The sequence below is a fragment of the Candidatus Accumulibacter meliphilus genome (assembly GCF_036625345.1).
GTDB lineage: Bacteria > Pseudomonadota > Gammaproteobacteria > Burkholderiales > Rhodocyclaceae > Accumulibacter > Accumulibacter meliphilus.
On sequence record NZ_JAZKTZ010000005.1, the window covers coordinates 57672 to 112415 of the forward strand.

The window sequence follows — 54744 nt, forward strand, 5'->3', positions numbered from 1 at the left end:
TGACGACCGTCGTAGCAATCGATGTAGTTGATGTGCTTGAAGTGCGGCACCCTTTCGTCCATGCCCGCCAGATTGAAGTTGGTGGCACTGATGAAATAGATAGGACGCTTGTTGCGGTGAAAAAACAGGCGCAAGTCGGACATGCTGGTGATTGTTGACAACGGGGCTTGAGTCATTTCTTGTCTCCTCTGAGGTGGTGTATTTGTCTGAGGTACTGCTTTGTTGCGGCGCTGCTGAAGCGCAAAAATCCCGAATCCGAGAAGGGTGCCGATGGCCAGCCCGACAATCATCAAACCGGTACTCACCAGGCCACCCTCTTTCGCCCGCTAACGGTCACCAAGGTCATGACCGCCCCCTCTTCTCCCAGCCCTTCGGTCGCAGGTGGCGAAGGGAGTTTCGTGAGTCGCGTGCGCGACTTTGACAGCAAGCAAGCGACTCATGGACCAGAAAAGTACGGTGCCGAGTTCTCCGTCAGGGCGGCAGCGACGTCGATGTTCGTTTTCAGATCGGCCACCTTGACGTGCAATCCGTCCGGCCCGGCAACTACGCCGGCCGGCAGGACAACAGGCTCTGAACGTGTTCCGCGCGTCGGCTTGATCAGCGGACCCAGGCTATTCAGATAGTCCCCCTCATGCCCGAGATGTTTCTGGTACACCGGGAACTCGATCGGTCGGTCACGGAAGCTCTTCAGCGTTTGCCCGAGGCCACGAATGCCCACCTCGCGCTCTCGACGAACACGCGATATATCGATTTCCACCGGCATGATTTCTTCGCCACCGCCGGCTTCATGGATGACGTAGCCGGAAGGGCCAACGATGATCGAACGACCGGTGCCGCAGTCGCCCACACCATTCACATCGAAAAAATAGCACTGATTGATGGTTGCATTGGCGCGGGCGATCGGCAGCTCGACATCGCGGTCAATGGTGTCGGTCATGGTCGGATGAAGAATGCATTCCGCCCCCATCGAGACCAGCGTGCGGGTCGTTTCGGGAAACCACATGTCGTAGCAGATGGAGACACCGAAACGCCCGATGTTGGGGATGTCAAACACGCAGAAGTCGGTTCCGGGCTTGATACCCATTTCGTAAGGCAGGAAAGGGAACATCTTGCGGTAACGGGCGACCACCGTTCCGTTCGGATCGATCACCGGCGTGGTGTTGTAGATGTCATCACCAATGCGTTCGAACATCGACCCCGGCAGCAACCAGAGGCCGTGCTTGGCGGCCATCTGGCAAAAAATCTGCTCGGCCGGCCCGCCGGTCGGCTGCGCATGATAAGGCGCCGGCCCGAAGGGAGCCAGTTCGCTGAAGACGACCATCTGCACCCATGGAAAACGGGCCATGACGACATCCAGCTTGTGCCCCATCGCGGTGATGTTCTCACGCTCCATCGAGATGTTCATCTGGATACCGGCAATTGAAAAAGGAATCATGAAATGGGCTCTCCTGCCGCTTTAGGGATGTATCGCTACAAAAATTTGTCGAATTGACGTCAAGCTCCGGGCTACCGAACGCAACCGGATCACCGCTGGCGGCAAGTGGCAGATGCGCAGCTCCTGAGCAAGCCGGAATGCCGGAATGTCGGATAGGCATTCCGGCAGCGTCGCCAACTCAGGCGCCAATCGCCTGCAGTGAGGCCTCGATGACATCCAGGCCCTCGTCCAGAAGCGCCTCGGAGATGGTCAGCGAAATCATTACGCGCAGTACATTACCGTGCGATCCGCACAACAGCAACAGCAGACCACGTTTCGCCGCTTCGTTCTTGAGCGCCGTGGCCAAATCTGCAGCCGGTTGCTGCGGGTCACCATGGCGACAGAACTCGACCGCCGTCATCGCCCCGAGGCCGCGCACGTCGGCGATGCTCGCATACTTCGCCTGCATCGCCGTGAAGCGAGTACGCATGCGCTCGCCGAGAGCCATCGAGCGACTGCAGAGCTGTTCTTCCTCGACAATGTCGAGCACCGCCAGCGCGCCGGCGACGGCAATCGGACTGCCGGCGTAAGTGGAACCGAGACCGCCGACTTCTGCCGCATCCATGATCTCGGCTTTGCCGACGATGGCGGCAACCGGCAGGCCACCACCAAGACCCTTGGCCAGGGTAATGATGTCCGCCTCGACGTCGTAGTGTTCTGTGGCAAACAGCTTGCCGCAACGGGCGATGCCGGACTGCACTTCGTCGGCAACCAGCAGGATCCCGTGCTTGTCGCACAAGGTCCGCAAGCGACGCAGGAAACCGAGCGGTGCAGGCAGATAGCCTCCCTCGCCTTGTACGGGTTCGATAACGATGGCGCCGACATCGGTGGCTTCGATGCTATAGGCGAAGAGCCGTTCGATGGCGGCGATGGAGTCATCTTCCGAGACGCCGTGCAGGGCATTCGGAAACGGCACGTGGAAGATGCCGCCAGGGAAGGGCCCGAATTTGACCTTGTACGGAGCCACCTTGCCGGTCAGCGCCAGACCGAACATGGTCCGACCATGGAAGCCACCGCCGAAAGCGATGACGCCCTTCCGTCCGGTGGCCGCGCGGGCGATCTTCACCGCGTTCTCAACCGCTTCCGCGCCGGTATTGACCAGAAAGGATTTCTTCGGCGTGCTGCCCGGGGCAGCGGCATTGAGCCGCTCGCACAACTCGACATAGGACTCGTAGGCGACCACCTGGAAGCAGGTGTGCGTGAACGCTTCCAGTTGCTCGCGTGCTGCAGCGATCAGCCGCGGATGGCAGTGCCCGGTATTGACCACCGCGATACCGGCGCAGAAGTCGATCCAGCGACGACCCTCGACGTCCCAGATCTCGGCGTTCCGGGCACGCTCCGCGAACAGCGGATGCGCCTGGCCGACACCTCTAGGCAAGGCCGCCTGGCGGCGGGCCATCAGCTCGGCGTTGGTTTGGGTGCTCGTCTTTTCCTTAGCTACCGTCATTTCCTTCTCCTCTTCAATTCGCCCGCAGGCGCAGTTAAGGCGACTTCTGTCAAACAACCTACCATCTTGCCAAATTCTCGGTAGTGAACCAGGGCGATTGTCGAAAAGACGGAAGGCGGACGAAAAAACCGCCAAGATGGGTCGTCCCTTGACAGAAATCACCGAAGACGCCAGACCATACCCGGTATCGGTGACTATGGCCACCGCTTCAGCCGCGGCTTGAACGCAAAAACCGGCGCCACCGGCGCGAACACCTCCTCGCGTGCGCTGCGCATTGCGGAGGTTAAGAATTGACTGTACGCCCCAAAACGGTGCACAATCGAACCAATTGCCTGATAAGTTCTGATACCAATTCTGCCCGCCCTCATCAACGAATCCGTTCAGCCGTTCACCGATGGACAAGTCGCTGCACATAGAGCTCATTCGTGATCGATTCGAGAGCGAGCCGCGGGGATCGCGGACGCAAGCCGCCCTGCACCTTGTCCTGCGGCGCTTGATTCTCGACGGCGAATTGCCTGCTGGCAGCCCGCTTCCGCCAACCCGACGCCTGGCCAGCGAACTCGGCGTCAGCCGCAGCACGCTGGTCAGGGTGTACGAGCAAATGCTCGTCGAAGGCTATCTGCAGAGTCGCGGCGGCTCCGGCACGCTGGTATCGGAAGCGCTGCCCGCGGCCTTGCCCGGCTCCGCGCGCCGAACGCACCCGGCCAATTACCCCACGCCGGCCAGTCTGGCGACGAGCTTGTCGCGGCGCGGTCGCGAGATCGCGCAGCACGCCACCAGCAGCCGCATCCAGGGCGGCGCCTTCCTGCCGGGAGCGCCCGACGTCGGTCTGTTTCCCTTCGCCACCTGGCGGCGCCTGCTGGCGAAAAACATTCGCTTCGAACAGCGCCACCTCGCGCGCTACAGCCACGGCGGCTACGGGCCCTTGAAAGCGGCGCTCGCCGACTACCTGCGCGCATCACGCCGGATGAGCTGTTCGCCGCGGCAAATCCTGATCCTCAACGGCTCGCACCAGGCCATCGATCTCTGCGCACGCATGCTTTGTGACCACGGCGATCATGCCTGGATGGAGGACCCCGGCTACTGGGGCGCGAGCAACGTCCTGCGCGCCAATGGCCTGCAGATCGCGCCGATCCCGGTCGACGACGAAGGCCTCTCGCTACCGCCGCCGGGTGCGCCAGCAGCACCGCGCCTGATCTTCGTCTCCCCCTCGAGCCAGTACCCGACCGGGGTCGTGATGTCCCTCAGTCGCCGCATGCAGCTTCTCGAACTGGCCGAAACGAACAATGCCTGGGTAATCGAGGATGACTACGACAACGAAATTCGCTATCACCCCTACACCATCGGCTCGCTATTCGGTCAAGCGCGTTCGCAGCGCGTGATCTATCTCGGCACTTTCAGCAAGACCATGTTCCCCGGTTTGCGCCTCGCCTATCTGGTCGTCCCCGAACAACTCGCCGAAGCCTTCGCCATCGGCAACGCCGAGCTTTACCGGGAAGGGCGCATGATCGAACAGGCCGCACTCGCCGAGTTCATCGATGGAGGCCACCTCGGCGCACACCTGAAACGGGTGCGCAGCATCTATCAGGAACGCCGCAACGTGCTGCGCCGCGCCATCGAATCGCAGCTCGGCGACCTGGTAAGCACCACCGGAGGTCTGGCCGGCTTGCATCTTCCCTACTTCTTCACCCAGCTTCTCGACGATGTCGCCCTGTCCAACGAGATGCTCGAAGCCGGCATCATCGTGCGACCGCTGTCCATGTATTACGCCAACGCTGCGAACTGCCGCTCCGGGATGGTCCTCGGCTTTGCCGCGATCGACGCCCAGACCATCGAGACCGCCGCCGCGCTGTTGTGCCGCGTGGTCGAGCGACGCTGCCGGCGCGAAGAGGCTTTCGTCCACACGTAGCCGGCTATGCCAGCGATGCGTCCAGCCGAACATTTCCCGATGAATCGGGCGACAGCGGCTGAACAGAAACACCGCAAGCGCTCCGAGCAAGGCTGCTGCTCCGACAACCGCCCGACAGGCAGCGGAATCCAGCTCCCGACTTGCCAGCCATCCCGTTCTGGCGTCTAATCCACAGGCTTCGCTGCGCGAGTGATTGACGCTTGCAAACGCCGCGCGCGTGCGCAACCGGGCTCAGTCGCGGAGGTGTACGCGGACGAATTGACAGAGGAACACGACATGTTTGCGCCGGAATGGTGGCACTGGCTGGTACTCGGACTGCTCCTGACGATGGCCGAACTCGCCATGTTCTCGTTTTTCGTGGTCTGGTTCGGGATCGCAGCGGCCCTGGTCGGGTTGATCCTGCTGGCCGCGCCGGCCCTGGCGCTACCGGCCCCGGCGCTACCGACCCAGCTCCTCCTCTGGGCGGGCCTTTCGGCCGTGCTGGTGGGGATCTGGTTTCGCTACCTCCGGCCACGAACGATGACCACGGTCGGCACTTCGGCGGCAACGGTAGCCGGCGAGGTCGGCATTCTGGTCGCCGCCCTGACCCCCGATAGCCGCGGCCAGGTGCGGTTCCAGAAGCCGATCCTCGGCGCCGATGTTTGGGAGGCGTATTCCGACACGGCAATCGCCGCTGGCGAAAGAGTTCGCGTCGTCGCCGTCAACGGCAGCTATATCAAAGTGGAGAAAGCAAGATGAGCAACCTGATGAACGGCATGACCATCGTATCCCTGGTCATCCTCCTGTTCGTGGTGGTGACCGTCGCCAACGGCGTACGCATCATTCCCCAGGGCGAAGAGTGGATCGTGCAGCGCCTCGGCAAATACCGCACGACGCTGCTCCCCGGGCTGCGCTTCATCATTCCCTACGTCGACAACATCTCGTACAAGGTGACCACCAAGGACATCATTCTCGATGTCCAGGAGCAGGAGGTGATTACCCGCGACAACGCGGTGATCGTGGTCAATGCGATCTCGTTCATCAAGGTCACCGACCCGGTCAAAGCCGTCTACGGCGTCGAGGATTATTCCGAAGCGATTCGCAACATGATCATGACCACGCTGCGTTCGATCGTCGGCGACATGGAGCTGGACGAAGCGCTGTCCTCACGCGACATGATCAAGGCACGCCTGAAAGCCGGCGTCGCCGACGAGGCGCTGGACTGGGGACTGACCGTCAAGTCGGTCGAGATCCAGGACATCAAGCCCTCGCAATCGATGCAGCGGGCGATGGAACTGCAGGCTTCGGCCGAACGCGAGCGCAAGGCAATGGTCACCCGCGCCGAAGGCGAGAAGCAGTCGATGATCCTCAGCGCCGAGGCGCGCCTGGAATCGGCCAAGCGTGACGCCGTGGCGCAAATCACCCTTGCCGAGGCGTCGGCGCAGGCGATCAAGAAAGTCAACGCCGCCTTTGGCGACAACGAACTGCCGATGCTCTACCTGCTCGGCGAGAAATACATCAGCAGCGTCGGCAGGCTCGCCGAATCCGAGAACGCCAAAGTCGTTCTGCTGCCCGCCGATCTCCAGAGTACGCTACGCGGCCTCTTCCAGCGGGTCAACAAGACCGGACAAGCCTGATTTGTTCCCCAAGGAGTGATATGCCATGAGCGCAGGCTGGATCGTTTTTGTCATCTGTGTAGTGTTCGTGATCAGCGGCGCGCTGCCGCTGATCAGCAAACGGGGCGGCGGCAGCACGCCGCCGATACCGCGCAAGGAGACGCTGCACGACTGGCGCAACGAAAAGAAGTAGAGAAATAGGCTTCGGCCTGCCAATCAAGCTCGGTCAAGCGCAGCCCACCGCCGTCAACCAATCTCCGGGCTGTCCATCCGCCGCGCCGAGACCACCGGCCAGCCCTTGCCGCCCAGCTTGAGGCGCCCCGCGAGCTCCTCCGCCTGATCGACCAGCTTCGCCCGCCGCGAACGGATTCCCGGCCAGGCCAGCGGGTCAAGCCCGAAGCCGAGCCCATAGGGATTGCCGCGCAAAGTCCCGTAAATCTCCATGCGCACCGTCGGGCGCAGCGACGGCGTGCGCGCATGGAAGCCATGGGTATCGGCAACGACCAGCGTATTGGCCGGTACGACCACCTTCAGCGCTGCCCCCAGGCCGAGCCGGCCGAGGTCTTCACGCGGCATGCGAAACGAACCGCGGGCGTGACAAAAGGTTCTCCGAAGACGCCGCTGTTAGCGACTCCTCGTACTCCCAGGCACGCATCGCATCGGTCAGACGATGCGATCCGGGCACGTAGGAAAAAGGGCCGTCATCTTCGCCAACATCCTGCAGGAAGAGCCAGGCCTTGGCGATGGAATGGAAAGTATCGCGGTGCAGCACGGTCTGCGGATCCTGTACGCCGCGCGCCGGATCGACGATGATCGTCTGCAGATACATCAGCGCAACCGCGTCGTGAGCGCCGACATAGCGCATCAGTTGATCGATGCGCGGATCGTTGGCTGCCGCCACAGCATTGGGCAAATGCGCGGCATCGACCCGATCGAGTGCGACCCGGCGGGTGACCGCAGGCCCCTGGCGCATCTCGCGCGCAGCGGCGACATGCGCCGGCGCCTCGGCCTGTAGTCGCGCAAACAGATCGGCCGGCAGGAAGTCGCGCTTGACCACGAAACCGTCACGCGCGTAGGCATCGCGCTCCTCGGCGGCCAGCACTTTTCCCAGCTGTCGGCGCCGCGCCCAGGCGCTACGGTCGGCCAAGGCCACACGCTGCCGGTGCAGTCCCCGTTCGTTGAGCCAATGCGAGCCGATAAGCGGATTGGCAACGAAGGACTTGGTTTTGCCCGCAAGGGCCAGCTCGTGCAGCGGCAGCTTCAGGACATCGAGCGCTCGCATCAGCGGATCCCTGAGCACAAGGCTCGCGGCGCGGCAGGCTGGTCGACGGGGCCGTCGAACAAGCGCAGCCAGCATCGATCGCGCCCGGCCCCGCTCTGCGGAGCGATCCGCTGACCGGCTAGCTGGCGCATGCCAGGCCGACCGCTCCCCGGATAGCCGACAGGACGTCCTCCTGCCCGGAGTGCTGGCCGACGGACAAGGCCGGCACCGCCGGCCAGGCGCTGTCGACCCATTCCAGTCCGGCAAACTGGCGTACTCCCTGGTATCTGGGGATGACGTGGAAGTGGACGTGCTTGTCGACCATCATCAACATCAGGTAATTGACGACGTCGTAGTCGAAAACACTCTTGAGCGCTCTTTCCAGCTGTGCGACGAGGACCGCCAACTCGGCCATTTCCGCACCACTGACCTCCGCAAAAGCGGCCGCGTAGCGATTCAAGGACAAGACTCCGGCGCCCACCGTCGCCTGCGCCGGCCTGAGCGACCACGACCAGGCCGGCGTACTCGCGATCAGCAGTTCGTCAACGCGAAACTTGGCTCGAAAATCGGCAAGTAGCTGCACTTCATCCACGTCCATCTTTTTTCTCCCACGAAAGTCGAAACGAAAAGTGCCCGTAAGTCCACCGCCAGCTGGCTTCGCTACCCTTGCCCTCGGCCCCTACCAGCGCCGTGCTGTGCGGACGGTAGCACAAAAAACCAGGCAACGAACGGGCCCGCCCCTCCTCGCGTCTGCACAACTATGGCACAGTCGACCACGCGGCTGGCACTCGCCGGCACGCCACAACTACAGGGGGTAAAACGATGACCAGATATGGTTTTGTCGCCTCGGGCGGCGGCTATCGGAGCTTCTACACCGAAGGCGTGCTGGTATGGCTGAAGAGGAACGAGGTGCCGGTGGTACACATCACCTCGACCAGCTCGGGCAACAACATCGTCGTCGACTACCTGCTCTGGAACGTGCAAAGCGAGGAACTGCCACCGGTGCTGACGCGCACGACGCGAATGAGCGCGACCGACATTTTCCATATTTTTTCCAACTTCCTCGGCCTGCGTCCGCAGCTGTTGCCCACCGGCACGCACCTGTTCACGGTCAACAAGGACAAGTGCCGAAAATCGCTGCTCCTCGACGAGCCTGAGCGCCGGGCGCTCCTCGCCGAACATCTCGAAAGCGTGCGCTGGGACATCCGCGCGACCAACCTCAGCAAGCGGCAGGGGCATTTCTTCAAGGTCAACGAGATCCTCAAAACCGTCGACGACGCCAGTCTGGATGTCTTCATGGATGCCTTCCTCGCCGGCATCACCACCATCCCCTACTTCAAGGCGATCAGCATCGACGGCGACTACTTCATCGAAGGCGGTTACCTGGACAACACGCCGCTACGCACGCTGTTCGAAGACGATCAGGTCGACGAAATCATCGCCGTCGATTTCACCGACTACGACTACCACCGCGAACTCGACAAGCTTTACAACTCGAGCACTTTCAGCCTGCCGTTCACCAGCATCGACACCCACCTGCTGGTCAGCGACATGCAACTCTCGCTACCCAACACGCGGGTATTCACGCAGGCCAGGCTGGTCAATGACATGCTCAAGGCGATGGGCAAGAAGAGTGTGGACATCGACGGCAAGCGCTATTACGCCAAACCCCTGCACGTGCTGCGCCCGAAAGACCTCGAAAGCATGACCATTTCGCTGAAGGACAGCAGCGCCCAGAAGCGCTATTTCGAGCTCGGCCAGGAGGAAGCGGCGACGCTGTTTTCGGGCTGACAGGCTGAGCACACTCAGCGCCGCCAGCGAATCGCCAGGCTGAGTCCCGACGCGCCAATGACCATCATCCCGACGACGGTCAACAGGTCCGGAAAGTGGTCGAAAACCAGCCAGCCGAGCAGCGTCGCCCAGACCAGCTGGGTATAGATCAAGGGCGCGAGCAGCGAGGCCGAAGTCTCGTGGAAAGGCGCGGATCAGCAGGAAGTGCCCGATGCCGCCATAGAGGCCGAGCGAGATGATCAGCAGGCTCTGTGTCGGCGTCGGCCAGATTCCATCCCAGTAGACCGGGAGAACGGGCAGCATGGCCAGCGTACCGAGCAAGGCGGTGTAGAACAGCAGACGCATCGGATGCTCGCTGGCGGCGAGCTTGCGGGTCAAAATCTGGTAAGCGGCGTAGCTCAGCGCCGCACCGAGCGCGTAAGCCACACCGGGGCCGAACAGGCTGCCGCCGGGCCGGGCAATCAGCAGCACGCCAACGAAGCCGGCGATGGTCGCCAGCCAGGTTCGCAAGCGCACCGTCTCGCCGAGCAGCGGCGCGGCGAGCAAAGCCACCAGCAGCGGCGCGACGAAGATCAGGGCCGTCGTTTCGGCCAGAGGCAGTGTCTTCAGCGCCAGTTGACCGAGCAGCGTGACGGCGACCAGCGTCAAGCCACGCAAGCTCATCAGCCACGGCCGCTCGGTGACGATCAGGCGGCGCCCCATGCTCGGCGCAACGGCGAGCAGCATGATCACCAGGTGCACCAGATAGCGCGCCCAGACCAGCAGCGGCACGGCGAAAAGGGCACTGAGATGTTTGGCGGTCGCGTCGAGCGCGGCGAAAAGGAGTAATGCGGTCAGGAACAGCAGGGCGGCGTGCAGGCGGAGCGGCGCGCCGTCCGAGTTGGCCAGGCTGGCCTGGTCAAGCTGAACATCCTGGCTAACGGCCATGCGCGATCCAGTGGTTGAGACACAGGCGGGCGCTGTCGATGATCTCGCTGGCCGTCAGCCCAACCGGTCCGCAGCCACTGGCAACCCTTTCCTCGGCGGCGGCGCCGTGCAGGTGTACGCCAGCCAGCGAAGCCTCCAGCGCCGGCCAGCCCTGCGCGAGCAGCGCGACGATCATGCCGCTGAGAACGTCACCGGTGCCCGCCGTGGCCAGGGCCGGATGACCGGTGGTGTTGACGAACCAGCGCCCGCCAGGCGCGGCAACAATGGTCCCGCAACCTTTCAAGACCACCACGGCGTGGTAACGGCTGGCGAGTTCGAGCGCCGCGCCGGCGCGGTCGGCCTGCACCTGCGCCGTGTCGCGGGCGAGCAGGCGCGCGGCCTCGGTCGGATGCGGCGTGAGCAGCGTCGCGACGCCGCGCTGCGCCCGCTCGCTCAGCGCTTCCTGCAGGCGCTCGTCGCTGGCCAACAGGTTCAGCGCGTCGGCGTCGAGCAGCAGCGGCAGCTCCAGGGCGCAGGCGCGCAGCAGCAGCTCGCGCGCTTCCTCGCTGCCGCCCATTCCCGGGCCGCAGGCGAGCGCGCTCAGCGCCGTGGTCAGCAACGCCTCGGGACGGCGCAACATCAGCTCCGGCTGCAGCGGATCGAAAGTCGGCGCCTGCGCATCGAGCAGGCCGAGATAAACGCGACCGCTGCCCAGCTTCAGCGCCGCGCGTCCGGCGAGAAAAACCGCGCCGACCATGCTGCTCGCACCGCCGAGCACGCCAGGCTGCCGAAGCTGCCCTTGTGGGTGTTCTTGGCGCGTGGCCGCAACCAGGCCGCAAACAGGTCGCTGCCGATGGTGCGCGCGCTGGGCGGCGCCAGGCGCTCGGCATGCAGGTCGAGCGCGGCATGGGTAATGCTGCCGCAGTATTCCGGGCCGTCGCCGCTGAGCAGACCCGGTTTCCCGGCGATGAAGGTGATCGTGTGGCTGGCACGAATCGTCTCGCCGCAGCGCTTGCCGGTATCGGCGTCGAGGCCGCTCGGACAATCGAGCGCCAGCAAGGGACAATGGTGGCGCAGCGCCAGGGTATTGGCGGCCTGCACCAACTCGGCGATAGCGACCAGCTGATCGCTCGCTGCAGGCCGATGCCGAACAGGCCATCGATGATCAGCGACCAGCGCGAGCCGGAGGGAATGGCCTGCAGCAAACTGCCGCCATCGGCGTCGAAATGCCGATACGCCGCGGCCGCATCTTGCGGTAAGCGACTGATCTCACCGACAAAACAACGCTCACCGCGAAGCCGCGCAGGCGCAGATGTCGAGCAGCGACGAAAGCATCGCCGCCATTGTTGCCTGGTCCGGCGAGCACCAGCACCGCGCCACCTTCGAGACGCGAGAGCGAAATAGCCAGGTCGGCGGCGGCCTCGCCGGCACGCTCCATCAGCGGTTGCGCCGCGGCAGCCGCCTCGATGCGCCGCAAGTCGGCGGCGCGATAAAGCGGTTCGGATCGGATCGGAGTCGTCATTGCCGGATACTAGCCCAGAAGAGGATTGAAAATTTGCCGCGCCGTAAGCACCGTTCGGCAGTGGATGCTGACCGTGTCGTCGATGTCGCGCGCGTAGCCGCCGGCCATACTGATCGCCACCGGGACGGTCCGCTGGCGGCAGGCGGCGAGCACCATCTCGTCGCGCGCCGCGAGGCCATCGAAACTCAGTGCCAGGCGCCCGAGACGGTCGTCGTGGTAGGGATCGGCGCCCGCCAGGTAGATCACCAGCTCTGGGCGGGCAAGCGTGAAGACGCGTTCGAGCGCCACTGCCAGTTGCTGCAGATACGGCGCATCGCCGGTCGCGTCGGGCAACTCGATGTCGAAGTCGCTGCGGGCTTTGCGGACAGGAAAATTGCGCGCCCCGTGCATCGAAAAAGTGAAGATCGCCTCGTCATCGGCGCAGATGCTCGCCGTGCCGTTACCCTGATGGACATCGAGGTCGATCACCGCGGTGCGCTGCAGCAGACCCTCGGCGCGCAGCACACGAGCAGCCACCACCGTGTCGTTGAAGACGCAGAAACCCTCGCCGTGGGCGGCATGCGCATGGTGCGTCCCACCCGCCAGATTGACCGAGCAACCCGTGCGCAGCGCCGCGCGGCAGGCGGCAATCGTCGCCCCCGCCGAACGCCGCGAACGTTCGACCATCGCCGGCTCCAGGGGAAACCGATGCGCCGGATCTCGGCGGTGCTCAGTTCGCCAGCGCTCACACGCGCAACGTAAGCCGCATCATGCGCACGGCAGAGCTGTTCGCTGGTCGCGGCCGCCGGGGTCTGGAAATCGCCCTCGCCGAAGGCTCCGGACGCACGCAAGCGCTTGCGCAGACGCGCGTACTTCTCCATCGGAAAACGATGGCCGGCGGGCAGCGGCAGGACGAAAACGTCGGTGTAGAAGAGTTTCACGGAGGAGGCCAACGAGCGGAGCAGGCTGATTCTAGCCGACCTGCGTTGGTGCGAGCACGTGTACCCTTGTGTAGCCGAGAATTTCTCCGCCCCCTTCCGGACGTTCTGTTGGTCAGCAGAGTGCTCGACAGGTCAAACTCTTCCTACGCAGTCACTCGGGAACTTGGAGGGTACTCTTTCGCCGGGATCGCCACAGGCCACTGCTGCGCCCATCATTCTGCTCACGCAGTCCGACTGTATTTCAAGAAAGTGGCTTCCGGTTCTTTTCACGAGAAGAATCGAGAATTCGTCTCCATGTTCAAGGCCAAAATGGCGAGGCCAAGTTCTGGCTCGAACCCACGATTGAACTGGCCCAGCACATCGGCCTCGCACCGCGCGAAACCAACCAGGCCCTTCGATTAGTTCGGGAGCACCAAGATGACATTCGCAGCGCCTGGCATAAGCACTTTCCCGGTTGAGGTGACCAAGCTCTCCAAACATGGCTTCCGGCTCTTGCTGGAAGACGCCGAGCTGTTCCTCCCGTTCTCGGAGTTCCCCTGGTTTCGAGAGCTTCCGGTCGGCAAGATCCTGCACGTCGAACTCCCCTCTGCAAAGCATCTATACTGGCCCGAACTTGATATTGATTTCGCCTTTGAGTCGCTTCGCCATCCGGAAAGGTTTTCTCTTGTCAGCCGAGTCGGCGCATGATTTTCAAAAGAGCGGTGGTCTGTCCCCGATTCCGTGGTCGAGAAATACGCACGGGGCCGCGAGGAGTAAAGCAACCTCGGCCAGTGAGAGATTAAGAAGCCCTTTCATTAGGACGCCGACGACGGTGAGAACGAGCGCTATGAGTACTTGAAGCATGTGAAATCTCCCCCCAGTAGCGTTTGTGCGGCATAACGTCGAAACTCAGCGGCGAGCGAAGCGAGTCCGTTGCAATGCAGTGTTAGGCAAATTTTCTGGATTGACCGGGGGAGCCAAAACCCGGGCGCCAGTCTCCTTAAGTCTGGCTTCGCCAAGCTGTATCTCTTTGAACAGTGCATCCAGATTGTTGCCATACTTGACGCCAATCGCGTCCTTGATCGCATGAATTTCCATCATGATTTCGTCAGTCATCGTTATCTCCTCCAAGAAGCTCCTCGGGAGTACATATGATCGGGAGGAACAATCCGATTGTCTCAAGATACACGGCAATCTTTTCCTGAATCACTGGATTGGCAATGTGACGGCAGTTCCAAGTCACTAGAAAATCAACGTGATGCAGTGTCGAAACCGCAATATGAAGCGCATCCTCAATCGCCTTGGCGGGAATGATCGCTTGTTCAATAAGCGATTTGGCCAAGCGAATCATGTCTTGCGTAACCGCGAGTACGGATATCCCCTCAAGTGCCGCAAGCCTTTTCTGCGCAGCCAAAGAATCGCCAGCGGCGCACTCTTGCCAGACCAACTGAGAAACAAGAAGTTCATAGTCCGAGCGCAGTTCCCACCAAGCCAGCGTTATCTGCTGATGAGCGGCACCAATAATGGTTTTGCTTGGGCGCGCCGTCAGATAGCTGATGACGGAAGTTTCGACGTAGATTCTGCGCTTCATGAATTCAGTCCTTTTGTTGAAACCGTGGTCTGTCCCGGATTGCTAGCCACGGCCACGGGTCAGCATGCCAGCGGAGCACGCGGCGCCATAAGCGCGGCAGCCGATGAGGCCGCAGCGCAGCAACGGCCTCCCAGCAAGCCGCTGCGCCAGCCGCGACGGGGCGGCGACCGGCGAGCGCCGCGCCCGGCAACCCGCCAGCTTGCGGGCAAGGCTTTCGGCCACGGCTGCCTGGGGTCATGATTTGGCCTCGCACGCCCAACGTAAAGGCAAGGGACGCGCCGCTCGCGGCGCGTCCCAGCGACCGAAGGGAGCGAACTTAACCGCCATGTTGGACGAAGCCGCTACGCGGAGGAAACGGCGGCGCTGTAGTCGTGTTGAAGTCAAGATGTCACCTCGCCCCTCATCCGAGGGATGTTCATGATGAATGCGAGGTTACCGCAAGATGGAAGACATATCCGCTGTCGCAACGACGAATTTTGACACGAACTACGAGCTCCACCAGAAGCACCTGACGCTCAAGGGCTTGCAGCCGAAGACGATCGAGGCGTATTCGCGCGCCGTGCGCCGGGTGGGAGACTACTTCGCTCATCAGATCGACGATCTGAGCGAGTCCGACCTGTTGGATTACTTCGCCGACCTGCGTGAGACGCACTCCTGGAGTTCGCTCAAGCTCGATCTGTACGGGCTCAAGTTCTACTACGAGCACGTGCTGAAGAAACCCTGGGTGGCGCCCGGTCTGATCAAACCGCCGCGCTCGCAGCGCCTGCCGGACATCGTCACGGTCGAGGAGACCGAGCGGATTTTTTTGGCCACGCAGGTGCTCAGTTACCGGGTCTTCTTCTTCACCCTCTACAGTCTCGGCCTGCGCCTGGGCGAAGGCTTGCGGCTGACGGTCGCCGACATCGACGGCGCGCGCGGGCGTGTGCATATCCGCGATGCCAAGGGCAACAAGGATCGCCTGGTGCCGCTGCCGACGGCCACCTACCAACTCCTGCGCCGTTTCTGGCAGCGCCACCGTCATCCCGTCCTGCTGTTTCCCAATCGCCGCGGCGGCTCGGCGGGAGCACGCACGGCCAGGACGCCGCTCGACCGCGGCGGCGTTCAGAAAGCACTGAAAGCGGTGGTCGAATCCTGCGGGCTAAAAAAAACATTTCGCCACACAGTTTGCGCCACGCTTATGCCACGCACCTGGTCGAGGCCGGCGTCGAGCTCACCGAGGTGCAGCGCATTCTCGGCCATCACTCGATTCTCACGACCGTTCGCTACACCCATCTGACGGATCAAACCAGGCATCACGCCATCGAGCGCATCAACGCGCTGATGGACGGCTATCGCGTGGGCAAGGGGACGCCGCGATGATCCGCTTCGGCTCTGTCATCGCCCAGTTCGAAGCGGACTTCATGACGCAATTTCGCCACCGGCTGAGCTTCGAGCAGCTTCGGGCGCTCTCGGCGATGCGCGATTGCCGCAGCCCGGCCAGCCCGATGATGCAGGTCCAGTGCGAAGGCTGCGATCACCAAAAACTCGTTCCGCATTCCTGCGGCCATCGCCTTTGCCCGCACTGCCAGCACCACGAGAGCCAGCAATGGCTGGAACGTCAGATGCAGCGCCTCGTCCCGGCCGACTACTTTTTGCTGACCTTCACGCTGCCGGCTGAATTGCGTGGGCTCGCTGCAGCGCACGCCGACGTCGTCTTCGATTTGTTGATGCGCTGTGCCTGGGAAACGGTGCACCGCTTTAGCCAGAACGACCGGCAGTTACAAGGCACGCCGGGGGCGATCGCGGTCCTGCACACGCACTCGCGCCGGCTCGACTTCCACCCGCATGTCCATCTCGTCGTCCCTGCGGCGGCGCTCGATGCAGCGAAGCAGCGCTGGCGACGCAAGCGGCGCGGCAAGAACGGCGTCTATCTGTTCAACGAGAAGGCGATGGCCAAGGTGTTCCGGGCAAAAATGCTGGCGGCGATCGAGGCGGCCGGCATTTGCTTGCCGGCGTGCTATCCGCGGGAATGGGTGGCGCACTGCCAATCGGTGGGCAGCGGCGAGAAGGCGCTGATCTACCTCGGTCGCTACCTCTACCGCGGTGTCATCCGTGAACAGGACATCCTTGCCTGCGAGAATGGCCGGGTGAGCTTCCGCTATCGCAACGCGAAAACCGGCAAGTCGGAAAAGCGCTCGCTCACCGGTGCTGATTTCCTCTGGCTGATTCTCCAGCACGTGCTGCCCAAAGGCTTTCGCCGCGCGCGCAATTTCGGCTTCCTGCACGCCAATTGCAAGCGCCTGATCGGCTTGCTGCATCTCTTGCTGAAGTTCGATCCCAGCCGCTTCACGCCACCGCGCAAGGAGCGGCCAGCGATGCTTTGCTCGTGCTGTGGCGCCGTGATGGTGATCGTCAGGACGCGGATTCGATCGACGTCGTCCGGTGTCGTTGCTGTGCCACCGGTCGTTGCGGTCGCCATCTGATCATGTAATCCGCCTTCACAGCGCTATCTGGCCGCGTTCGGGACTTCAGTTTCCCCAAGCTGATTGATGCGGTCGCCCGGAGTTCGGTGGCCGGGACGCCAAAACGGCCGGATTCGCAAGATCTTCGTTGCCTGTCCAGCAGCGCGCCGGGACTTCTCGCTCCCGGCCCTCCGGCGTTTATGCCTGCGTGGTAAATCCAAAAAAGATATTTGCAGAAGGGGCGCTCAGCCCTCCGGCCCGGGCTCGTCCAACAAACGGATCAGATCGTGGCTGCGCACGATCTATCCTTATTCGTTGGGCATCATGACTGCTCACTCTGATTACGCTTACGAGTAAGCGCAGCTTTTTGGCCGGCATCTTTCATTCGCTTTGACCATGTGACGATTTTCGGGCGATCTCGCATTTGAATGATGGTTTCATTCGAAATCAAATCAAGATCAAGCATCTTGTGACAGTTCGGACAAAGAATAACAAGATTGCCGATTTCGTTGTTTGATCGCTGGCCATCAATATGAGCAACTTCTAACACGGCAGGGATGCCAAAACCGCAGTGAGCACACAGCTGATCGTATGCCTCGAATGCCAATTTTCGGTAATTGATGCGCGTAGTCATTCCGAATGATTTTGTGAGGCCCAACGTTTGAATTGAGCGGCCTGCGCGGCTTTTCGCGCAGGTCCGGTTGACTGCCGGGTTGGACGAAGCCGCTACGCGGAGGAAACGGCGGCGCTGTAGTCGTGTTGAAGTCAAGATGTCACCTCGCCCCTCATCCGAGGGATGTTCATGATGAATGCGAGGTTACCGCAAGATGGAAGACATATCCGCTGTCGCAACGACGAATTTTGACACGAACTACGAGCTCCACCAGAAGCACCTGACGCTCAAGGGCTTGCAGCCGAAGACGATCGAGGCGTATTCGCGCGCCGTGCGCCGGGTGGGAGACTACTTCGCTCATCAGATCGACGATCTGAGCGAGTCCGACCTGTTGGATTACTTCGCCGACCTGCGTGAGACGCACTCCTGGAGTTCGCTCAAGCTCGATCTGTACGGGCTCAAGTTCTACTACGAGCACGTGCTGAAGAAACCCTGGGTGGCGCCCGGTCTGATCAAACCGCCGCGCTCGCAGCGCCTGCCGGACATCGTCACGGTCGAGGAGACCGAGCGGATTTTTCTGGCCACGCAGGTGCTCAGTTACCGGGTCTTCTTCTTCACCCTCTACAGTCTCGGCCTGCGCCTGGGCGAAGGCTTGCGGCTGACGGTCGCCGACATCGACGGCGCGCGCGGGCGTGTGCATATCCGCGATGCCAAGGGCAACAAGGATCGCCTGGTGCCGCTGCCGACGGCCACCTACCAACTCCTGCGCCGTTTCTGGCAGCGCCACCGTCATCCCGTCCTGCTGTTTCCCAATCGCCGCGGCGGCTCGGCGGGAGCACGCACGGCCAGGACGCCGCTCGACCGCGGCGGCGTTCAGAAAGCACTGAAAGCGGTGGTCGAATCCTGCGGGCTAAAAAAAACATTTCGCCACACAGTTTGCGCCACGCTTATGCCACGCACCTGGTCGAGGCCGGCGTCGAGCTCACCGAGGTGCAGCGCATTCTCGGCCATCACTCGATTCTCACGACCGTTCGCTACACCCATCTGACGGATCAAACCAGGCATCACGCCATCGAGCGCATCAACGCGCTGATGGACGGCTATCGCGTGGGCAAGGGGACGCCGCGATGATCCGCTTCGGCTCTGTCATCGCCCAGTTCGAAGCGGACTTCATGACGCAATTTCGCCACCGGCTGAGCTTCGAGCAGCTTCGGGCGCTCTCGGCGATGCGCGATTGCCGCAGCCCGGCCAGCCCGATGATGCAGGTCCAGTGCGAAGGCTGCGATCACCAAAAACTCGTTCCGCATTCCTGCGGCCATCGCCTTTGCCCGCACTGCCAGCACCACGAGAGCCAGCAATGGCTGGAACGTCAGATGCAGCGCCTCGTCCCGGCCGACTACTTTTTGCTGACCTTCACGCTGCCGGCTGAATTGCGTGGGCTCGCTGCAGCGCACGCCGACGTCGTCTTCGATTTGTTGATGCGCTGTGCCTGGGAAACGGTGCACCGCTTTAGCCAGAACGACCGGCAGTTACAAGGCACGCCGGGGGCGATCGCGGTCCTGCACACGCACTCGCGCCGGCTCGACTTCCACCCGCATGTCCATCTCGTCGTCCCTGCGGCGGCGCTCGATGCAGCGAAGCAGCGCTGGCGACGCAAGCGGCGCGGCAAGAACGGCGTCTATCTGTTCAACGAGAAGGCGATGGCCAAGGTGTTCCGGGCAAAAATGCTGGCGGCGATCGAGGCGGCCGGCATTTGCTTGCCGGCGTGCTATCCGCGGGAATGGGTGGCGCACTGCCAATCGGTGGGCAGCGGCGAGAAGGCGCTGATCTACCTCGGTCGCTACCTCTACCGCGGTGTCATCCGTGAACAGGACATCCTTGCCTGCGAGAATGGCCGGGTGAGCTTCCGCTATCGCAACGCGAAAACCGGCAAGTCGGAAAAGCGCTCGCTCACCGGTGCTGATTTCCTCTGGCTGATTCTCCAGCACGTGCTGCCCAAAGGCTTTCGCCGCGCGCGCAATTTCGGCTTCCTGCACGCCAATTGCAAGCGCCTGATCGGCTTGCTGCATCTCTTGCTGAAGTTCGATCCCAGCCGCTTCACGCCACCGCGCAAGGAGCGGCCAGCGATGCTTTGCTCGTGCTGTGGCGCCGTGATGGTGATCGTCAGGACGCGGATTCGATCGACGTCGTCCGGTGTCGTTGCTGTGCCACCGGTCGTTGCGGTCGCCATCTGATCATGTAATCCGCCTTCACAGCGCTATCTGGCCGCGTTCGGGACTTCAGTTTCCCCAAGCTGATTGATGCGGTCGCCCGGAGTTCGGTGGCCGGGACGCCAAAACGGCCGGATTCGCAAGATCTTCGTTGCCTGTCCAGCAGCGCGCCGGGACTTCTCGCTCCCGGCCCTCCGGCGTTTATGCCTGCGTGGTAAATCCAAAAAAGATATTTGCAGAAGGGGCGCTCAGCCCTCCGGCCCGGGCTCGTCCAACAAACGGATCAGATCGTGGCTGCGCACGATCTATCCTTATTCGTTGGGCGCGGGACTATGCTAAAGCACTGCAACGCTTCGCTTTTGCCCCCCGTCTTAACCGCATTCTGGGTTTAAGCTTCTGCGGCGGCGAATGTAACCGAGGGTGACAACTCCTATTCCGACAAGGGCGGATGTTGCTGGTTCTGGGACCATATGGGAATTGAGGATGACATCGTCTAGAATCAGTTCCGAACCACAGTCGTTGATATTATTGTTGAAACACACGTGCCCCCAGTTGAGCCATTCAAATGTAAGACTGGATGCTGTGGCGGTAAACTCGATTTGGTAACGTTCCGATGTACCGAATGCGGAGTTCGGTATCGCATCAACTGTGCTTAGGTAAAGCAAGGGTTCTCCTGAAATCTGGAGACCAAAAATACCGGGAACACTGAAAATTCCTTCAAATTCACCAGTGGTGTAGAAGTCCAGCCAATAGTCTGCGCCGACGGTGAGATTGTTGACAGTCTGGCTAAGTGTTACCGGGTTGATAATGCCAGCAGAAAAATTAGTGAAAGTTGGCGCGGACGCAAAGGTCACCGTACCGTTGGGATTGACTATGTAGCTAGACGAAGGTGTATTGAGATAGTTGCCGAAATACACTTCGTATTGTCCATCCGACGGACCGGGAGGAGAACCAAAAAATGGTCCCCATACGCCATAAGACTCGGCATCCCCAGTAGCCGTCCAGTTCGGAATGGGATAGGTCGGAATCGTTGGAGAATAAACAAGGCGGCTCCCGGCCAACCCGGTCCACGAGACATCGCCAGGCGGGCCATTTCTATTTTCGAAGCTGCCGTTGAGAATGAGGTTGTTGGATCGATCACCTACCAGTGTGTCGCCATGTTGAACAGAGAGAATTGTTGCGAACGTGGAGGATGCAGCCATGATAGTAATAACAGCTACAGATACCTTTAAACAGAACCGCTTATTTAGTGGTGTGATCATTGCGAAGCTCCTAAAAAATTAACGTTTTCTCGACAACCTTCTTCCAGGGCTACCTGAGCCCAACGTAGAGCTAACCGGCGGCGCTTTAGCGCCGTCCAGCGACCGAAGGGAGCGAGGTTGAGCGCCGGGTTAGCCGTCGGGTGGAAGAGTCTCACGGGTCCGCTATTTCCCACGATAGGCTCTGCCAATAAATAGGCTGGTGCGCGCACCTATGAATGAAGGTGCTTCATCTAGGCTGACGGCAGTGACAACGTAGTTGCCCGGAGCGAGAGTGACTGCGATCAGCTCTGCATCGAGATTCGCGGCACCCCATGACGAGAGGCGTGGTCTTTCAACGATTTTTTCCGTTACTAGCCGTTCCCCGCCATCTACCTGTTGGGAGACGTTCAGCTGAATTTTTAATGGTGCGCCGGGCTCCACCCATTTACCATGGCTTTCTTGGATAGATCCTCCGGCGAGATTCCAAACTCGTGCTCTATCGACCTGGTCGTTTTCCTTGTACTCATACCGGATAGAAAAAGCATAAGTTTGACGTTCGCGAACTAGAAACTTCGCAGTAACAGTCGCACCAATCTTGCCAATTGGAAAGGGAACTGTAAGCGAACTGTCGCTTGACCAAGCTGTACAGCCCACGGTCATCAGGATCGCCGAGAAGGCACATGCGTGGAATAACTGGTTCATAGGCGGCTAACGTAGAGGTGACCGGCGCTGCGCGGCTTTATCGCGCTGCGTCCAGCGACCGAAGGGAGCGAGGTCGACCGCCATGTTAGAGGTGTTATCCATCGATCGTTACACCATTCGCGCTTAAGCCACTGAAAGCCACGGAGGAAAAGAAAAAAAAAAAGAAAAAAAAAAGAAAAAAAAAGGGGCCAGGCTCACATATCAAATGACTTCTGGTCCTGTGGTCCCGATTCTTCAAGCATTGCCTTCCGCGGCCGACCCCGCGGGCGAATTTCGCGCCGCTGTCCAGTGGCCCGTTCGATGCTGTCGATAAACCGAGCATCCCCGAGCGGCTGTCCCTGATCCAAGGCCATGCGGATGTCGCTGATTGCCTCGGTATCCAGTTCCGGGCGGAACAAAGACCGATAGTTCACCAGCCGGTCAGCCTCGTTTGCGCCCAGACTGGAATACACCGCATGCGGAGTCAGCAATGAGTCACTCTGCCCCAGTCCGTTCGTCCGATAACTACTCCAGCGATAGTGCGCCGGGTCATCGACCATCGCTGCGCGCACGGGATTGAGTTCGATATAGCGCTGACAAAGGAGTAGATAGCAATCGGCCTGCACCAGAGAAGACTTGTAGCGGCTGTCCCACAAGGTGCCGGTGCGACGGTACGACTTGTTGATGTACTGCACGTAGCGCCGGCCCAGCGAAATCATCAGCCGGGGGACAGCCTCGGATTCCGGCGGAGACAGCAAGAGGTGCACGTGGTTGGTCATCTGGACGTAGGCGTGCAGCGCGCAACCGGTGGCTTGGCACGCCTCGCCCAGCCATTCGCGGTAGGCGAGGTAGTCTTCCTCCGCGAAGAAGCAGGCGTCGCGGTTATGTCCCCGCTGAACGACGTGCAGGGGAAAACCTGGGAGATGAATGCGGGGACGACGGGGCATGTCGTTGAGGATAGCAGGTTCTTCCAGTTAAATCGAGCCTGGCCCCTTTGCCGCGTTTGCCGCGCTTTGCCGCCCCTTTGCCGCCCCTTTGCCGCCGCTTCTTTGCCGCCGCTTTAAATCGAGCCCGCTTTAAATCGAGCCTGGCCCCTTTGCTGCTTTGCTTTGCTGCTTTGCTTTGCTGCTTTGCTTTGCTGCTTTGCTTTGCTGCTTTGCTTTGCTGCTTTGCTTTGCTGCTTTGCTTTGCTGCTTTGCTTTGCTGCTTTGCAGCCTCAGTGCAACGAGTAAATCACTTAAACTCAGCCTTCAAGCGGGCAAGCGCCTCGGCACCTGGAAGAAGCGATACAGCACCACTTTCAATCTCAGCGTGACGCCACGCGACTTCCATGGCCCAAGCTGATTCGACATCTGGTTCTGTGTCGAGGCTCAAAATCAGCTTTTCAACTAAGCGAGATCGCTCCGCGACGGACAGGTTCAGAGCCTCGACCTCTAGTACTTCAACAGTAATTGGCATGGCTGTCTCCTCTAAACTGACCTTGAGGCAACAGAGTGCCACAAGGTTGAACGGACGGGCAACTTTCTCATGGAAATACGGACCGGGAGAGGCGCCGCTGGTGCCCAAAAAAAGAAAAGAAAAAAAAAGGAAAAAAAGAAAAAAAGGGACCAGGCTCACATATCAAGTGACTTCTGGTCCTGTGGTCCCGTTTCTTCAAGCATTGCCTTCCGCGGCCGACCCCGCGGGCGACTTTCGCGCCGCTGTCCAGTGGCCCGTTCGATGCTGTCGATAAACCGAGCATCCCCGAGCGGCTGTCCCTGATCCAAGGCCATGCGGATGTCGCTGATTGCCTCGGTATCCAGTTCCGGGCGGAACAAGGACCGATAGTTCACCAGCCGGTCAGCCTCGTTTGCGCCCAGACTGGAATACACCGCATGCGGAGTCAGCAATGAGTCACTCTGCCCCAGTCCGTTCGTCCGATAACTACTCCAGCGATAGTGCGCCGGGTCATCGACCATCGCTGCGCGCACGGGATTGAGTTCGATACAGCGCTGACAAAGGAGTAGATAGCAATCGGCCTGCACCAGAGAAGACTTGTAGCGGCTGTCCCACAAGGTGCCGGTGCGACGGTACGACTTGTTGATGTACTGCACGTAGCGCCGGCCCAGCGAAATCATCAGCCGGGGGACAGCCTCGGATTCCGGCGGAGACAGCAAGAGGTGCACGTGGTTGGTCATCTGGACGTAGGCGTGCAGCGCGCAACCGGTGGCTTGGCACGCCTCGCCCAGCCATTCGCGGTAGGCGAGGTAGTCTTCCTCCGCGAAGAAGCAGGCGTCGCGGTTATGTCCCCGCTGAACGACGTGCAGGGGAAAACCTGGGAGATGAATGCGGGGACGACGGGGCATGTCGTTGAGGATAGCAGGTTCTTCCAGTTAAATCGAGCCTGGCCCCTCTTTGCCTCTTCTTCCAGTTAAATCGAGCCTGGCCCCTCTTTGCCTCTTTGGCCCCTCTTTGCCTCTTTGAAGGTGTACTTTAATTCTTTAATGGTTGGTCTTGCATACTGGGCGATAAGGAGACCTAGCCCGGACAGGAAAAGCCAAATGATTGTGGGTTCCGGAATTGGCGCGAAGGTGAACGACGCGAGATCGGCTCTCGCACCCATAGGGAAACCGTTAAACGCAGAAATATGATCTCCGAAGGATAGGAAGTTAATATTTACCGATGTATGCCCAATGGACCGCGATGAAATCAGCTCAATCTCATCGATGAAGAAACTGTAGCTGCCGGCCTCAGGGTTGCCGAGAACTCGGTAGTTGTGAAATTCCGAAGTGTCCAGCGAAAAATATTCACTTCTACGGGAATTCTCTTGGACTTCAACCCTGCCCAGTCCCAGGCCAACGTCGATCCAGAAGTTATCGGCACGCAACTTTACGCCGAATGAAAAATTACCCTGAAACAATCCTTCAACCTCCGCAAGTCTGGCTCGAAATCGAAGGTCAAATGCAGAATGTGGTACTACTCCCTGCCAAAAATACCTGGGCTCATCAAATGTTCCGATGCTGTTTTGGTGAAGTGCAAAGCCATCGATAGAGAAAACATCTGCCTCATTCGACTTAGTGAACGTTAGATATCTCCAGCCTTGCGCACTTGGCAGGGTAGCGAAATCGAGTGAAATGCTAACGGCGAAGGAGGGAAGGGAGCTCCCGAGCGTGGCAATCACTGTGGCGATACGAGCAATGCGGTGGATAATCATGAGTCTCTCCGACAATGTATGGGTCACTCCTTGACGCTCCGCGGAACTGACCCGCTTTGTAATCGTTCACTCCCCTACGCCGCAGCCGGGATAGCCGGGAGCGCGGGGAGCGCTAAGCCTTTGCGAGCGGCAGCAATGACGGTGCCGAGGTACTGCCAAGCTGAAGCGCCACGGCGACGACAGGTCTCGATGACACTGGCCAAGAGGGCGAAGGCGCGGGATCCCTCTTCGGAACGTGTGCCGTGACTGATATAGCACGAAATGACCCAGTGTCGCAACGCCTGTTCGGCGGCGTTGTTGGAGAGCGGCAGGAGAGGCTCCGCGAGCGGACGCAGGATGACTTTCCAGTCGTGGAGGAATTCGCGCACGACACTGCGCAGGGCCGGATGTTCATCCATCTGATGCACCTCGCACAGGTGCCGCAACCGTTTGACCTCGGCGGCGTAGCGCTCGGGCAACGCGATCGGCGGCGGATCGATTCGCGCCGCGTAAATGGCTGCCATCAGCGTTTTCAGGAGACCTTCCATCTCCTGCCCAAGCCCGGATACCCGGCCATCACTCGATTCGGCCAGCCCGCGCAGCTTGCGCATCAGGTGCGGCCAACAGCGCAGGCGGTTTTTCCAGGCTCGGTAGACGACGTAACCGTCGCTGATGAGAATGCCGGTATAGCCGTCTTGCAGGGCGTTATCGAGCATCTCGCGGGTGCGTGGGCCGATGAGGTAGAGCACCGTAGAGGTGCTGACCAGCGCCCACAACCACAGCAGCACGCCTGATTCCGACCACGACGTTTCATCGACGTGCAACTGCGCCGCCTGCACGATGTCGGCGACCAGGGCATCCTCCAGCGGGAAGCTGGCACGGCCTGCTTCCCGGATCGTCTCATCGATCACGCCGGTGCTCAGCGTCAGCTCGAAGACTTCCCGCAGGAGCTCGCGAATGCTCGCTCGTGACAGGCGCATTCGCAGCGCGAGCAGAACGATGACGCCGGCCAGGCGAGGACCCACCAGGCGCCATTCGCCCAGCTCAACCTTTTCCCATTGCGCGTCGGGCGGCGCCCGCCAGGGCATGGCACGGCTGACGTGCCCACAAGCGCAGCGCACTTCAAGTAGCGTGTGGCGCGTGACGCTGAACATCAGCCCGATGTGGCCCTCGACTGGCGGCGCGATGTCGATCTCGTCCCAGGCCGTGTAAGCCTGCGACTCGGCATCCTCCGTCAGGGTTGCACCACAAGCCGCGCAGTAATCGGGTCGGTGCGCGCAATGGTCCGTAACCGCCAGTTTCTGCGTGCGACCATGGCCTTGACTGCCCAGTTGCTTGCCTGGAAAAGAAGGAAAAGGGGCCAGGGTCGGATTAAATGCTAATCAATAGCCCAACTGTGCGCTCCAAAGGACGCTGCGCGATAAGGCCGCGCAGCGCCGATCACCTCTACGTTGGGCACCACTACCCGGAATGAGCGACGATTACGCTATCCCCACCGGAGTCAAACCATGGAACTGACCGCGGTCCTTACTCCCGCCGAAGAAGGCGGTTACGTTGCCCTGAATTCTGAGACGGGTACCACTACGCAAGGTGAAACCGTTGAAGAGGCTACGGAACTGTATCTGTCGCAGTTTCCCATCCCTGCGCCAGGGCGTCCGCTGGTAACAACGTTCAGCGTTCCCGCGCCTGCCTAATCTGCCGCGTGTTTCGGGTGCTACCGCAGTTCGGGCGTTGGAGCGGCTGGGTTTCGAGAAGTTGCGCCAATCTGGAAGTCACGTCATAGAAAAAAGCATAGAAAAACGAAAAAAGGGACCAGGCTCACATATCAAGTGACTTCTGGTCCTGTGGTCCCGTTTCTTCAAGCATTGCCTTCCGCGGCCGACCCCGCGGGCGAATTTCGCGCCGCTGTCCAGTGGCCCGTTCGATGCTGTCGATAAACCGAGCATCCCCGAGCGGCTGTCCCTGATCCAAGGCCATGCGGATGTCGCTGATTGCCTCGGTATCCAGTTCCGGGCGGAACAAGGACCGATAGTTCACCAGCCGGTCAGCCTCGTTTGCGCCCAGACTGGAATACACCGCATGCGGAGTCAGCAATGAGTCACTCTGCCCCAGTCCGTTCGTCCGATAACTACTCCAGCGATAGTGCGCCGGGTCATCGACCATCGCTGCGCGCACGGAATTGAGTTCGATATAGCGCTGACAAAGGAGTAGATAGAAATCGGCCTGCACCAGGGAAGACTTGTAGCGGCTGTCCCACAAGGTGCCGGTGCGACGGTACGACTTGTTGATGTACTGCACGTAGCGCCGGCCCAGCGAAATCATCAGCCGGGGGACAGCCTCGGATTCCGGCGGAGACAGCAAGAGGTGCACGTGGTTGGTCATCTGGACGTAGGCGTGCAGCGCGCAACCGGTGGCTTGGCACGCCTCGCCCAGCCATTCGCGGTAGGCGAGGTAGTCTTCCTCCGCGAAGAAGCAGGCGTCGCGGTTATGTCCCCGCTGAACGACGTGCAGGGGAAAACCTGGGAGATGAATGCGGGGACGACGGAGCATGTCGTTGAGGATAGCAGGTTCTTCCAGTTAAATCGAGCCTGGCCCCTTTGCCGTGCCTCTTTGCCGTGCCTTCTAGCCCAAATGACGGCACGCCGCAATGGGTCCGGTTGAGCGAATGGTTGGACGAAGCCGCTACGCGGAGGAAACGGCGGCGCTGTAGTCGTGTTGAAGTCAAGATGTCACCTCGCCCCTCATCCGAGGGATGTTCATGATGAATGCGAGGTTACCGCAAGATGGAAGACATATCCGCTGTCGCAACGACGAATTTTGACACGAACTACGAGCTCCACCAGAAGCACCTGACGCTCAAGGGCTTGCAGCCGAAGACGATCGAGGCGTATTCGCGCGCCGTGCGCCGGGTGGGAGACTACTTCGCTCATCAGATCGACGATCTGAGCGAGTCCGACCTGTTGGATTACTTCGCCGACCTGCGTGAGACGCACTCCTGGAGTTCGCTCAAGCTCGATCTGTACGGGCTCAAGTTCTACTACGAGCACGTGCTGAAGAAACCCTGGGTGGCGCCCGGTCTGATCAAACCGCCGCGCTCGCAGCGCCTGCCGGACATCGTCACGGTCGAGGAGACCGAGCGGATTTTTTTGGCCACGCAGGTGCTCAGTTACCGGGTCTTCTTCTTCACCCTCTACAGTCTCGGCCTGCGCCTGGGCGAAGGCTTGCGGCTGACGGTCGCCGACATCGACGGCGCGCGCGGGCGTGTGCATATCCGCGATGCCAAGGGCAACAAGGATCGCCTGGTGCCGCTGCCGACGGCCACCTACCAACTCCTGCGCCGTTTCTGGCAGCGCCACCGTCATCCCGTCCTGCTGTTTCCCAATCGCCGCGGCGGCTCGGCGGGAGCACGCACGGCCAGGACGCCGCTCGACCGCGGCGGCGTTCAGAAAGCACTGAAAGCGGTGGTCGAATCCTGCGGGCTAAAAAAAACATTTCGCCACACAGTTTGCGCCACGCTTATGCCACGCACCTGGTCGAGGCCGGCGTCGAGCTCACCGAGGTGCAGCGCATTCTCGGCCATCACTCGATTCTCACGACCGTTCGCTACACCCATCTGACGGATCAAACCAGGCATCACGCCATCGAGCGCATCAACGCGCTGATGGACGGCTATCGCGTGGGCAAGGGGACGCCGCGATGATCCGCTTCGGCTCTGTCATCGCCCAGTTCGAAGCGGACTTCATGACGCAATTTCGCCACCGGCTGAGCTTCGAGCAGCTTCGGGCGCTCTCGGCGATGCGCGATTGCCGCAGCCCGGCCAGCCCGATGATGCAGGTCCAGTGCGAAGGCTGCGATCACCAAAAACTCGTTCCGCATTCCTGCGGCCATCGCCTTTGCCCGCACTGCCAGCACCACGAGAGCCAGCAATGGCTGGAACGTCAGATGCAGCGCCTCGTCCCGGCCGACTACTTTTTGCTGACCTTCACGCTGCCGGCTGAATTGCGTGGGCTCGCTGCAGCGCACGCCGACGTCGTCTTCGATTTGTTGATGCGCTGTGCCTGGGAAACGGTGCACCGCTTTAGCCAGAACGACCGGCAGTTACAAGGCACGCCGGGGGCGATCGCGGTCCTGCACACGCACTCGCGCCGGCTCGACTTCCACCCGCATGTCCATCTCGTCGTCCCTGCGGCGGCGCTCGATGCAGCGAAGCAGCGCTGGCGACGCAAGCGGCGCGGCAAGAACGGCGTCTATCTGTTCAACGAGAAGGCGATGGCCAAGGTGTTCCGGGCAAAAATGCTGGCGGCGATCGAGGCGGCCGGCATTTGCTTGCCGGCGTGCTATCCGCGGGAATGGGTGGCGCACTGCCAATCGGTGGGCAGCGGCGAGAAGGCGCTGATCTACCTCGGTCGCTACCTCTACCGCGGTGTCATCCGTGAACAGGACATCCTTGCCTGCGAGAATGGCCGGGTGAGCTTCCGCTATCGCAACGCGAAAACCGGCAAGTCGGAAAAGCGCTCGCTCACCGGTGCTGATTTCCTCTGGCTGATTCTCCAGCACGTGCTGCCCAAAGGCTTTCGCCGCGCGCGCAATTTCGGCTTCCTGCACGCCAATTGCAAGCGCCTGATCGGCTTGCTGCATCTCTTGCTGAAGTTCGATCCCAGCCGCTTCACGCCACCGCGCAAGGAGCGGCCAGCGATGCTTTGCTCGTGCTGTGGCGCCGTGATGGTGATCGTCAGGACGCGGATTCGATCGACGTCGTCCGGTGTCGTTGCTGTGCCACCGGTCGTTGCGGTCGCCATCTGATCATGTAATCCGCCTTCACAGCGCTATCTGGCCGCGTTCGGGACTTCAGTTTCCCCAAGCTGATTGATGCGGTCGCCCGGAGTTCGGTGGCCGGGACGCCAAAACGGCCGGATTCGCAAGATCTTCGTTGCCTGTCCAGCAGCGCGCCGGGACTTCTCGCTCCCGGCCCTCCGGCGTTTATGCCTGCGTGGTAAATCCAAAAAAGATATTTGCAGAAGGGGCGCTCAGCCCTCCGGCCCGGGCTCGTCCAACAAACGGATCAGATCGTGGCTGCGCACGATCTATCCTTATTCGTTAGGCCTCACGTTTGCTCCTTGTAGACTTTAAGTGCCTTGAGCACACTAAGCGACTCACTGAGTTTGGCGAGACTAGCTGACGCATTAGCCGATTCTTTGGAATAAGCTTCTGCATTCTGCTTAATGTCTTTTAAGGCATTTCTCAACTCTACAAGCTCATCCAAAAACTGTTCTGGAATCTCGGCTGAAGGCCACTGATGCTGACAAGTCTGACAGACTAGGCCGCGCCTAAAGTACTGTATATCGGAGTGTTGAGTTCTGTACCAACGCTGCCCAGATTTCAGGCCGAGTTGTGTTGGATTGACTGCCGCGCAGACCCTTACTTCTTTGCATTTCGGACAGTACTTCTGAGTTCCACCCTGATAATTCTTCATTTTTTGTCGATCAAATCTGTTTGTTGATGGAGGCTGTATTCGGAAACTGAGGTGCGCTAAGGTGCGAGTTTGTGAGGCCTAATCGGGATAGGAGAAAGCCTCACGGCCTCCCCCTCCCACACCACCGGACGTACGGGTCACGTATCCGGCGGTTCGATGAATTGAATTCCTACCGTGGCGCAAGGCTCGGTAGTCCCAGATTTTCGAAGAAGCGCAATGGTAGCGCCATGGACAGAGCCGGTGTTTTGGACAGCCGCCACGGGCCATGGGCCGACTTGCTGGTGTTCCACGCTTCGCGGACCGAAATGCCACGTTGGCGCAGTTGCCGATAGCCAGACGACCCCCACTGTTTCCAGAGATAGCAGCGCAACTTGCGTCGTACCCACTTGTCGATCTCGCGCAGAGGACTCAGCACCTCGGCAATGCCGAAGTACGCTTTCCAACCAAGCAGGGTTTCTCTAAGCTCCGCGACGAGTGCGCCAATGCTGGTGCCTCGCGTACGACGGGTCAGTTCCCGCAAGCGGTCCTTGAGCTTGTCGATGGCCTGATCGGCCACCTTGAGCTTGGCGCCGTTGCGGCTAACCTTGAAACCCAGGAACTTGCGGTTCTTGGGTCGATCAACCGCGCTCTTCAGCGGATTCACTGTGAGTCGCAGTGTGTCGCTGACAAAGCGTGTCACGCTGGCCATCACCCGCTCGCCGGCACGTTTGCTTTTGACGAGGATGTTGCAATCGTCAGCATAGCGGGCAAAGCGGTGGCCGCGCCGAGCCAGTTCCCAGTCCAGTTCATCAAGCACCACGTTGGCCAGCACGGGCGAGAGCGGCCCGCCTTGCGGGACGCCCATGGACGTGGGCTCAAGCTTTCCCCCCACGCTCACGCCGGCCTTCAGGAAACGATTGACCAGTCGCAACAGATCGGCGTCCGGACAGCGACTTTTCAGCCGCGCCATCAGGCGGTCGTGATTGACCCGGTCGAAGAAGGCTTGCAGGTCCATATCCACCACCCAGCCGTAGCCTGCCCGGATATTCGCCTGGACTTCACGAACGGCTTGATGGGCCGAGCGCTGCGGGCGGAATCCGTAGCTGTGTGGATGAAAGTGTGGTTCCCATTGCGCACAGACAACTTGCGCGATGGCTTGCTGAATGAAACGGTCCAACACCGTCGGGATGCCCAGCGGGCGGGTCTTTCCGCCAGCCTTCGGGATTTCCACACGCCTGACTGGTTGCGGGCGATAGCTGCCCGCTTCCAGTTGTGCGCGAATTTCCAGCCAGTGGTGTCGGAGGTGTTCCGGCAGGGCATCAACGCTCATGCCGTCGATGCCTGGCGCGCCTTTGTTCTGGCGCACTTGCTTCAGGGCGCGTTGCAGATTGGCCCGGTCAAGGACCTGGGCCAGCAACGCTGGGTTGCGAATCGACTCAGGTGCCCCTGACAATCCAGCGACGAGTTCATCCTGCGGCGTCGCCGCAGCCTGCGTACGCAGGTGGTCAGATGCGCTCCCGTCTCTCTTCGTCATGGTCCTTTGTCTTTCATCGTTCGGGCCTTCAGTGGGGGCAGCCCACCTACTATGCAATGCTCTCAACTTACCAGAACATAGTCATACTCCATTTTTGTAAGCGTGGGATAGATGGGGCTTTTGAGTGAAGTTTCTGGGGTATGACCGGTCTGGTTTTATGCGGACGAGGTTCTTGATGAGTTCGTCGAAGACGGAGGTGATATTTTCGAGAGCATCCCGACCCTGGAGGAGCCAGCGTCCGAGGGTACGCTTGATACGAGAGAAGGCGTCGCCGCGGTTGATGAAGTAACGTGCGCAGATGTTGGGATCGAGAGATTCACTGGCGGCGTGGACGGCCAGAGCATTGATGTTGTCGCAGAGGATTTTAGCGCTGAAGTCTTGTTGTGCGGCCAGCCAGGACATGCCCGAGAGTTGCTCCAGTGCCAGACGGTGCTTGATCCGTTTGAACGCCTCCTCGATTCGCCACCGAGAGTGATAGAGGCCCCCGAACGCGGCGGCGGGGAAGGCGTTCATGTCGAGGAGCGAGGTGACGAGGACGCGCACCTTGTGGCCGAACACCTGGCGAATGAGGCGAACTTCGCTCGGCGTGGCGGCGATTTCGTAGTCGAGCGCGTCCTGTTTGCAGGGGGCTGGCAGCATCACAACCTGCTCGGCCAAGCCCGATCGGCGGAATGCTTGGATAGCGCTGAAATTGAGGCTATCGGCCCGCATGCAGAAATGGCGTTCTCGCTGCAACAAGACGGCGAAGAGCCAGTAGGCCGGGTAACCTCGGTCGAGTACCAGGATGTCATTGGGACGGAGCTTGCCGAGGTGTTCGAAGAGCATCTGACGCTCGCCGGTGTTGGGGGAATAGAGCTTGGCAGCCAGGGTCATTTCGATACCGGGCAGATAGAGCGCGAAGCCAATGGCGTCGACTATGTGGCGGACGAATCGCTTGCCGTCACGGGTCTTCCCGAAGAGGGTCAAGCGCAGGACTGTGGCATCACCGGCGACGACGCGCAGGCCGTACCAGAGGGGAAAACCGAACTGCGCATCGACCAAGGCCAGGAAATGATCGTTGAGGAGTTCAAAGGCTGCGCTCGAGACCTGCATCCTGGCTTTGGCAAAGGCCTGCGCCGAGACTTCTCGCAGCAGATCGGCGCGGTTGGCCAGGTTGGCAAAGAACGCGTCTAGTTCCGACTGCACTTTGGAGGTGTATCCGCCGAGCATGCAGGCGATCAGGCGGGGGAAACTGAGGATGCCGGTTCGTGAGAACGCTTTTTCTGTCAGGCGCGACTTGAGGAAAAAAGCTTGAGAAAAAAGGAACTTAGAAAACGAGTCAACGACGTTGACATAACGATCTTGGCATATAAAATTTTACATCCGTATCAATGGGATACAGATCATGCCGGGTGCTGCTCCGGCGCGCAACCCATTTCGTGCTTTGCTGATCAAATTATGACAACGGCGCGTTAGGTTGGGAGCATTGACCTACTATGCCCTCGGCTGACTTCTCCACGGTATTCAGCGTCCGTTTCCAGATGCCCAGCTTCAGTGTTCCGAAGCACCGGGGAGATCTCCCGGGGTAAGACGCGCCACCTTCGCTGCATAGACGCCGGATTTACAAAATGCACCCCAACCGCAGATGGAGGGCTTCGCGGTCACGTGCCCACTCGCCCCGGATGCATCACGCCTCATATCCGATTTTTGTTCATCGCCCCGCAGCTTTGGATTGGGCTTCCTCCACACCCCCCCTCACGACGACGCCCTTGCCCTTCTCCTTGCCTTCGGCTCTGCGAAAACCTGGCCATAGGACTTTCACCTATGAAGTAACGCGCCATGCCCGGCGCACACGTTTGAATTGAGCGGCCTGCGCGGCTTTTCGCGCAGGTCCGCTCGAATGATTGGTTGGGCCATGGGCGTTCAAAAGAATGGCTCCTCAACCAGTTCGGACGGACTGACCTTAACCGTCACGCCGTATTTTTCGTTTACGTCATTAACCAAGCGGACAAACCAAGGCGGTGCCTTGGGAGACACAAAGACTTCTTCGATAAGAACTTCCAGATCGCACGGCACAATCTTTCCGAGGTCTTGGCACTTGAAGTCCAGAAGCAACGCTCTAACTTCTCTTTCGTGCTCGAAGGATTTTCGCTTTCGCCAGAATGCATCATTGACGCCGGCGTAGTTCTTTTTCAAGTCGATATATTTGATGCGGCCAATTTTTATCGATGGGTCTCGACCAAGGGACACGTATAGGTTCTGATATGAAGTTCGGACAGCTACAGCGTTGGCAAGGAAGCTAGAGTAGAGGCGCCACATCGCCTCAGATTCGTGTTCGCCTTCATGCCAGCAACTGACAAAGGTTCTTCTCTTATGAGCTTCGCCGCCCGTTTCCAGATCACTCAGAAGCTTTTGAGCTTGCTCGTCCACTTCGCTGTCGGATAACTCGCACCTGTATCCCTCAGGAGGGTTTTTGATTGCTGAGCGGAAGAACTCCAAGTAGTGCGAATCCCATTTCGCCTTGTTCTTCTTGAGTCCCTTCGCACCTTCGAATATGTCTTCAAAGCAGTCAGTGCGCGTGAAGTAGAGGCCACGAGAGGAAAGTAGGCTCACATATTTTGTGAAATCCATATAACGCCAAAGTTTTGCGTTGGCGGTTGGTATTTCATAAGGCTGAGGAATGAAATATATTCTGGCAGCTAGCTCTGTCAGTTCCCCCGAACAGTCATCGCATAGGTACGCGGGCTCATCGTTTGCCAAATATCCAGAGCAATAATGCTCGGCTTCCACAAATTTGTGGCCACAATTCGTGCAAGAATCGAAGTGCTCAAACGCCAAGCGCTTCAGTTCAATCGTAAATCGATTACTAGGTTTAAGCATACTTCCTCACGAGGCCCAACGCCCGGCATCACCCGCCCGCTCACAAGATTGAGCTTGAGAGCCGCGCTGTTGCGGGTCGGGTGCATGCCGTTGTTAGGCTGCGGACGCAGATAGAAGCCTTGCTTCGACAAAGCATCCTGTGTGGCCCTACATGGCTAATAGCCCAGTATCGCGATTATTCTTTTGGCTATGGCGTGAACTCCTTTAGCTTCACTTAGGCCCATTGCATAAAATCTATCTGGGTTATATCTGCGGCCCCCGACTCTTGGAGTCCGAAGTTTATTTGCCAGGTGCTCAGCGCTGTCTTGCGTCCACCCTAATACTAAGACCGGCTTTGTGTCACAAGCGTCAAACATCAAAGTTCTTATCTCAACAGTATAAACACTGTCCTGACGTAACCCGCGATTTTGTCTGAAAGTATCGGAGAGGTCACTCAAGTAATCTTCCCCCCCGTCAAAATCTTCAACACCTTCTTTAGTATCAGGCAGAACAATTACAACATCAGATTCCATCATCCTCCCGCAGACAATGTCTTGGATAAATTCCTCATCGTCCGGCGGAATCGGATTAGACTTAGGGATAGATAGATCAACAAATGTATAGCAGGGATAGCTTTGCAGGCACTTCATGATTCTCTCTTGCAAATCCGGCATCACCCATTGGTGAATCATAAATACTTTAATCGTTTTCTGTTTGTTCATATCATTTGCACCCATTCTCGGTGGCCCGCAGCAGCCTAACGAATAGCGTTTATCTGCCGCTGCAGAAGCGCCCGGCTCGACCGCTGGCGGCTCGCGGCAGATAAACCTTGTTGGACTGAACCGCCGCGCTGGCGGTTGTTATGGGGATTGTAAGGCCGGACGGCCCGAAGTCAATTGTTTGGCATGAGGCTGCCGGGCGGCGAGCTGCCCAACGATAGCCGGCAACGCTGGCGGAAGATCGACAAGCCGAAGCGCAGCCGGTAAACCCGGGACTCCTGGCACCGATCGGCCGGCAACAAGGCGAACGACGCTGCGGATGGTAGCGCCACCCGATGGCTCCGGAAGAGAGAAACCGACGTCGATCATCACGGCGGTCCGCGCGGATTCGGGAGATTACGTTGTGGCAAGAGGGTCGCGACGACACGAAACTGCCCAATCCTGCAGTGCGGGCAGCGCGTGTGCTCAATGTGCGCCACGCGTTGCATGAACTCGGCCACCGACTCGATCACCGCCGCCTGCGGTGGTGGTACAGCGAGCGCGACACGTGCCGCAGCCAACGCAACTTTTTTGCGCGCGGGCGACAGCAAGCCGTAGTGCCGGATACGCTTGAAACCAGCCGGCAGAACATGTTGCAGAAAGCGGTCGATGAACTCGGTGCCCGGCACGCGTAGCGTTCGCTTCTTGCCGCTAGCAGAATCGGCGCGGACCCGGAAAAGCACGTCGTTGCCCTCCATACCGACGATCCGCTCGTTGGAAATAGCCACCCGGTACGTATAGCGGTCGAGGTAATCGAGAACCGCTTCCGGGCCGCCGAGCGGCTGCTTGGCATAGACCACCCAGTCGTGAACGTACAGTCGTTGTCTCAGACGTTGCCAATCGGCCGGCGTGGCGACCAGCCCGGGCAAGCGCTCGGCGCTTCGCAAGGCCTCGAGTCCGGCGACGAACTTGCCGCGAAAGACGCGCGACAGCGCGCGCACCGGAAATAGGAAACCTTTCTTCGGCGAGATCCATTCGCCACTGGCTGTCAGCGCCCCGCCGGCTACCAGCGCATGCAGATGGACATGTCGGCCGAGATCCTGCTTCCACGTGTGCAGCACAAGCGAGAACGCCGACACGCCGCCCAGATGTCGCGGGTTGGCGGCGAACTCGGTAAGCGTTGCCGACACCGCGGAGAACAGCGTCTCATAGGGCGGCCGTGGTGCGGCGGCAATCAGGCCATTGAGGTCGTGCGGCAGCGTGAACACCAGGTGAAAGTAAGGCACGGGCAGCACTTCACGCCGCCTTGCGGCGACCCAGGCTTACTTCGCCCGGGTCTGGCATTGCGGGCAGTGCCGGTTCCTGCACGAGTGATAGACGTGCCGGGTCGTGCCGCAGTGGTCACAGGTTTCGACGTGACCGCCGAGGATCGCCGTGCGACAGGCAAGGATCGCACGCCAGACGCGGGCTGCCCCGCGCGCCAAAGGCTTACTGGCGAGGTAAGCCTGGCCGAAGGTGGCCAACACCCCGGCCAGGCCGGCCGCTTTCACCGGCGCCGGTCAGCTGGGCGTGAGCAGTTCGAGCGGAGAAGTGGTACCGGTTAGCCGCGTGCGCGCCAGATGGAAGTAGCGCATCGTCGTGCTGACGTGGCCGTGTCCCAGCAGACGCTGGATGGTGTGGATATCAACGCCGGCTTCGAGCAGGTGGGTGGCGAAAGCGTGGCGCCTATGCCGAGCTCGGCATAGGGGACATTCGTTTGCGACCTCACTGCTCGAAAGCGGCTACGACATTCGTACGGTGCAGGAACTCCTGGGGCATGCCGACGTAGCGACGACGATGATCTACACGCACGTACTCAACAAGGGCGGGCGAGGGGTGCGCAGCCCGCTCGACGCATTGGACTAGCGAGGCGAGTCGGAGCGGTTTGCCGGTTGGCAACGCTTCATTCAGGATTCCTTGACCCCCACCCCGTGATTCGCCCGATGCAGCCTTCCGGCAACCCGCCTCAGCAACAGCAACAAATCATCCACATAAGCAAACACCACCGGACTCACCAGCAAGCGCAGGGACATGCTTTAGAACCAGACCTCCCGGAATCCCCGGGGAACGTGGTCTAATTTTGGACAGTAGGTCGGCGAAGGCCGTCTCATAGCGGAGACTGGCCGACCTCGATGCGCAGCCATTTTCCGCCGGGGATCCTGGCGCCGAGACCAGTGAGCTTACGGCACAGCTGTTCTTGGGCATAACGGCGTGCGGGTTGCTGTAGCGGCTCCAGGCGAACGACCACCCAGTGTTCGTCACTGCGTACCCAGCCATGGCAGTTGAAAATCGCATAGAGCAGGTCCACCCGATCGCTATCCTTGGCATAGCTGTCGTCAAGCCAATCGAGAAGCTGGCGGCGCACGTTCCATACGGAACTCGTGACGAAGTCGAAGAGATTCTTGCCCTCGTTATCGATGGCGTTGAAGGAGCGGTAATCGGACAGCCCCGTGACATTGACGCGCTCGGGCAAGCGAGCCTTGTCAGCCTGGAGTTGTTTGAGTTGCGTTTCGCTCACGGCGATGGCCGCAGCAAGCCGCCGATGCCGACTGTTGTGGCGCTCACTTCCGTCCCGATTGAAGCTGGGTTGAGTCTTGGCCTGTTGCTTGTAAAGCTTGGCGAGATGGCCCTGGGTGCTCGCAATCTGCTGCGCAAGCCCTTTGATCTGGGGATTGGCGATGTCCTGTTTGTCGCTCTCGGCCAAGCCGAAACCCGGATGGTAATGATAGGGATGACGCCCCTTGAGGTGTTTGAAAGTGTTCTCCGAGGCGCCCCAGCGACTGAGCATCGCGGTCAGCACCTCTTGCGGCGACCACTGAAGGTCAGCGTCCCAGCAGAGCACGCTGATGCGGTGATTGGTACGCAAATTCCACAACACCACCCGACGCAGGTCGAACGTATGCGCCAGCTCGGCCATGCCGGTGTCGGGATCGGGATCGGGATCGGGATCGGGATCGGTTTTAGGTGGGTAGAGGCACGCCTTGGTCTCTTCGAGCAGGCGATAATCCGTGCCGTTCATCGACACGCTGTGCGTGAAGTCTGCGGCCGGCAAGGCCCTGAGCCGCGCAGGATTGGCGTTCTTCTCCCAAGTGATGAAGGGGGTGCGGCGGCGCACGAGTTCGCTGAAAAAGCCCAGCCCATCGCCCTCACGGTCGAAGACCTGTACCGGCGGGGTTCCCAGGGACTGTTGTCGCGCATACTCGCCAAGCTTCAGAATCTGAGCGCGCAGGTCTCCCTTGCCCTCCTGAATGTCGAAATAGACGATGCGCCCCTGTTCGTCACAAGTGACCAGATTGGTCTGTCCGGGCATCGGCATCCGCCGCTGTGTATTCCAGGCCGCATGCACCTTGTCCTGTCCGGTATAAGGCAAGAGATGACCGTCCGTAAACCACAGCCGGGTGGCGACCAGGCCGCAGCGGATCTGATCGGCAAAAAACGCCTTCAACAGCGCCTCGGCCCGCGACTTGCCGGCGACGTCATGGAACCAGGACCACAGCGTGTCGAGAGCGGGTAGCCGCCCCAAGCCCAGGAGCCGTCCCGCCTCCTCGCGCCGCTCATGTTTGAGCTGCTCAATGGAGCGGATGTTACGCACCGCCATCAGCACGAACACCTGGAAGATGCGCCAACCGTTGCCGAACAGCTGGGAGAGTCGTTGCATCCACTGCCCTTGGCTCATCAGGACCAGCAAGACAGGGAAAATGCCGGCATAGCGGCTGGCTTCCCAGTCATGGTGTTCCGCATAGGGAAGCTCGATCACTGCGGCGGGAACCTGTTCCGGTGAGGCCTGCTCCGCGACTGTCTGGCGGCTCGGCTGATCGACACGCACGACCTCTTCGAGGGGCGCTTCCTCCAGCGCACACCGCGCCGCGGCTTCGCCATCCCACGCGAGTTCCTCTTGTGTTACTTCCGCGGTCAGCCTCTTCTCGGCACGCCGCAAAGCTTCGAGTTCGCGGGCCTTGGAGCCGGGGCGGCGTTTGTCAACATGCAGCCGACCTTGCCGTTCTTCGCTCACGCTGTGGCTCGGACTATAGCCATGCAGCAGGCCGGTCACCCCAAAGAGCCGATAGCACTCGCGATAGTTGTGCAGCGTCTGGCGACTGAGATTGAGCACCTCGGCCAAGCGCGTCTGGTTCAGCTTCCTCTGTAATAACTCAACCACCAGGAGGCGCCGCTCGGCCTTGTCGGCAAGATTCACCCGTTTGCTCAGACTGCCATGATGATAAAGGTCACCCTGGCTGCGAGGGCCACGCGGAAGGTGCAGACAATAGCCTCTGCCCAAGTCGAAACGGCCTTCCTGCTTAACCGCTGGTTCCAATAACTCGCTCTGCGTCACCCCTCACCCCCAGGTCCCCGCTGCCTGACGCGATTCTAGCATGAGATTTATGCTTATTGCACTTGTTATTGCGTATTTACAATAGGATATAAGCATCGTTGTCCAATAAACGTTTTCCGTTCCCGGCGTGACGAAGGTCCAAAAAACGACGATAAGGCTTTTGAATCACGCGGTTAGCGGGGCGTCTGAGTCGCAATTCCGGGAGGTCTGTAGAACTGAGTTTTGGACGTCGTGAATGCGATCCTGGCTCCGGAAAACCGTGGTGCGTCCCCTGTTTCCTTCGAGCTTACTGCTTGAAAGCGGCTACGACATGCGCACGGTACAGAAACTCCTCGGGCATGCCGACGTAGCGACGACGATGATCTACACGCACGTACTCAACAAGGGCGGGCGAGGGGTGCGCAGGCTGCTCGACGCTTTGGACTAGCGTCGTGTTGCGTTCTTGGTGAGACTTTCGACAAGCCTCTCCCACCCGCCGTCATTGCGAGGAGGCGCAGCCGACGCGGCAATCCAGAGGTTTGGCTTTTCGCGTGGTCACGATGTCAATGCGCTGGGAAACGGTGAGAGGATGGAACTGGATTGCCGCGTCGGCTGCGCCTCCTCGCAATGACGTGGGGGGTGGTGTGGTCGCGCGTGCGCGCAGCGGCCACCGGGCCCGCTGAAAATGCGCACAGCTTGATCCGTGCCGGCAATCTCTCCTGCCGAATCGGCCACTGGATGAGCAGGGAGGCGGCCGCAGGCATCCGGGAAGCATCCCGACGCCTCATGGAAGCATCCCGACTCGTCAGGGAAGTTCCGATCCTTGCATCGACCCGGTCGGCATGGGTTTGCTGGTGGGCGGCCCCTCGGACGACGGGCCCCTGTTTCCCCGAATGGGCGTTTCGTGAGGAAGGTGTGAAAGTTACCCTGGCCCGGAGCAGAAAGCGCGTCGAGTTCTTCAAGGAGGAGGCGGCAAAGCAGCATACGTGGCTACCAGCCGAGGCCGGCGACGAATCTTCCTGGCTCGGACATCGCCGCGGGACTTCCACGACCGAAAGCTCCACACGGCCGGGCTTAGCGCTTCCCCTTCGCCTCGTCCTGATCTGATCGGCCAGGCATCGCAAGACCTCCGCAGCGCCGCCCGCAAGCCCACGACCGCCGGAGCCCGCCCGCGGTCGGCTATAATCGCGGCTCCTCGCCGATCTTTCCTGGCGTCCTTTCCGCACGCAGCTTTGCCTGCCCTTCTCTGCAGCCCGCCCGCCATGGCCGATATCCTGTTTCTTCGCGGTGCCGCCGCGTTTTCGTCTTTCCGCTCTGCAGGGTCTGCAGCAGCGCGTCGCTGCCGCCGTTCCGGCGTCCCCGGGATACGCATTCGCCGCTGCCGACTACTGGCACTTCGTCGCCCTGCGCAGCGCGCTGAGCGACAGGCGAGCGCCGGCAACTGGCAGTGCTGCTGGCAGAGCAGAGCGAACAGCCGACCCCGGCCGACTGGCGGAGGTGAACTCTTCCTGGTCACGCCGCGTGTCGGCACCATCTCGCCGTGGTCGTCGAAAGCCACCGACATCGCCGCGAATAGCGGCCTGCTCGCCGTCGAGCGCATCGAACGCGGTGTTGCCTTCCGGCTCGACGCCGGCAAGCGTCGCTTGTCGGCAGCCGAGCGCGCGACGATCGCCGCCCTGCTCCACGACCGCATGCTGGAAACGGTGCTCGATGACTTTGCGCAGACCGCGGAACTGTTCCGCCACTTTCCGCCGCAAGCGCTGACCAGCGTCGATCTGCTGGCCGGCGGCATGCCGCGCTGGCCGAAGCGAACACGCGCCTGGGCTGGCGCTGTCGGACGACGAAGTCGATTACCTCGTCGAACTGTTCCTGAAAGCGCAGCGCAATCCGACGGACGTCGAGCTGATGATGTTCGCGCAGGCCAATTCGGAGCACTGCCGGCACAAGATCTTCAACGCTTCGTGGGTGATCGACGGGCAGGCGCGCAGCGAGACGCTGTTCGGGATGATTCGCGAGACGCACCAGGCGCACCCGGCGGGAACCGTCGTTGCCTACTCGGACAATTCCTCGGTCATCGAAGGCGCCGCGTGCCGCTGTTCCACCCCGGGGCCGATGGCGCTACGTCTGGCACGAGGAACTGACGCACATCCTGGCCAAGGTCGAGACGCACAACCACCCGACGGCGATTTCGCCTTTTCCGGGGCGGCGACCGGCTCCGGCGGCGAGATTCGCGACGAAGGCGCCACCGGCCGCGGCTCGAAACCGAAAGCCGGCCTGTGCGGTTTCTCGGTCTCCAACCTCAACATCCCGGTGCCTTGCAGCCCTGGGAAGCCGAATCCGCCGCCTATGGCCGCCCGGCGCGCATCGCTTCGCCGCTGGCGATCATGCTCGAAGGGCCGATCGGCGCCGCCGCCTTCAACAACGAGTTCGGCCGCCCGAATCTGGCCGGCTATTTCCGCACCTACGAGCAGTTCACGGGGCAGCGCCGACAGTCCCGAAGGGCGCCTGCTGCGCGGCTACCACAAGCCGATCATGCTCGCCGGCGGCGTCGGCAACATCGCCGCCAGCCAGTCGTTCAAGTCCGAAACCCTGCCCGCCGGCACCTGCTGATCCAGATCGGCGGCCCCGGCATGCTGATCGGCCTCGGCGGCGGAGCGGCCAGCTCGATGACCACCGGCAGCAACAGCGCCGACCTCGACTTCGCTTCGGTGCAGCGCGGCAACCCGGAAATCCAGCGCCGCGCGCAGGAAGTCATCGACCGCTGCTGGCAGATGGGCGCCCCCGCTGGCGACGGTTCGGCGGCCGGCGATGGCAATCCGATTCTCTCGGTGCATGACGTCGGCGCCGGCGGCATTTCCAACGCCTGCCCGAACTGGCGCACGGCGCCGGCTGCGGCGCGCGCTTCGAGCTGCGCGCGGTGAACATCGAGGAACCGGGAATGTCGCCGGCCGAAATCTGGTGCAACGAAGCGCAGGAACGTTACGTGATGGCCATCGCGCCCGATCGCCTGGCCGAATTCACGGCGCTCTGCGAGCGCGAGCGCTGCCCCTTCGCGGTCGTCGGAAAAACCACCCGCGAGAAGCGCCTGGTCGTCGCCGACAGCCACTTCGGCAACCAGCCGGTCGACATGGACATGGCGGCGCTGCTCGGCAAGCCGCCACGGATGACGCGCACGGCCACGCACCTGCCGCCGCTGGGCGTGCCTTTCGACGCCACCGCAGTGGATCTCAGGGAAGCGGCCGCTCGCGTGCTGCGCCTGCCGGCGGTGGCCGACAAGACTTTCCTGATCAGCATCGGCGACCGCAGCGTCGGCGGCCTGACCGCGCGCGACCAGATGGTCGGACCGTGGCAGGTGCCCTGCGCCGACGTGGCGGTGACGCTGATGGCATTTCAAGGCTTTCTCGGCGAAGCTTTCGCGATCGGCGAACGCACGCCGCTGGCAGTGCTCGATGCTCCCGCTTCCGGGCGCATGGCCGTCGGCGAAGCGATCACCAACATCGCCGCCGCCGACATCGCCGCGCTCGGCGACGTCAAGCTGTCGGCCAACTGGATGGCCGCCGCCGGTTTCCCCGGCGAAGACGCGCGCCTGTTCGACACCGTGCGCGCGGTCTCCGACCTCTGCCAGCAGATCGGCGTCGCCATCCCGGTCGGCAAGGATTCGCTGTCGATGCGTACGGCGTGGCAGGAAGGAGGCGACGGAGAACACGGCGAGCGGAAGCAGGTCGTCTCGCCCTTGTCGCTGATCGTCACCGGTTTCGCACGCGTGCAGGACGCGCGCCGGACGCTGACCCCGCAACTGGTGCTCGACGTCGGCGAAACCGACCTGCTGCTGATCGACCTCGGTGCTGGTCGCAATCGCCTCGGCGGTTCGGCGCTGGCGCAGGTGTTCAACGCCACCGGCAGCGAAACGCCGGACGTCGACGATCCGGCCCGCCTGGTGGCTTTCTTCGGCGCCATCCGCAAGCTGGCTACCGAAAACTTGCTGCTCGCCTACCACGACCGCTCCGACGGAGGCCTCTTCGCCACCGTCTGCGAAATGGCTTTTGCCGCGCACTGCGGCGTTTCGATCGACACCGACAGTCTCTGCTACGACCCGCTGATGAATGACGTCGATGGCAACGAGAAACGCCCCGATCTGCTCGGCGGCCGTTCCTTCGAGCGGCTGATGGGCGCCCTGTTCAACGAGGAATTGGGCGCCGTGGTACAGATTCGCCGCGCCGAACGCAGCCCGGTGATGGCAATCCTGCGTGCCGCCGGGCTCGGCGCCTGCAGCCAGTTCATCGGTTCGCCCAACCCCTGGGGCCAGGTGCGCATCATCCGCAATGCCAAAGCGGTGCTCGCCGAACCTCGCGCCGAACTGCAACGCGCCTGGTCGGAGACCAGTTTCCGCATGCAGCAGTTGCGCGACAACCCGGAATGCGCGCAGCAGGCTTACAACCGGATTCTCGATACCACTGACAGCGGCCTTTCGGTGAGCTTGAGCTTCGACCCCGCCGACGATATTGCAGCGCCAATGATCAACAGCGGCGCGCGCCCACGCGTGGCGATCCTGCGCGAACAGGGCGTCAACGGCCACGTCGAAATGGCCGCGGCTTTCGATCGCGCCGGCTTTGCCGCCATCGACGTACACATGAGCGACGTCCTCTCCGGCCGCGTCACCCTCGCCGATTTCAAGGGCGCCGTCGCCTGCGGTGGTTTTTCCTATGGTGACGTCCTCGGCGCCGGCCAGGGCTGGGCAAAAACGATTCTTTTCAACGCGCGTGCGCGCGACAGCTTCGCGACTTTCTTCGCTCGTCCGGACAGCTTCGCCCTCGGCGTCTGCAACGGCTGTCAGATGATGAGTGCGCTCAAGGAAATGATCCCCGGCGCCGACGCCTGGCCGGCCTTCGAGCGCAACCGTGTCGAGCAGTTCGAAGCGCGTTTTTCGCTGGTCGAAGTGCCCGCGTCGCCATCCGTCTTCTTTGCCGGCATGGGCGGCAGCCGGCTGCCGGTGGTCGTCTCGCACGGCGAGGGACGCGCGCTTTTCGCCTCGGCAGAGCAGCAGACGCACGCGCTGGTGGCAATGCGTTACGTCGACCCGACAGGGCAGCCGAGCGAGCGCTATCCGGACAACCCGAACGGCTCACCGGCCGGCATCACCGGCCTCACCACCGCGGACGGCCGTTTCACGATCATGATGCCGCACCCCGAACGCGTTTTCCGCAGCGTCCAGATGTCCTGGCGCCCCGCCGACTGGGACGCGCGCGGCTGGCACGATTCACCTTGGCTGCGCATGTTCCGCAACGCGCGGCGCTGGGTTGCCTAGCGCGGCCCAATCCGCCATCGCTTTCAGATGGCCGCCACCATTGAAAAAGGCGCCGGCAAAGCCGGCGCCTTTTTCGCATTGCCTACGCCATACGACAAAGGCGACTTACTGAATCTTCGCCTTGGCGCGCAGATCGATGACCAGTTTCTGGATCTGTTCCTGCTGCAGGCGCTGCGTCAATTGCTGCTTGATCTGCTCGAAGGGCGGCGGGGTCAGCGGACGGCTGTCCTCGACCAGGATCACGTGATAGCCAAAATCGGTTTTCACCGGCGTCTCGGTAAACTTGCCCTTGTCCAGGCCGGTAACCGCCTCGCCGAAAGGCTTGACGTAGCTGGCCGGGCTGCTCCAGCCGAGGTCGCCGCCTTTCTCGCGTGACCCGGGATCCTTGGACTGCTTGGCCAGGTCTTCGAATTTGTCACCCTTCTTGAGGTTGACGATGATCAGCTTGGCATCCGCTTCCTGCTCGACCAGAATATGGCGCACCTTGTATTCGGTACCGCCCATCTGGGTTTTGACGCGGTCATACGCGGCCTGGACCTGCGCGTCGCTGATCGGGTGTTTCTTGATGTAGTCCTGGATGAAGGCGCGGATAAAAATGGCCTGCCGTGCCAGATCGGCCTGGGCAGCGACATCGGCTTGCTTGTCGAGGCCCATTTTCTTGGCTTCCTGAGCCAGCAATTCGCGGCGGATCAGTTCTTCCTTGATGGCGTTCTTCAGCTCGGGCGTCGCGGCGGTGCCCTGGGCTTCCTGTTCGGCCAGGAAGGCGTTGCCGACGCTGTCGGAAATGGCGACGCCGTTTACGGTCACCAGGGTGCCGCTCTTGGCCGCCACCGCCGGCAAGGAAATCATTGCGCCGAGCAGCAGTGCGCTAGCCAGCTTGGAGAGGTTGTGCATGTCTGTTTCCTTCTGTGGGTGTGAGTTTTGAATTTTTTGGAGGGGGTGAAACAAGTGCGATCAGGAATCGATCGCCGACGTCAAGGCCGCTTCCGCGGGAGTCATCGCCCTGATGCTCAGGGCGTGAATCGCACTGCGCATCAGATCGCCAAGGGCGTCATGAACCATGCGGTGCCTGGCGACACGGCTGTGACCGAGAAAAGCCGGCGAAACAATCAACAAGCGATAGTGGGCGCCGCCGCCACGGGCACCTTCGTGACCGGCGTGTCGAGCCGAGTCGTCGATCAGTTCGCAACGCTGCGGAACCAGCACCGCCAATCGCTCCTGGATGACTGCTTCCCGCTTGGCAGCCGCAGCGGCTGCGTACTGATCGCTCACGCCGGTAGCGCTTTCTTGAACGGCTTGACGCTGACCGCCTGGTAGACGCCGCTGGCCACGTAGGGGTCGGCATCGGCCCAGCTGCGCGCTGCTGCGAGCGAGGAAAACTCGGCAACGATCAGGCTGCCCGAGAAGCCAGCCGGCCCGGGATCCGGGGAATCGATCGCTGGAAAGGGACCGGCCAGGAGGAGGCGGCCTTCTGCCTCCAGCGCCTTGAGACGGTCGAGGTGCGCCGGCCGGGCAGCGAGACGGTCGGCGAGCGAGTCCGGGCGATCTTCACCGACGATGGCGTAAAGCATCATTATTTCTCCTCGATATGTTTCGACAGCAGCAAACCCTGCGCGAGCACGAAGACCAGCGTCAGGCCAGTGGCACCAAACAGCTTGAAGTTGACCCAGTCGTCGGTCGAGAAATTGAAAGCAACCAGCAGATTGATGATTCCCATGAACACGAAGAATCCCATCCAGGCCCAGTTGAGCTTGTCCCATGCAGCATCGGGGAGATCCATCTGCCCGGCCATCAGGATGCGAATCAGGTTCTTGCGCCGAAAAAGCACGCCGCCGAGCAAGGTCGCGGCAAACGCCCAGTAGAGGATGGTCGGCTTCCACTTGATGAAAGCTTCATCGTGCAGAAGCAGGGTCATTCCTCCGAAGACGGTGATCACCACCAGGCTGACCCAGAGCATGGTGTCGATCTTGCGGCCCCTGAACAACAGCCAGGCGATCTGCGCAAAAGTGGCGGCGATCGCCACTCCGGTCGCGACATAAAGGTCCGCAAGCTTGTAAGCAACGAAAAAAAGGATGACCGGGAAAAGGTCGAAGAGAAACTTCATCAGGAACGCCGCAAAAATATCCCGAGATTATGGCCGATTTACGGCGCCGCTGTCCATTTTCGGAAGATCATCCCAGCCCTGACGCATGACCCAGCCGAATCAGGCTCATTTGCCGGTAACGCCCGCTTTTGCGGTCGAGGCGGTCAAATTGCGGTTGGCTAGCGGCAAAGGACGGGTGGTGGAGTCAGCCAGGAGGATGCCGAAAGAATTTTTTGGACGGCGGTACGATCGCCAGGCGAGCCTTTCCGAACGCGGCGTACGCCGCGCTCGAGAGGATGTTTCGGGTACGCCTGTGTGAGGTCACTCAAGTTGAAGCAGGAATGGAGCGGCGAGGAGCGCGCGGATTCGTGCTGGGTCGAGCCAGGGGGCGGCGCAGGAGCTTCGAATGAAGGCGATGGCACCGCGCACGCCGAGTTGCTGATAGAGATCGCGTAGCTGTCGGGTGAAGCGTGCCAGGGTATTGAACACATGCGCCAGGCGCATGAGGAGGTGATAGCCTTTCATGGCATTCCAGTCGAGGGCAAAGGCATGCTCGTAGTGGTAGCCCTGATGTTTTTCGACGAGGAAGCCCGCTTCGATGCCCCAGCGGTGGCGGGCCCCGAGGTTGCAGCGCTCATGGACATTGTCTTGGCTGAGCGGTTGGCTGGAGAGCCAGGCGTGGCGCGATGTTTCGGTGACGGTCCTGGCCTGTTCATCGATCTTCTCCCAGCTTTCCTCACAGACCACCAGATTCAGCTTGAGACGCTGACGCCCGTTGGCAGCGAAGGCGTAGTCGATGTCGTTGACCCAGCTGAAGTGTTGTCGGCGTCTTCCCCAACCGCGCTGCACAACGAATAAGGATAGATCGTGCGCAGCCACGATCTGATCCGTTTGTTGGACGAGCCCGGGCCGGAGGGCTGAGCGCCCCTTCTGCAAATATCTTTTTTGGATTTACCACGCAGGCATAAACGCCGGAGGGCCGGGAGCGAGAAGTCCCGGCGCGCTGCTGGACAGGCAACGAAGATCTTGCGAATCCGGCCGTTTTGGCGTCCCGGCCACCGAACTCCGGGCGACCGCATCAATCAGCTTGGGGAAACTGAAGTCCCGAACGCGGCCAGATAGCGCTGTGAAGGCGGATTACATGATCAGATGGCGACCGCAACGACCGGTGGCACAGCAACGACACCGGACGACGTCGATCGAATCCGCGTCCTGACGATCACCATCACGGCGCCACAGCACGAGCAAAGCATCGCTGGCCGCTCCTTGCGCGGTGGCGTGAAGCGGCTGGGATCGAACTTCAGCAAGAGATGCAGCAAGCCGATCAGGCGCTTGCAATTGGCGTGCAGGAAGCCGAAATTGCGCGCGCGGCGAAAGCCTTTGGGCAGCACGTGCTGGAGAATCAGCCAGAGGAAATCAGCACCGGTGAGCGAGCGCTTTTCCGACTTGCCGGTTTTCGCGTTGCGATAGCGGAAGCTCACCCGGCCATTCTCGCAGGCAAGGATGTCCTGTTCACGGATGACACCGCGGTAGAGGTAGCGACCGAGGTAGATCAGCGCCTTCTCGCCGCTGCCCACCGATTGGCAGTGCGCCACCCATTCCCGCGGATAGCACGCCGGCAAGCAAATGCCGGCCGCCTCGATCGCCGCCAGCATTTTTGCCCGGAACACCTTGGCCATCGCCTTCTCGTTGAACAGATAGACGCCGTTCTTGCCGCGCCGCTTGCGTCGCCAGCGCTGCTTCGCTGCATCGAGCGCCGCCGCAGGGACGACGAGATGGACATGCGGGTGGAAGTCGAGCCGGCGCGAGTGCGTGTGCAGGACCGCGATCGCCCCCGGCGTGCCTTGTAACTGCCGGTCGTTCTGGCTAAAGCGGTGCACCGTTTCCCAGGCACAGCGCATCAACAAATCGAAGACGACGTCGGCGTGCGCTGCAGCGAGCCCACGCAATTCAGCCGGCAGCGTGAAGGTCAGCAAAAAGTAGTCGGCCGGGACGAGGCGCTGCATCTGACGTTCCAGCCATTGCTGGCTCTCGTGGTGCTGGCAGTGCGGGCAAAGGCGATGGCCGCAGGAATGCGGAACGAGTTTTTGGTGATCGCAGCCTTCGCACTGGACCTGCATCATCGGGCTGGCCGGGCTGCGGCAATCGCGCATCGCCGAGAGCGCCCGAAGCTGCTCGAAGCTCAGCCGGTGGCGAAATTGCGTCATGAAGTCCGCTTCGAACTGGGCGATGACAGAGCCGAAGCGGATCATCGCGGCGTCCCCTTGCCCACGCGATAGCCGTCCATCAGCGCGTTGATGCGCTCGATGGCGTGATGCCTGGTTTGATCCGTCAGATGGGTGTAGCGAACGGTCGTGAGAATCGAGTGATGGCCGAGAATGCGCTGCACCTCGGTGAGCTCGACGCCGGCCTCGACCAGGTGCGTGGCATAAGCGTGGCGCAAACTGTGTGGCGAAATGTTTTTTTTAGCCCGCAGGATTCGACCACCGCTTTCAGTGCTTTCTGAACGCCGCCGCGGTCGAGCGGCGTCCTGGCCGTGCGTGCTCCCGCCGAGCCGCCGCGGCGATTGGGAAACAGCAGGACGGGATGACGGTGGCGCTGCCAGAAACGGCGCAGGAGTTGGTAGGTGGCCGTCGGCAGCGGCACCAGGCGATCCTTGTTGCCCTTGGCATCGCGGATATGCACACGCCCGCGCGCGCCGTCGATGTCGGCGACCGTCAGCCGCAAGCCTTCGCCCAGGCGCAGGCCGAGACTGTAGAGGGTGAAGAAGAAGACCCGGTAACTGAGCACCTGCGTGGCCAAAAAAATCCGCTCGGTCTCCTCGACCGTGACGATGTCCGGCAGGCGCTGCGAGCGCGGCGGTTTGATCAGACCGGGCGCCACCCAGGGTTTCTTCAGCACGTGCTCGTAGTAGAACTTGAGCCCGTACAGATCGAGCTTGAGCGAACTCCAGGAGTGCGTCTCACGCAGGTCGGCGAAGTAATCCAACAGGTCGGACTCGCTCAGATCGTCGATCTGATGAGCGAAGTAGTCTCCCACCCGGCGCACGGCGCGCGAATACGCCTCGATCGTCTTCGGCTGCAAGCCCTTGAGCGTCAGGTGCTTCTGGTGGAGCTCGTAGTTCGTGTCAAAATTCGTCGTTGCGACAGCGGATATGTCTTCCATCTTGCGGTAACCTCGCATTCATCATGAACATCCCTCGGATGAGGGGCGAGGTGACATCTTGACTTCAACACGACTACAGCGCCGCCGTTTCCTCCGCGTAGCGGCTTCGTCCAACTTGTGGCTTCAGGGCGTGGAGCGCGCGGAACTCCTGCCAGACCGTGGACAAATCCTTGTCCTTGAGCACGATCATGAACTGCCAGTGGGCGCGCAAGCAGCGCCGCATCACCGGCCCGTTGGCGTAGAGGCCGTCGAGCAGGAGCAGGATCGGCAGGCGGGGGAACAGCGTCTTGAGCCGGTCGCTCAAGCGCACAAAGCCGCGCAGCTCGCAGTCCTGCTTTTGCGCTTCGGGTTCGCCCAGCGCGTGTTCGAGGAACTCGCTGAGCAGTGGGATGACCAGGCCGTTGTGGAAGGCAAAGCTGGCCTCGAGGACGTAGACGAAGTACTGGGTGTGACGGGTTTCGTCCTTGCCGACGGTACGTTGCAGGAGTTCCTCCGTCCAGAGGGTGTCGCCAGCGAGCTTCTGTGAGCCGTCGATGGCGATCGGATAGCAGTGGTCGATCAGATAGCGGCGAAAGTTCTTGCCGCGAATCAGCCGCCTCACCAGATCGACGTGGGCCTGTTCGAGCTGTTCAAGGTCAATGTCGCGCAACAGCCGAAACAGGGTGTCGGCGTGTGGCAGGGTATCGATCTCCGGGAACAGCAGGTGGAGGTTGGCCATGAACTGGGGACGGGATATTTCGCGGTTGGTCTCGCGCCGGGAGGAGAACTGAAAGACGAACATCAGCAAGCCGTAGAGCAGAAGCACGGTCAGCTTGTGCCGGCGCTTTTTGGGATCTCTCGGGTCGGGAATTTGTTCCAGTTGAGCGAGCAAGGCGGGCAGCTCTTTGCGCAGGAGGCGCATCTGTTTGCTCACGGCGTCCTCGCGGGCCTTTTGTTCCTCGTCGACGGTCGCGAAGGCCGAGCTTCTGTTGGGCAATGGAGCGGCTGAGTGGGGGACTTGTCCCGTTGCGCGCAGCTTCGCGTTCAGTACCTTCTCCTGCCGTTTCTTCTCTGAGCGCAGCTTCTTGATGGCCACGCGTGTCGGGCGACGGCAAGGTTTGCTCATGACCGCGGGCTCCCCGGCGCGGCACACAACGAGGCGCAAGCATCCGAGGTCAGCGCTTTGACCCACACCTGGCGGGGCGTGCTGTGATAGGACTGGCCAGGGCGGGCCAGCCCGCGCCCGCTGCTTGCCCCAAGCAACTGCCAACCGGCGGCACGGTAGCAGGTGCCGGCATAGTGACGCGGATCGACGAAGGTCTCCAGCAGCAGGGGCTCGAAGCCCCAGTGTTCGAGCCAGTCCGCGCGTGTGCGGCGCGCGAGTTGCCCGAGCACATGACTGGCCAGATGCGGCACCCGGACGTGCGGAAAGATCAGGAAGCGGCTGTTGTTCACCACCCGCGCCAGGTTCTCGCGGCGGGCCTGGGCCGTCCAGCCGATCCACTGATCGCGCACGGCCACCGCGCGGGCAGCACCGGACAGCAGGACGCAGCCCAGCCGCCGGTCGCCCGCCGTGATAAAGTAGCGCAGCCGGTAGCCGAAGGCCCCCTGGAAACCCAGCGGGTGCCAACGCGCCACCAGCGCATCCCACTGCGCCACCCGGGTCGCGTCGCGAACCACTTCCAGGGACACCGGCGCGAGCGCCGACAGGGCGCAGTGCACCGCCGGCTCGGCAACGGGGGCGACGGATGCCGAGGGCGGCGCGCAACGGCGCGGCGGCGAGGGCCTCAACGCAGGCAGTACCAGCAATCCGGCCGCCTGCAAACGCTCCAGGAAGTCCAGGCAGGCGCTGATCTTCGCCGTCCCCGTCAGGGTGGTCCAGCCCAGGTGCTCGCAGACCGTCGCCGCCAACTCCTTGCGTGCCAATCCCGGCAGCCACGCGACCGTCGCGCAGAGCTCGGCAATCTCCGTCGCGCTGAACACGCGACCACAGTGCACCCATTCCCCCGCACTCGTTGCAAGCATCGCAAAACCTCCGACTGAAGCGCAGATTGATTACGCTCCACCTATCCTGCCAGAAGTCCGCCCGGCTGTCTAGCCCTCTTGTGCGAAGGTTTTTTTTGCCTGCCCACCGCAACGCCTTGCCACTACTGGGCCGGCGTCGTCATGCTTCAGCGCTGAGATCATCCCAGCCCTTCGCGGCGCCGCTCGATGCTTATCTTCCGGCTGCTGGGCAAAGCCTCGCCAAGGCGTTCACTCGCGCGTTCACTCAGGCGGTCGTTTGTCGATCACCCGACGCGCCTTGCCAAGCGAGCGTTCGATGCCACCGATGTCGATGATGCGTACCTGCGCAGTGATGCCGATGAAGGATTTGATGTGGTGCTGCAGGGTGTTCGCCACGTGTTCCTTGTCCACCGCCAGCCGGTAGCGGTACTCCCGCTTGATCTCGACATTGACGTCGACGGCGTCGAGGTGACCATCACGCCAGACTTCGATCAGGTAATGCGGCGACAGCATCGGCTGCTTGAGGATCAATTCCTCGATCTGCGACGGGAAAACGTTGACCCCGCGAATGATCAACATGTCGTCCGAGCGGCCGGTGATCTTGTCGATCCGGCGCATCGAGCGCGCCGTCGGCGGCAACAAACGAGTCAGGTCGCGCGTCCGGTAACGGATGATCGGCAAGGCTTCCTTGCTCAGCGAAGTAAACACCAGCTCGCCGTGACTGCCGTCGGGAAGCACTTCGCCGCTGCTCGGGTCGATGATTTCTGGATAGAAGTGATCCTCCCAGATCACCGGCCCGTCCTTGCTTTCGGCGCATTCGCTGGCGACGCCGGGGCCGATCACTTCCGACAGTCCATAGAGGTCGATCGCGTCGATGCCGAAAGTGGTCTCGATCTCGCGGCGCATCAACTCGCTCCACGGCTCGGCACCGAAGAGCCCGATGCGCAAGCGCGTCGAATCGGCGGCGACGCCTTGTCTGCCGAACTCGTCGGCCAGATTGAGCATGTACGACGGCGTCACCATGATGATGTCGGGCTGAAAATCGGCGATCAGCTGCACCTGTTTTTCCGTTTGCCCGCCAGACATCGGGATCACCGTGCAGCCCAGACGCTCGGCGCCGTAATGGGCGCCGAGGCCACCGGTAAACAGTCCGTAACCGTAGCCGACATGCACCATGTCGCCGGGCCGCCCGCCAGCGGCATAAATCGAGCGCGCCATCAGCGTCGCCCACATGTCGATATCGTTCTGCGTGTAGCCGACGACCGTCGGCTGGCCGGTCGTCCCCGAGGAAGCGTGCACCCGCAGCACCTTCTCGCGTGGCACGGCAAACATCTTGAAGGGGTAGTTCTCGCGCAGATCGTCCTTGATGGTGAACGGGAAGCTGCTCAGGTCGGCGAGAGTCTTCAAGTCATCCGGGTGGACGCCGTGCTCGTCGAACTTGCGCCGATAGTGGTCGACATGGTCGTAGGCCTGGTGCAGCGACCAACGCAGGCGTTCGACCTGCAACGCCGAGATCTCGTCGCGGCTGGCGATTTCGATGGCTTCGTAAGCGGTACCCTGGCTCGCTGCGACCATTTCCTTGCTCTCCGTGGTGGCCAAAAGTGGAAACCCTAGTACAACTGCGGTCATCTTTCAACTGCCCGTCCGCAATCCTTAATGTGAAAGTCGCGCAAGCGACTCACGAAGCGCCCTTTTCTCCCTGCGCGAGACGGGTCTGGGAAAAGGGGGAGGGTGATGACATCCATCATCAGGATTCTCTCGACATGTCCTGAGCGTTAGGGAAAACGGCCGCGACGAACCCGCATGGTGGCCGCCGCCGACCCACGCGCGGGAAAAATCGGGTAGCCTTGGCGGCCCTCTTCGCTTCCGCCACCGATGCTCGCCCAGCAGTCCCGCCTGATTGTCGCGCACGCGACGCCAATGCTGATCGCGCAGCTGACGTCGATGGGCATGATGATCATCGACACCGCCCTTCTCGGCCACTACGGGACCGAAGATCTGGCGGCAGTGGCCGTTGGCGGCGGCATCTACATCTCGGTGCTCTTTGCCTTCGCCGGTATCCTGCAGGCCGTCGCGCCAAGCGTTGCCCACCTGCGCGGCGCCCGCCGCGAGCAGGAGATCGCCGGCACGCTGCAGCAGGCCTTCTGGCTGGCGCTGCTGCTGGCCATCCCCGGCGTACAGATCCTGCTCCACCCCGAGCCGCTGTTCGCGCTCTCGAGGATCGACGCGGGCGTCGAAGAGAAAGCCCGCGCCTACCTTAGCCTGCTCGCCGTGGGACTGCCCGGGGTACTCCTCTACCGAACTTTCCACGCCTTCTGCAACGCTCTCGGAAAACCCCGCCCACTGCTGGTCATCAGTGTCGTCAGCACCCTGCTGCACGCACTGCTGGCATGGTTGCTGGTCACCGGGCGTTGGGGCGGCGAAGCGCTCGGAGTCCTTGGCTGCGGCGTCTCGAACGCCGTCGTCGGCTGGTTCTCGATGCTCGCTGCTGCCGGCTACCTGCTGTTCGCCAAGGCGCTGCAGCCTTACCAACTGCTCGCCGACTGGCAGTTGCCACGCCGCCGCCCGTTGACGGAACTGCT

At 61.3% G+C, this 54744-nt stretch carries 50 protein-coding genes and 13 pseudogenes (2 of these 63 running past the window's edge); 24 read left to right on the forward strand and 39 right to left on the reverse strand.

All coding sequences use genetic code 11. The annotated features are described in order from the left end of the window. From V5B40_RS11265 to gabT, 3 genes are all read right to left on the reverse strand, one after another. Positions 1 to 176: the start of a biotin carboxylase gene (locus V5B40_RS11265; RefSeq protein WP_169067120.1), read on the reverse strand. 1294 nt of this gene lie to the left of the window's left edge; only the first 176 of its 1470 coding nucleotides appear in the window; its start codon is at positions 174 to 176; its stop codon lies off the left edge, out of view. 260 nt (positions 177 to 436) lie between these two features. Then, the gene (locus tag V5B40_RS11270) at positions 437 to 1435 is read right to left on the reverse strand and encodes a carbon-nitrogen hydrolase family protein (protein WP_332354600.1); all 999 of its coding nucleotides are present in this window, start codon (positions 1433 to 1435) and stop codon (positions 437 to 439) included. A gap of 178 nt (positions 1436 to 1613) precedes the next feature. Further along, positions 1614 to 2921, reverse strand: coding sequence for a 4-aminobutyrate--2-oxoglutarate transaminase (gene gabT / locus V5B40_RS11275; RefSeq protein WP_332354601.1), 1308 nt, complete (start codon positions 2919 to 2921; stop codon positions 1614 to 1616). 394 nt (positions 2922 to 3315) lie between these two features. Here gabT and V5B40_RS11280 point away from each other — a divergent pair, with 394 nt between their 5' ends. From V5B40_RS11280 to V5B40_RS11295, 4 genes are all read left to right on the forward strand, one after another. Beyond that, complete coding sequence (locus tag V5B40_RS11280) at positions 3316 to 4830, forward strand: PLP-dependent aminotransferase family protein (protein ID WP_332354602.1); 1515 nt, start codon at positions 3316 to 3318, stop codon at positions 4828 to 4830. A gap of 276 nt (positions 4831 to 5106) precedes the next feature. Further along, positions 5107 to 5568, forward strand: a complete 462-nt coding sequence (locus V5B40_RS11285; protein WP_332354603.1) for an NfeD family protein — start codon at positions 5107 to 5109, stop codon at positions 5566 to 5568. 8 nt (positions 5569 to 5576) lie between these two features. Beyond that, positions 5577 to 6446, forward strand: coding sequence for an SPFH domain-containing protein (locus V5B40_RS11290; RefSeq protein ID WP_332354896.1), 870 nt, complete (start codon positions 5577 to 5579; stop codon positions 6444 to 6446). Positions 6447 to 6471: 25 nt separating this feature from the next. Next, positions 6472 to 6618 carry a hypothetical protein gene (locus tag V5B40_RS11295; protein WP_332354604.1) on the forward strand — a complete coding sequence of 49 codons (147 nt, stop codon included), beginning with the start codon at positions 6472 to 6474 and terminating at the stop codon, positions 6616 to 6618. Between the two features lie 53 nt (positions 6619 to 6671). Here the strand turns inward: V5B40_RS11295 and V5B40_RS11300 are convergent, their stop codons facing one another. The 3 genes from V5B40_RS11300 to V5B40_RS11310 all read right to left on the reverse strand — a co-directional run bounded on the left by V5B40_RS11300 (position 6672) and on the right by V5B40_RS11310 (position 8284). Continuing rightward, positions 6672 to 7001 carry a hypothetical protein gene (locus V5B40_RS11300; protein WP_332354605.1) on the reverse strand — a complete coding sequence of 110 codons (330 nt, stop codon included), beginning with the start codon at positions 6999 to 7001 and terminating at the stop codon, positions 6672 to 6674. Further along, positions 6991 to 7707, reverse strand: a complete 717-nt coding sequence (locus V5B40_RS11305) for a phytanoyl-CoA dioxygenase family protein (protein ID WP_332354606.1) — start codon at positions 7705 to 7707, stop codon at positions 6991 to 6993. Before V5B40_RS11305 ends, V5B40_RS11300 begins: the two co-directional genes overlap by 11 nt. Before the next feature lie 118 nt (positions 7708 to 7825). Continuing rightward, entirely contained in the window at positions 7826 to 8284 is a 459-nt protein-coding gene (locus tag V5B40_RS11310; RefSeq protein ID WP_332354607.1) for an HIT family protein, read from the reverse strand. A 224-nt stretch (positions 8285 to 8508) separates the two neighbouring features. Here V5B40_RS11310 and V5B40_RS11315 point away from each other — a divergent pair, with 224 nt between their 5' ends. Then, on the forward strand, positions 8509 to 9477 hold the full coding sequence (locus tag V5B40_RS11315; protein WP_332354608.1) for a patatin-like phospholipase family protein: 969 nt from the start codon (positions 8509 to 8511) through the stop codon (positions 9475 to 9477). 252 nt (positions 9478 to 9729) lie between these two features. Here V5B40_RS11315 and V5B40_RS11320 read toward each other — a convergent pair. From V5B40_RS11320 to V5B40_RS11340, 3 pseudogenes are all read right to left on the reverse strand, one after another. Beyond that, positions 9730 to 10404: pseudogene (locus V5B40_RS11320) on the reverse strand (DMT family transporter); the annotation flags it as partial. Then, positions 10394 to 11905 (reverse strand): annotated as a pseudogene (locus tag V5B40_RS25260) (NAD(P)H-hydrate dehydratase). The pseudogenes V5B40_RS25260 and V5B40_RS11320, both read right to left, overlap by 11 nt. A 9-nt stretch (positions 11906 to 11914) precedes the next feature. After that, positions 11915 to 12825: pseudogene (locus V5B40_RS11340) on the reverse strand (histone deacetylase family protein). A 284-nt stretch (positions 12826 to 13109) separates the two neighbouring features. On the opposite strand from V5B40_RS11340, the gene V5B40_RS11345 reads away from it, so the two are divergent. Together V5B40_RS11345 and V5B40_RS11350 are read left to right on the forward strand one after the other, a co-directional pair. Further along, positions 13110 to 13283, forward strand: a complete 174-nt coding sequence (locus V5B40_RS11345) for a DUF4160 domain-containing protein (RefSeq protein ID WP_291997721.1) — start codon at positions 13110 to 13112, stop codon at positions 13281 to 13283. Beyond that, positions 13243 to 13512, forward strand: a complete 270-nt coding sequence (locus V5B40_RS11350; RefSeq protein WP_291997644.1) for a DUF2442 domain-containing protein — start codon at positions 13243 to 13245, stop codon at positions 13510 to 13512. The genes V5B40_RS11345 and V5B40_RS11350 overlap by 41 nt, the downstream gene beginning before the upstream one ends. A 201-nt stretch (positions 13513 to 13713) precedes the next feature. Here V5B40_RS11350 and V5B40_RS11355 read toward each other — a convergent pair whose 3' ends face one another. Both V5B40_RS11355 and V5B40_RS11360 read right to left on the reverse strand, forming a co-directional pair. Then, a complete protein-coding gene (locus tag V5B40_RS11355; protein ID WP_291997645.1) occupies positions 13714 to 13920 on the reverse strand; it encodes a hypothetical protein in 207 nt (68 codons plus the stop codon). Next, on the reverse strand, positions 13913 to 14395 hold the full coding sequence (locus V5B40_RS11360) for a type II toxin-antitoxin system VapC family toxin (RefSeq protein ID WP_291997646.1): 483 nt from the start codon (positions 14393 to 14395) through the stop codon (positions 13913 to 13915). Before V5B40_RS11360 ends, V5B40_RS11355 begins: the two co-directional genes overlap by 8 nt. Positions 14396 to 14837: 442 nt before the next feature. Between V5B40_RS11360 and V5B40_RS11365 the strand changes: the two genes are divergently transcribed. The 3 genes and pseudogenes from V5B40_RS11365 (at position 14838) to V5B40_RS11375 (ending at position 16857) form a co-directional block, all read left to right on the forward strand. After that, positions 14838 to 15671: a tyrosine-type recombinase/integrase gene (locus V5B40_RS11365; protein WP_332353823.1), complete on the forward strand. Its 834-nt coding sequence runs from the start codon at positions 14838 to 14840 to the stop codon at positions 15669 to 15671. Next, positions 15599 to 15754 (forward strand): annotated as a pseudogene (locus tag V5B40_RS11370) (tyrosine-type recombinase/integrase); the annotation flags it as partial. The gene V5B40_RS11365 and the pseudogene V5B40_RS11370, both read left to right, overlap by 73 nt. Continuing rightward, positions 15751 to 16857, forward strand: a complete 1107-nt coding sequence (locus V5B40_RS11375; RefSeq protein ID WP_332353824.1) for an IS91 family transposase — start codon at positions 15751 to 15753, stop codon at positions 16855 to 16857. The pseudogene V5B40_RS11370 and the gene V5B40_RS11375, both read left to right, overlap by 4 nt. 301 nt (positions 16858 to 17158) lie before the next feature. Here V5B40_RS11375 and V5B40_RS11380 read toward each other — a convergent pair whose 3' ends face one another. Further along, on the reverse strand, positions 17159 to 17605 hold the full coding sequence (locus V5B40_RS11380; protein ID WP_332354612.1) for an HNH endonuclease signature motif containing protein: 447 nt from the start codon (positions 17603 to 17605) through the stop codon (positions 17159 to 17161). 58 nt (positions 17606 to 17663) lie between these two features. On the opposite strand from V5B40_RS11380, the gene V5B40_RS11385 reads away from it, so the two are divergent. From V5B40_RS11385 to V5B40_RS11395, 3 genes and pseudogenes are all read left to right on the forward strand, one after another. Next, positions 17664 to 18497: a tyrosine-type recombinase/integrase gene (locus V5B40_RS11385; protein ID WP_332353823.1), complete on the forward strand. Its 834-nt coding sequence runs from the start codon at positions 17664 to 17666 to the stop codon at positions 18495 to 18497. Continuing rightward, positions 18425 to 18580 (forward strand): annotated as a pseudogene (locus tag V5B40_RS11390) (tyrosine-type recombinase/integrase); the annotation flags it as partial. The gene V5B40_RS11385 and the pseudogene V5B40_RS11390, both read left to right, overlap by 73 nt. Continuing rightward, a complete protein-coding gene (locus V5B40_RS11395) occupies positions 18577 to 19683 on the forward strand; it encodes an IS91 family transposase (protein ID WP_332353824.1) in 1107 nt (368 codons plus the stop codon). The pseudogene V5B40_RS11390 and the gene V5B40_RS11395, both read left to right, overlap by 4 nt. A 347-nt stretch (positions 19684 to 20030) precedes the next feature. Here V5B40_RS11395 and V5B40_RS11400 read toward each other — a convergent pair whose 3' ends face one another. The 7 genes from V5B40_RS11400 to tnpC form a co-directional block, all read right to left on the reverse strand. After that, on the reverse strand, positions 20031 to 20921 hold the full coding sequence (locus tag V5B40_RS11400) for a PEP-CTERM sorting domain-containing protein (RefSeq protein WP_332354613.1): 891 nt from the start codon (positions 20919 to 20921) through the stop codon (positions 20031 to 20033). A 162-nt stretch (positions 20922 to 21083) separates the two neighbouring features. Then, on the reverse strand, positions 21084 to 21602 hold the full coding sequence (locus V5B40_RS11405; protein ID WP_332354614.1) for a DUF5625 family protein: 519 nt from the start codon (positions 21600 to 21602) through the stop codon (positions 21084 to 21086). 194 nt (positions 21603 to 21796) lie between these two features. Beyond that, positions 21797 to 22528, reverse strand: coding sequence for a transposase (locus tag V5B40_RS11410; protein ID WP_332354615.1), 732 nt, complete (start codon positions 22526 to 22528; stop codon positions 21797 to 21799). Positions 22529 to 22814: 286 nt separating this feature from the next. Then, on the reverse strand, positions 22815 to 23198 hold the full coding sequence (locus tag V5B40_RS11415; RefSeq protein ID WP_332354616.1) for an addiction module protein: 384 nt from the start codon (positions 23196 to 23198) through the stop codon (positions 22815 to 22817). Next, positions 23195 to 23926, reverse strand: coding sequence for a transposase (locus tag V5B40_RS11420; RefSeq protein WP_332354617.1), 732 nt, complete (start codon positions 23924 to 23926; stop codon positions 23195 to 23197). Before V5B40_RS11420 ends, V5B40_RS11415 begins: the two co-directional genes overlap by 4 nt. Before the next feature lie 65 nt (positions 23927 to 23991). After that, a complete protein-coding gene (locus V5B40_RS11425) occupies positions 23992 to 24774 on the reverse strand; it encodes a hypothetical protein (protein WP_332354618.1) in 783 nt (260 codons plus the stop codon). Between the two features lie 74 nt (positions 24775 to 24848). Next, positions 24849 to 26117 carry an IS66 family transposase gene (tnpC, locus tag V5B40_RS11430; RefSeq protein ID WP_332354897.1) on the reverse strand — a complete coding sequence of 423 codons (1269 nt, stop codon included), beginning with the start codon at positions 26115 to 26117 and terminating at the stop codon, positions 24849 to 24851. Between the two features lie 144 nt (positions 26118 to 26261). Between tnpC and V5B40_RS11435 the strand changes: the two genes are divergently transcribed. Both V5B40_RS11435 and V5B40_RS25265 read left to right on the forward strand, forming a co-directional pair. Next, complete coding sequence (locus V5B40_RS11435; RefSeq protein ID WP_332354619.1) at positions 26262 to 26447, forward strand: type II toxin-antitoxin system HicB family antitoxin; 186 nt, start codon at positions 26262 to 26264, stop codon at positions 26445 to 26447. Then, positions 26440 to 26541, forward strand: a pseudogene (locus V5B40_RS25265) (type II toxin-antitoxin system HicA family toxin); the annotation flags it as partial. The gene V5B40_RS11435 and the pseudogene V5B40_RS25265, both read left to right, overlap by 8 nt. Before the next feature lie 30 nt (positions 26542 to 26571). Here V5B40_RS25265 and V5B40_RS11440 read toward each other — a convergent pair. Continuing rightward, complete coding sequence (locus tag V5B40_RS11440) at positions 26572 to 27303, reverse strand: transposase (protein ID WP_332354620.1); 732 nt, start codon at positions 27301 to 27303, stop codon at positions 26572 to 26574. Between the two features lie 233 nt (positions 27304 to 27536). Between V5B40_RS11440 and V5B40_RS11445 the strand changes: the two genes are divergently transcribed. The 3 genes and pseudogenes from V5B40_RS11445 (at position 27537) to V5B40_RS11455 (ending at position 29556) form a co-directional block, all read left to right on the forward strand. Next, positions 27537 to 28370, forward strand: coding sequence for a tyrosine-type recombinase/integrase (locus V5B40_RS11445; protein ID WP_332353823.1), 834 nt, complete (start codon positions 27537 to 27539; stop codon positions 28368 to 28370). Beyond that, positions 28298 to 28453 (forward strand): annotated as a pseudogene (locus V5B40_RS11450) (tyrosine-type recombinase/integrase); the annotation flags it as partial. The gene V5B40_RS11445 and the pseudogene V5B40_RS11450, both read left to right, overlap by 73 nt. Continuing rightward, the gene (locus tag V5B40_RS11455; RefSeq protein WP_332353824.1) at positions 28450 to 29556 is read left to right on the forward strand and encodes an IS91 family transposase; all 1107 of its coding nucleotides are present in this window, start codon (positions 28450 to 28452) and stop codon (positions 29554 to 29556) included. The pseudogene V5B40_RS11450 and the gene V5B40_RS11455, both read left to right, overlap by 4 nt. Positions 29557 to 29857: 301 nt before the next feature. On the opposite strand, the gene V5B40_RS11460 is transcribed toward V5B40_RS11455, so the two are convergent. The 7 genes and pseudogenes from V5B40_RS11460 to V5B40_RS11495 all read right to left on the reverse strand — a co-directional run. Next, entirely contained in the window at positions 29858 to 30226 is a 369-nt protein-coding gene (locus V5B40_RS11460; protein ID WP_332354621.1) for a hypothetical protein, read from the reverse strand. Positions 30227 to 30395: 169 nt separating this feature from the next. Beyond that, positions 30396 to 31739: a group II intron reverse transcriptase/maturase gene (gene ltrA, locus V5B40_RS11465; protein WP_332354622.1), complete on the reverse strand. Its 1344-nt coding sequence runs from the start codon at positions 31737 to 31739 to the stop codon at positions 30396 to 30398. A gap of 81 nt (positions 31740 to 31820) precedes the next feature. Then, entirely contained in the window at positions 31821 to 33089 is a 1269-nt protein-coding gene (locus V5B40_RS11470) for an IS4 family transposase (RefSeq protein ID WP_332354898.1), read from the reverse strand. Positions 33090 to 33641: 552 nt separating this feature from the next. Beyond that, positions 33642 to 34598 carry a hypothetical protein gene (locus tag V5B40_RS11475; RefSeq protein ID WP_332354623.1) on the reverse strand — a complete coding sequence of 319 codons (957 nt, stop codon included), beginning with the start codon at positions 34596 to 34598 and terminating at the stop codon, positions 33642 to 33644. 155 nt (positions 34599 to 34753) lie between these two features. Continuing rightward, positions 34754 to 35299, reverse strand: coding sequence for a hypothetical protein (locus V5B40_RS11480; RefSeq protein WP_332354624.1), 546 nt, complete (start codon positions 35297 to 35299; stop codon positions 34754 to 34756). A gap of 365 nt (positions 35300 to 35664) precedes the next feature. Beyond that, positions 35665 to 36825: pseudogene (locus V5B40_RS11485) on the reverse strand (IS91 family transposase). A gap of 9 nt (positions 36826 to 36834) precedes the next feature. Beyond that, positions 36835 to 36987: pseudogene (locus V5B40_RS11495) on the reverse strand (tyrosine-type recombinase/integrase); the annotation flags it as partial. Between the two features lie 37 nt (positions 36988 to 37024). Here V5B40_RS11495 and V5B40_RS11500 point away from each other — a divergent pair. Then, positions 37025 to 37180: pseudogene (locus V5B40_RS11500) on the forward strand (tyrosine-type recombinase/integrase); the annotation flags it as partial. Between the two features lie 241 nt (positions 37181 to 37421). On the opposite strand, the gene V5B40_RS11505 reads toward V5B40_RS11500, so the two are convergent. Continuing rightward, positions 37422 to 39509: a helix-turn-helix domain-containing protein gene (locus V5B40_RS11505; protein ID WP_332353771.1), complete on the reverse strand. Its 2088-nt coding sequence runs from the start codon at positions 39507 to 39509 to the stop codon at positions 37422 to 37424. Positions 39510 to 39936: 427 nt separating this feature from the next. Here V5B40_RS11505 and V5B40_RS11510 point away from each other — a divergent pair. The 4 genes and pseudogenes from V5B40_RS11510 to purL all read left to right on the forward strand — a co-directional run. After that, positions 39937 to 40074 (forward strand): annotated as a pseudogene (locus V5B40_RS11510) (tyrosine-type recombinase/integrase); the annotation flags it as partial. Between the two features lie 814 nt (positions 40075 to 40888). Continuing rightward, positions 40889 to 41305, forward strand: a pseudogene (locus tag V5B40_RS25270) (phosphoribosylformylglycinamidine synthase); the annotation flags it as partial. A 226-nt stretch (positions 41306 to 41531) separates the two neighbouring features. After that, positions 41532 to 42236: a hypothetical protein gene (locus tag V5B40_RS25275; protein WP_434735872.1), complete on the forward strand. Its 705-nt coding sequence runs from the start codon at positions 41532 to 41534 to the stop codon at positions 42234 to 42236. A 56-nt stretch (positions 42237 to 42292) separates the two neighbouring features. After that, positions 42293 to 44931: pseudogene (purL, locus tag V5B40_RS11515) on the forward strand (phosphoribosylformylglycinamidine synthase). Between the two features lie 105 nt (positions 44932 to 45036). On the opposite strand, the gene V5B40_RS11520 reads toward purL, so the two are convergent. From V5B40_RS11520 to paaK, 11 genes are all read right to left on the reverse strand, one after another. Continuing rightward, positions 45037 to 45825, reverse strand: a complete 789-nt coding sequence (locus V5B40_RS11520; RefSeq protein ID WP_332354627.1) for a peptidylprolyl isomerase — start codon at positions 45823 to 45825, stop codon at positions 45037 to 45039. A gap of 60 nt (positions 45826 to 45885) precedes the next feature. Beyond that, on the reverse strand, positions 45886 to 46203 hold the full coding sequence (locus tag V5B40_RS11525; protein ID WP_332354628.1) for a BolA family protein: 318 nt from the start codon (positions 46201 to 46203) through the stop codon (positions 45886 to 45888). After that, entirely contained in the window at positions 46200 to 46502 is a 303-nt protein-coding gene (locus V5B40_RS11530; protein ID WP_332354899.1) for a YciI family protein, read from the reverse strand. Before V5B40_RS11530 ends, V5B40_RS11525 begins: the two co-directional genes overlap by 4 nt. A gap of 2 nt (positions 46503 to 46504) precedes the next feature. Continuing rightward, complete coding sequence (locus V5B40_RS11535) at positions 46505 to 47035, reverse strand: septation protein A (protein WP_332354629.1); 531 nt, start codon at positions 47033 to 47035, stop codon at positions 46505 to 46507. A gap of 300 nt (positions 47036 to 47335) precedes the next feature. Continuing rightward, positions 47336 to 47893 carry a hypothetical protein gene (locus V5B40_RS11540; RefSeq protein WP_332354630.1) on the reverse strand — a complete coding sequence of 186 codons (558 nt, stop codon included), beginning with the start codon at positions 47891 to 47893 and terminating at the stop codon, positions 47336 to 47338. A 266-nt stretch (positions 47894 to 48159) separates the two neighbouring features. Then, the gene (locus V5B40_RS11545; RefSeq protein ID WP_332353824.1) at positions 48160 to 49266 is read right to left on the reverse strand and encodes an IS91 family transposase; all 1107 of its coding nucleotides are present in this window, start codon (positions 49264 to 49266) and stop codon (positions 48160 to 48162) included. Further along, on the reverse strand, positions 49263 to 49403 hold the full coding sequence (locus V5B40_RS11550; protein WP_434735846.1) for a hypothetical protein: 141 nt from the start codon (positions 49401 to 49403) through the stop codon (positions 49263 to 49265). The genes V5B40_RS11545 and V5B40_RS11550 overlap by 4 nt, the downstream gene beginning before the upstream one ends. Then, positions 49346 to 50179 carry a tyrosine-type recombinase/integrase gene (locus V5B40_RS11555; protein ID WP_332353823.1) on the reverse strand — a complete coding sequence of 278 codons (834 nt, stop codon included), beginning with the start codon at positions 50177 to 50179 and terminating at the stop codon, positions 49346 to 49348. The genes V5B40_RS11550 and V5B40_RS11555 overlap by 58 nt, the downstream gene beginning before the upstream one ends. Positions 50180 to 50252: 73 nt before the next feature. Next, positions 50253 to 51284, reverse strand: a complete 1032-nt coding sequence (locus V5B40_RS11560) for a transposase family protein (RefSeq protein ID WP_332354631.1) — start codon at positions 51282 to 51284, stop codon at positions 50253 to 50255. Next, positions 51281 to 52183: a DUF4338 domain-containing protein gene (locus tag V5B40_RS11565; RefSeq protein WP_332352692.1), complete on the reverse strand. Its 903-nt coding sequence runs from the start codon at positions 52181 to 52183 to the stop codon at positions 51281 to 51283. The genes V5B40_RS11560 and V5B40_RS11565 overlap by 4 nt, the downstream gene beginning before the upstream one ends. Positions 52184 to 52423: 240 nt before the next feature. Then, positions 52424 to 53737, reverse strand: a complete 1314-nt coding sequence (gene paaK / locus V5B40_RS11570; protein ID WP_332354632.1) for a phenylacetate--CoA ligase PaaK — start codon at positions 53735 to 53737, stop codon at positions 52424 to 52426. A 300-nt stretch (positions 53738 to 54037) separates the two neighbouring features. Between paaK and V5B40_RS11575 the strand changes: the two genes are divergently transcribed. Then, positions 54038 to 54744, forward strand: partial view of an MATE family efflux transporter gene (locus V5B40_RS11575; RefSeq protein WP_332354633.1) — the 5' portion only. 628 nt of this gene lie beyond the right edge of the window; 707 of the gene's 1335 nt are visible here — the first part of the coding sequence; it begins with the start codon at positions 54038 to 54040; the stop codon falls past the right edge of the window.

What these genes read in the sequence shown, in the direction of transcription:
- V5B40_RS11270 (WP_332354600.1), bottom strand. Translation starts at nt 1,435, where the DNA reads ATGATTCCTTTTTCAATTGCCGGTATCCAGATGAACATCTCGATGGAG.
- gabT (WP_332354601.1), bottom strand. Translation starts at nt 2,921, where the DNA reads ATGACGGTAGCTAAGGAAAAGACGAGCACCCAAACCAACGCCGAGCTG.
- V5B40_RS11280 (WP_332354602.1), top strand. Translation starts at nt 3,316, where the DNA reads ATGGACAAGTCGCTGCACATAGAGCTCATTCGTGATCGATTCGAGAGC.
- V5B40_RS11285 (WP_332354603.1), top strand. Translation starts at nt 5,107, where the DNA reads ATGTTTGCGCCGGAATGGTGGCACTGGCTGGTACTCGGACTGCTCCTG.
- V5B40_RS11290 (WP_332354896.1), top strand. Translation starts at nt 5,577, where the DNA reads ATGAACGGCATGACCATCGTATCCCTGGTCATCCTCCTGTTCGTGGTG.
- V5B40_RS11295 (WP_332354604.1), top strand. Translation starts at nt 6,472, where the DNA reads ATGAGCGCAGGCTGGATCGTTTTTGTCATCTGTGTAGTGTTCGTGATC.
- V5B40_RS11300 (WP_332354605.1), bottom strand. Translation starts at nt 7,001, where the DNA reads ATGCCGCGTGAAGACCTCGGCCGGCTCGGCCTGGGGGCAGCGCTGAAG.
- V5B40_RS11305 (WP_332354606.1), bottom strand. Translation starts at nt 7,707, where the DNA reads ATGCGAGCGCTCGATGTCCTGAAGCTGCCGCTGCACGAGCTGGCCCTT.
- V5B40_RS11310 (WP_332354607.1), bottom strand. Translation starts at nt 8,284, where the DNA reads ATGGACGTGGATGAAGTGCAGCTACTTGCCGATTTTCGAGCCAAGTTT.
- V5B40_RS11315 (WP_332354608.1), top strand. Translation starts at nt 8,509, where the DNA reads ATGACCAGATATGGTTTTGTCGCCTCGGGCGGCGGCTATCGGAGCTTC.
- V5B40_RS11350 (WP_291997644.1), top strand. Translation starts at nt 13,243, where the DNA reads ATGACATTCGCAGCGCCTGGCATAAGCACTTTCCCGGTTGAGGTGACC.
- V5B40_RS11355 (WP_291997645.1), bottom strand. Translation starts at nt 13,920, where the DNA reads ATGACTGACGAAATCATGATGGAAATTCATGCGATCAAGGACGCGATT.
- V5B40_RS11360 (WP_291997646.1), bottom strand. Translation starts at nt 14,395, where the DNA reads ATGAAGCGCAGAATCTACGTCGAAACTTCCGTCATCAGCTATCTGACG.
- V5B40_RS11365 (WP_332353823.1), top strand. Translation starts at nt 14,838, where the DNA reads ATGGAAGACATATCCGCTGTCGCAACGACGAATTTTGACACGAACTAC.
- V5B40_RS11375 (WP_332353824.1), top strand. Translation starts at nt 15,751, where the DNA reads ATGATCCGCTTCGGCTCTGTCATCGCCCAGTTCGAAGCGGACTTCATG.
- V5B40_RS11385 (WP_332353823.1), top strand. Translation starts at nt 17,664, where the DNA reads ATGGAAGACATATCCGCTGTCGCAACGACGAATTTTGACACGAACTAC.
- V5B40_RS11395 (WP_332353824.1), top strand. Translation starts at nt 18,577, where the DNA reads ATGATCCGCTTCGGCTCTGTCATCGCCCAGTTCGAAGCGGACTTCATG.
- V5B40_RS11400 (WP_332354613.1), bottom strand. Translation starts at nt 20,921, where the DNA reads ATGATCACACCACTAAATAAGCGGTTCTGTTTAAAGGTATCTGTAGCT.
- V5B40_RS11405 (WP_332354614.1), bottom strand. Translation starts at nt 21,602, where the DNA reads ATGAACCAGTTATTCCACGCATGTGCCTTCTCGGCGATCCTGATGACC.
- V5B40_RS11410 (WP_332354615.1), bottom strand. Translation starts at nt 22,528, where the DNA reads ATGCCCCGTCGTCCCCGCATTCATCTCCCAGGTTTTCCCCTGCACGTC.
- V5B40_RS11420 (WP_332354617.1), bottom strand. Translation starts at nt 23,926, where the DNA reads ATGCCCCGTCGTCCCCGCATTCATCTCCCAGGTTTTCCCCTGCACGTC.
- V5B40_RS11425 (WP_332354618.1), bottom strand. Translation starts at nt 24,774, where the DNA reads ATGATTATCCACCGCATTGCTCGTATCGCCACAGTGATTGCCACGCTC.
- V5B40_RS11435 (WP_332354619.1), top strand. Translation starts at nt 26,262, where the DNA reads ATGGAACTGACCGCGGTCCTTACTCCCGCCGAAGAAGGCGGTTACGTT.
- V5B40_RS11440 (WP_332354620.1), bottom strand. Translation starts at nt 27,303, where the DNA reads ATGCTCCGTCGTCCCCGCATTCATCTCCCAGGTTTTCCCCTGCACGTC.
- V5B40_RS11445 (WP_332353823.1), top strand. Translation starts at nt 27,537, where the DNA reads ATGGAAGACATATCCGCTGTCGCAACGACGAATTTTGACACGAACTAC.
- V5B40_RS11455 (WP_332353824.1), top strand. Translation starts at nt 28,450, where the DNA reads ATGATCCGCTTCGGCTCTGTCATCGCCCAGTTCGAAGCGGACTTCATG.
- V5B40_RS11460 (WP_332354621.1), bottom strand. Translation starts at nt 30,226, where the DNA reads ATGAAGAATTATCAGGGTGGAACTCAGAAGTACTGTCCGAAATGCAAA.
- ltrA (WP_332354622.1), bottom strand. Translation starts at nt 31,739, where the DNA reads ATGACGAAGAGAGACGGGAGCGCATCTGACCACCTGCGTACGCAGGCT.
- V5B40_RS11475 (WP_332354623.1), bottom strand. Translation starts at nt 34,598, where the DNA reads ATGCTTAAACCTAGTAATCGATTTACGATTGAACTGAAGCGCTTGGCG.
- V5B40_RS11480 (WP_332354624.1), bottom strand. Translation starts at nt 35,299, where the DNA reads ATGAACAAACAGAAAACGATTAAAGTATTTATGATTCACCAATGGGTG.
- V5B40_RS25275 (WP_434735872.1), top strand. Translation starts at nt 41,532, where the DNA reads ATGATGTTCGCGCAGGCCAATTCGGAGCACTGCCGGCACAAGATCTTC.
- V5B40_RS11520 (WP_332354627.1), bottom strand. Translation starts at nt 45,825, where the DNA reads ATGCACAACCTCTCCAAGCTGGCTAGCGCACTGCTGCTCGGCGCAATG.
- V5B40_RS11530 (WP_332354899.1), bottom strand. Translation starts at nt 46,502, where the DNA reads ATGCTTTACGCCATCGTCGGTGAAGATCGCCCGGACTCGCTCGCCGAC.
- V5B40_RS11535 (WP_332354629.1), bottom strand. Translation starts at nt 47,035, where the DNA reads ATGAAGTTTCTCTTCGACCTTTTCCCGGTCATCCTTTTTTTCGTTGCT.
- V5B40_RS11545 (WP_332353824.1), bottom strand. Translation starts at nt 49,266, where the DNA reads ATGATCCGCTTCGGCTCTGTCATCGCCCAGTTCGAAGCGGACTTCATG.
- V5B40_RS11555 (WP_332353823.1), bottom strand. Translation starts at nt 50,179, where the DNA reads ATGGAAGACATATCCGCTGTCGCAACGACGAATTTTGACACGAACTAC.
- V5B40_RS11560 (WP_332354631.1), bottom strand. Translation starts at nt 51,284, where the DNA reads ATGAGCAAACCTTGCCGTCGCCCGACACGCGTGGCCATCAAGAAGCTG.
- V5B40_RS11565 (WP_332352692.1), bottom strand. Translation starts at nt 52,183, where the DNA reads ATGCTTGCAACGAGTGCGGGGGAATGGGTGCACTGTGGTCGCGTGTTC.
- paaK (WP_332354632.1), bottom strand. Translation starts at nt 53,737, where the DNA reads ATGGTCGCAGCGAGCCAGGGTACCGCTTACGAAGCCATCGAAATCGCC.